Consider the following 44096-nt stretch of genomic DNA (forward strand, 5'->3'; position numbering starts at 1 on the left):
CAGCCACTCGGGCAGCGATGAGGACGGTCGCCTCGTAGCGGACCGCCGGCTTGTCGTATCGCGTGGGGAGGCGCGGTGCCTCTTTCTGCGGGCCGAGCACAACCGGTCCGCGCACATCGGCCCGGTCTCCGTTTGTCTTCGCTCAGTGCCGCAGGAGTTCGCAGAAGCGGTCCAGGGCACGGTCGGTGCGGCGGCGGTCGCCGGTGGTCGTGAGGTCGAACAGGAGACCCCGGATGACAGCCATGACCAGCGTGGGAGTGACGGCGTCATCAGGGCCGGTGGCGATGTCGCGGAAGGTGGCGCCGAGCGTGTCGAACCAGTCCGTGATCGCCTCCGCCCGGTCCGGGTAGTTCTCGGGGTGAGCCAGGCCGTCGGCGTGCACCTCGAAGAACAGCCGGACGAACGGGGCACGCTCCGGTGCGCTGATCCAGGCCCAGATGCCGCGCAGACGTTCCTCCGCGGTGGCCGCCTCCGGCGGTAGGTTCTCGGCCAACCGCGCCGCACCGCGGCGGCGGGCCTCGGCGAGGACGGCGGATACCAACTCCTGTTTGCTGTTGAAGTCGTAGAGCAGCATCCGCGGGCTGGTGTCGAGAGCCGCGGCCAACGGCCTCAGGCTCAATCCGGCCAGGCCGTGCGCCAGTACGTAGTCGGTCGCCCGCGCGAGCGTGGCCTCCCGCCGGGCGGGATTCGGGGGTCGCCCCACAGTGAATCGTCCTCTCCGTACTGCGGAACCGAGCCTGACGGCAATATATGATACGACTGTTTCAATAACGGGAGTGGACGCAGTCGTGTACACGCTTGACCGGGCACTCGCGCTGGGCGCGGGAGGCCCTGTGGGTGCGGCCTGGATGGCCGGACTGGCCTGCGGACTGCGCCGCGGCGGGGTGGATCTCGGCGAGGCCGATCTGATCGTCGGCACGTCGACCGGCGCGATCATCGGCGCGGTGCTGGCCACCGGTCAGGACCCCAGCCGGCTCGCCAGGCCCGGGCGCCCTGCCGGCACCGACGGCACCCCGCCCCAGGTGGACGGGCGCCGACTGGGCGAGGCGTTCGCCGTGCTCGGCCATGCCGCCTCGGACCCGGCCGAGGCGCGGCGCCGGGTGGGCCGGATCGCGCTCGCCGCCGAGACCGGCCCCGAGCAGGCGCATATCGCCCGGATGCGCGCCCTGGTCGGCACGGACCAGTGGCCGGACCGGAAGCTGCTCATCACTGTGCTGGACACCGAGACCGGCGAGCAGGAGATCCTCGACCGCGCCGGTGGCGCACCGCTGCCCTCCGCCGTGGCGGCGAGCACGGCCTTCCCGGGCATCTACCCACCGATCACCATCAACGGCCGCCGATACATGGACGGCTCCCTGCGGTCGGCGACCAACGCCGGACTCGCGGCCGGGGCCCGCACGCTCGTCGTGGTCGACCCACAAGCGCACCTGTTCCCCCGCGAGTTGCTCGACCAGGAGCTGGCGGTCGCCGGGGCGCACGCGGTGGTGACCATCGAGCCCGATCCGGCGTCGATACGCGCGTTCGGCCCGGACCTGAACGACCGCGCGGCCTGGGAACCGGCCTACCAGGCAGGTCTTGGCCAGGCCACCGATGCCGCGGAGCAGCTCCGCCTCGCGTGGCGGAGCGGATCCGACGCGAACTGAGCGCCGCCCGGCCCCGGCCCTGCTCGCGATGCCCCGCTCGCGGCAAGCCCCGCGCGCATCACCGCCGGGTCACTGCATGTTCCGCACGTGCGGGTGCTCCCAGGACGCCGCGCAGACGTACAGCTGCAGACTGTAGCCGCGGCCGATGGTGAGGTGGGTGTCCCCGCCGGCGTCGGGGAGGGACGGGTCGGCGGCGTGGGAGTCCTCCACCGGCCGCCAGCTCTTGGATCCGCCGTCCCACTCGCGGCCGTCGATGGTGAGCAGGGGCAGAAGGCCCGAGCCGCACTCGGCGCAGGCCATGGGGGACGGATCGGAGAAGCTCCACGGGGCGTGGCCGGCGACCTTGCAGCCGGGGGCGACGCCGAGGTCGTACTGGTAGACCACCCCGCGCCGCTTCCCCCAGGCGTGGAGCCGGCCCGCCAGGTCCTCCGGCAGCTCGTGGGGGGCCGGGTACTCGGTGACCGGCTCGGGGTGCAGCACGCAGGGTTCTGGCAGGTAGTCGTCGTTGCCGAGCACGGACGGCCGCGGGGCCGCGGCCAGCGGGTCGGAGACCTCGGCGGCGGTGCGCCAGCGCAGCTCGGTCCGGGGCAACCCGCACAGGCTGCGCGGGATTCAGCCCCAGGCCGGGCGGTCGGTGCCCCAGGGGGTGGGCGGGGCGGACCAGTCGCGGGGGGAGCCGGCGTAGCCGAGGGGCGGGAGGGCGTAGCGCAGGCATCCGTACGGGGCGGGCCGCTCGGTGAGCCAGGCGGTGGGGTCGTAGGTCTCGCCGCCGTGCGGGGCGACGGGGGTGATGCCGCGCATGAGCCAGGCCGCCGTGGCGGAGAGGGAGAGGCGCAGGTGGCGTCCGTCCCCGGTGTCCTGGCGTTCGGTCAGGGCGCGCAGGACCGCCGCGGCGAGCAGATAGCCCGTGCCGTGGTCGAGGGCCTGCGCGGGCAGCACGCCGGGGTGGCCGTCGGGGGCGGCTTCGAGGGCGGCGATGCCGCTCGCGGCCTGGACGAGGCTGTCGAAGCCGCGCCGGCCGGCCCAGGGGCCGGACCAGCCCCAGGCGGACACCTGGGCGACGACGAGTCCGGGGCGGCGTTCGAGGAGGGCGTCCGGGGCGAGGCCGAAGCGGTCGAGGGCGCCGGGGCGGTAGCCGGTGACCACGGCGTCGGCCTGGGAGAGGAGTTCTTCGAAGGTCCGCCGGTCCCGGGGGTCGCCGAGGTCCAGCCGGGTGGACCGCTTGCCGAAGCCGGTGTCGGCGTGGGCGTCCGGGTCCTCCGGGAGGTGCGGGGAGTCGACGCGCAGGACGTCCGCGCCGAGCAGCGCCAGGGTGCGGGTGGCCACCGGACCGGCGATGACCCGGGTCAGGTCGAGGATCCGTACGCCGCTCGCGGGGAGGGGCGCCGGGGGCAGCGGGCGGGGGGCCGCGCCACCGGACCGCCGGGACTCGATCAGCACGGGCCGGGCGTCGGTGGCGGTCTCCGCGACGCCCCCGGTGGCGACCTCCGGGAACGCCACGGGCGGCGCGGGCGGCGCGGGCCGCGCGACGGCCACGGCCAGGCCGCCCGCCTCGTAGACCATCTCCTGGATCCCGTGGGCGGGGCGGGTCGCCAGCTCCTCGGCGAGCCGCTTGGCGAGGACGTCCTCCTCGCCCCGGTCGGCGATGCCGAGGGCGGCCAGGAGGCGGGCGCGGTGGTGCGGGTAGTTGGCGTGGGTGCGCACCCAGCCGTCGGCCGCGCGCCAGAAGCCGGACAGCGGCGCGAAGGAGGTCGGCGCGCGGCCGTCGATCCGCAGGTGCCGCTCGCTGACGAACGCCGTGGCGACCGCGGCCTCCGCCACCCGTACGGCGGGGACCGGTCCGCCGGACCGCCGCGCCGCCAGTTCGGCGGCGGCGAGCGAGCACGCGGCCACGGTGGCGCGGGCCAGCTCCCGCACCGGCAGGCGGGCGGGCAGCGCCCCCTCGGCCGGGAGGTACGACACCTCGTCCAGCAGTTCCGCGGCGCCGCCCAGGGCGGTCCACGCGTGAGCGGTCGCGGCGTCGGCGGGGGTGGCGGCGTCCGTGGCGGTGGCAGCGTCGGCGGGGGTGGCAGCGTCGGCGTCCGTGTCGGCCTCTATTGGGTGCGTCATGCAGTCATTGTGCGGGGCACCGCAAGACGCACCGCAAGAGCGCGCCCGGCCGCCCCTGCTCCGCCCCTACTCCGCCCCGAAGTCCAGCAGCACCTTGCAGGAGCGGCCGCGGTCGGCGGCCAGGGCGAAGGCGTCGGCCGCCTCCCGTACCGGCCGGACCGCGCTGATCAGCGACTCCAGGGCCGGCTCGGCGGCCAGCAGCCGCAGGGCGTCGTCGAACTCCGCGTGGAAGCGGAACGCCCCGCGAAGCTCAATCTCCTGGCTGACCAGCAGGTTCCCCGCGAACGGGCTCTCCCCGGGCGGCAGCATGCCCAGCTGGACGACGACGCCGCCGCGCCGGATCCGCCGCAGACAGGTGTCCAGGCCGGCCGCCACGCCGGAGGCCTCGATCGCCACGTCCACCTCGTCGTCCGGCCAGTTAGGGTCGGCCGGGTCGTCGGCCCGTACGACGGCGGTGGCGCCGGCCGAGGCCGCGAACTCCAGGGCGCGCGGCAGCAGATCGGTCACGGTGATCTTCGCCGCGCCCGCCGCGCGGGCGGCGGCCACCACCAGGCAGCCGATCGGCCCGGCGCCCGTGACCAGCACATGACGGCCCGTGAGGTCCCCGGCCCGCCGTACCGCGTGGAGGCCGACCGAGAGCGGCTCCGCGAGCGCGGCGCGGCGCAGGTCGAGGCCCTCGGGCAGGGGCCGCAGCTGCGCCGCCGGGACGGCGATACGGGCCGCGAAGCCGCCCTGGACGTGCGGGGTCCGCGCGGCGCTGCCCAGATAGCGGGTGTCGCGGCAGACGTTGGCCCGGCCGTCCGCGCACTCGGGGCACTCCCCGCAGGGCGTGGCCGGGTGGACGGCGACGGGCGTGCCGGGCGCGGGTCCGCTCGCGCCCTCGCCGTATCCGACGACCGTGCCGACGACCTCGTGGCCGAGCACCATCGGCTCGGTCAGGCGGAAGTCGCCGACCCCGCCGTGCCGGTGGTAGTGCAGATCGGATCCGCAGATGCCGCCGTAGCGGATCGCGACGACGGCCTGCCCGGGAGCCGGGCTCGGCTCGGGGAGTTCGTCGATCCGCAGATCGTCCTGTCCATGGATCACACAGCCCAGCACCATGTCCTCCACCCACACCTCTCCGTGTTCCAGAGCCGTGCTCAGAGCACGCTCGTCATGCCGCCGTCCACGTACAGGACCTGACCGCTCACGAAGTCCGCCGCCGGGGACGCGAGATACAGCAGCGCCCCGACCAGGTCCTCGGTCCGCCCCCAGCGGCCCGCCGGGGTCCGCCCGCGCACCCACGCGCTGAACTTCTCGTCCTCGACGAGCGGCCGGGTCAGCTCCGTCTCGATGTAGCCGGGGCCCAGTCCGTTGACCTGGATCCCGTACGGGCCCCAGTCGGCGCACATGCCCTTGGTGAGCATCTTGAGCGCGCCCTTGGTCGCCGCGTAGGGGGCGATGCCGGGGCGCACCACCTCGCTCTGCAGGGAGCAGATGTTGACGATCTTGCCGTGTCCGCGCTCGGTCATCCGCCGGGCGGCCTCCCGGCCCACCAGGAAGGCGCTGGTGAGGTTGGTGTCCAGGATCCGGTGCCAGTCGGCGTCGGTGAACTCCAGCAGCGGGGCGCGGTTCTGCATGCCCGCGTTGTTGACCAGGATGTCGAGCGGGCCGACCCGCTCCTCGACCTCGGCGATCCCGGCGGCGACGGAGGGCCCGTCGGTCACGTCGAAGGCGGCGGTGTGGACGGCGGCGGTGTGGACGGCCGCGGGCCCGGCCTGTGCCGCGGCGGCCTCGGTGAGTTCGGCCGCCGCGGCCTTCAGGCGCTCCGGGTCGCGGCCGTTGACGACCACCGTGCAGCCGGCCTCCAGCAGGCCGCGGGCGAGGGCGTGGCCGATGCCCCGGCTGGAGCCGGTGACGAGGGCGGTGCGGCCGGCGATGTCGAAGAGCGGATGTGTCGTCATGGCGTACGTGTCCCGATGGCTAGGTGAGCTGGATGCGCTGGACGCGCCGGACCCGCTAGATGACCAGCGAGAGCAGCAGGACGAAGCCGATCGAGACGACGGAGATGATGGTCTCCATCACCGACCAGGTCCGCACGGTCTGCCCGACGCTCAGCCCGAAGTACTCCTTGACCAGCCAGAACCCGGCGTCGTTGACATGGCTGAAGAACAGCGACCCGGCGCCGATGGCGAGGACGAGCAGCGCGGTGTGCGTGGTGCTCATGTCGGCCGCGAGCGGGGCCATCAGGCCGGCGGCGGAGATCGTGGCGACGGTCGCCGAGCCGGTCGCCAGCCGGATGCCGACCGCGATCAGCCAGGCGAGCAGCAGCGCGGAGACGTTCCAGTCCTTGGAGAAGTCCATGATCATCTGGCCGACGCCGATGTCGATCAGCGTCTGCTTGAAGCCGCCGCCCGCGCCGACTATCAGCAGGATCCCGGCGATGGGGGCGAGCGAGGTCTCGACGGTGGACGAGAGCCGCCCCTTGGTGAAGCCCGCCGCCCGGCCGAGGGTGAACATGCCGACGATGACGGCCGCCAGCAGCGCGATCAGCGGCGAGCCGACGACGTCCGCGACCCGCTGGACGCCGTTGGCCGGGTCGTCCACGACGATGTCGACGAGCGCCTTGCCGAGCATCAGCACGACGGGCAGCAGCACCGTGGCCACGGTGACTCCGAACCCGGGGCGGCGCTCCAGCTCCTCGGAGGGGCGGGCCGGTATGAGCCGGTCCGGCGGTGTGACGTCCACCCAGCGGGAGGCGACGCGCGAGAAGAGCGGCCCGGCGATCACGACGGTGGGCAGCGCGACCAGCACGCCGAGCGCCAGGGTGACGCCCAGGTTGGCCTTGACCGCGTCGATCGCGGCGAGCGGGCCGGGGTGCGGCGGCACCAGACCGTGCATGACGGACAGGCCGGCCAGGGCCGGGATGCCGATCCGCATCAGCGAGTAGTTGCCGCGCTTGGCGACCAGCAGCACGACCGGGATCAGCAGCACCATGCCGACCTCGAAGAAGAGCGGCAGCCCGATGATCCCCGCGATCAGCGCCATCGCCCACGGCATGGTGCGGTCGCTCGCCTTCGCGAGGATCGTGTCGACGATCTGGTCGGCGCCCCCGGAGTCGGCCAGGAGCTTGCCGAGGATGGCGCCGAGCGCGATCAGCACGCCGACGCCCGCGACCGTGCTGCCGAGCCCGGCCGTGAAGCTGGCGATCGTCTTGTCCAGCGGCGCGGCTGCGGCGGCGCCGAGGGCCAGGGAGCCGATGGTCAGCGACAGGAAGGCATGCAGCTTGAACTTGGTGATGAGAAGGACGATGACGGCGATGCCGACGAGGACGGCGATGCCCAGCTGTGCGTGACCGGCCGACGTGATCGGGTCGGCGGTGTCCGCTGCCAGCATCTCGACGCTGAGTCTGGTCACGGAGTGGCTTCCTTACGTGCGTAGCGTGCGTGCGTAGCGTGCGTACCGGCTATCGGGCCCGGGCCCGCCGCAGCGCGGCGACGGCCTGCTCGGTGATGGCCTCGGGCTTGGGGGTGATGTCCACCGCCACACCGTTCTCGTCCGGCTGCAGCGGCTCCAGGGTGGCGAACTGCGAATCGAGCAGACCGCGCTTGAAGAAGTGGCCCTTGCGGGTCTCCAGCCGCTCGGCGATCTGCTCGCGATCGCCGGTGAGGTGGAGGAAGAAGAGGTCGGGGGCGGCCGCGCGGAGCCGGTCGCGGTAGGCGCGCTTGAGCGCGGAGCAGCTGACCACCCCGCCGCCCGCGCTGTGCTCATGGGCCCACACGCCTATGGCGTCCAGCCACGGCCGGCGGTCGTCGTCGTCGAGCGGGGTGCCGGCCGACATCTTGGCGATGTTGGCCGGGGGGTGGAAGTCGTCGGCCTCGGCGTACGGGACGCCGAGCTCGGCTGCCAGCAGCTCGCCGACCGTGGACTTGCCCGTACCGGACACTCCCATGACGACGACAACCTGGGGGGTCTGCATCGATACCTCGCTGTCTGCTCCGGCGCTGTCTTCTTCGACACGGCCTCGACCTCGGCGCCGCGGCACACTCAACCCCACAGGTACGACGTATTCAAGAGCCTGTGACTTAAAAGTCATACTTATTTGGGTTGCTGCCGGGCACGTAGGCTGAGCCCATGGACAACCAGGGGCGGGGACTGCACGCACGCGTGCTGGCATCCCTCGGGCCCGCGATCACAGCGGGCGACTACCCGCCGGGCACGGTTTTGCGCACGGACGAGCTGGAGAAGCGCTTCGACGTCTCCCGCACCGTCGTCCGGGAGGTGGTGCGCGTGCTGGAGTCCATGCACCTCGTGGAGTCCCGCCGCCGGGTCGGGGTCACGGTGCGGCCCACCGAGGAGTGGGACGTCTTCGACCCGCAGGTCATCCGCTGGCGGCTGGCGGGCGCCGACCGGCCGCGCCAGCTGCGCTCACTGACCGCGCTGCGCTCGGCCATCGAACCGGCCGCCGCCGCCCTGGCCGCCGAGCACGCCACGCCCGAGCAGTGCGCCGAACTCACCGAGCACGCCCTCAACATGGTGGCCACCTCGCGCGGCCAGCAGCTCGCCGCCTACCTGGTCCACGACATCGCGTTCCACCGGGTGATCCTCAGGGCCTCGGGCAACGAGATGTTCGCGCGCCTCGGCGACGTGGTCGCGGAGGTGCTCACGGGCCGCACCGAGCACCAGGTGATGTTCAGCGACCCCGACCCGGAGGCGGTCACGCTGCACGTGCGGGTCGCCGAGGCCGTACGGGCGCGGGACGCGGCCCGGGCGGAGGCGTGCACCCGGGAGATCACCGTCGGCGCGCTGCGGGAGCTGGACATCCTGGCGCCGTAGCCGGCTTGTGGTGAGTATGAGACGGCGACGCGACGTTGCTTCGGCGTGTCGCCGTCTCATACTCACCGCAAAACCACAGGGTGGGAGATCAGCTCCCCGGTGCCCCGGCCGGCCAGCGCTCGTACCACCGCTGGTCGGCCTCCAGCTGCGCGGCGAGCGAGATCAGCCGCGGTTCGCTGTTGGCCGGGCCGAGCAGCTGGGCGCCCAGCGGGAGCGTGCCCTCCTCGTCGGCGAATCCCATGGGGACGTTCACGCCCGGCCACCCCAGGACGTTCCACGGCCAGGCGTAGGGGCAGGCCGCGATCACCGCCCGGTCGGTGTGCCAGCCGTTCAGCTCGGCCATGGCCCCGATGCGCAGCGGCGGGGTCGCGGTCGTCGGGGACAGCACCACGTCGAAGCCCTCGCGCGAGAAGATCTCCCCGACCCGGCGCCGCAGCGGCCCCTCGGCGGCCCGGGCCAGCCGCAGCGGCCCGCCGCCCAGGAGCCGGCCGTGCCGGACGGCGGTGAGGGTGCGTACGTCGAGCAGGGTGCGGTCCGGGACGTGGGCGGACCAGTCCCACAGGCCCGCCATCGCCCGCGGCAGGAAGGACAGGCCGACCCCGACCCCGTAGCGCGGCTCGGCCTCCGCGACCTCGTGCCCCAGGGCGGTCAGCCGCTCGGCGAGGCGCAGGACGGCGGCCCGGACGACCGGGTCGAGCTGCTTGGGGGTGCCGGTGAAGGCGGGCTTGAGGGAGAGCGCGATACGCAGCCGCCCCGGGTCGCGGCGCACGGCGGACAGCACGTCCACGGGCGGCGGCTGGTGCAGATCGCCCGGGCAGTTGCCGCTCGCGGCGTGCAGCAGCAGGGCCGCGTCCTCGACCGTGCGGGCGAGGGGGCCGTTGCAGGTGATGCCGTGGAACGCCTCGGGGTCCGGCCAGGTGGAGATCCGGCCGCGCTGCGGCTTGATGCCGATCAGATGCGTCCAGGCGGCCGGGATACGGACCGAGCCCGCCCCGTCCGAGCCCAGCGCGGCGGGCACCAGGCCCGCGGCGACGGCGGCCGCGGCCCCTCCGGAGGAGCCGCCCGGCGTGTACTCGGGGTTCCAGGGGTTGCGCGTCAGGCCGAAGGCGGGGCCCTCGGTGAACGGCCACTGCCCCAGCTCGGGGGTGTTCGTCTTGCCCACGACGACGGCCCCGGCCGCGCGCAGCCGCCGCACCGCCTCGCAGTCCTCGGTCTTGGGCGGGAACTCCCCGCAGCACCCGAAGGCGGTCGGCTCGCCCGCCACGTCCGCGTCGTCCTTGACCGCGATGGGCACCCCCAGCAGCGGCAGCCGCCGCCCGGCCGCCAGCAGCCGGTCGGCCTCGTCGGCCTCGCACAGCGCCGCCTCGGCCCGTACCCGGCGGAAGGCGTTGAGGGTCCCCTGGGTCGCGGCGATGCGGTCCAGCGCCCGCTCGACCAGCGCGCGGGAGGACACCTCACCGTCGGCCAGCGCTTTGACCTGCTCACTCAAGCCTTTCGGGATGACGCTGGTCACGGCGGACCTCCTCGACTCGCTTCGCCCGCCCCCGGCGGGGCTGGGACCGGTCACGTGAGTTCGGCCACTCCCCCTTTACCGCACGGGGCGCTTGCGCGCACCCTGGGGCTGGGTGACGGCTGCCTCATGCCGATCATCGCCGAGTGAGAAGGACACCCGCATGACCGACATCGCGGCACGCCGTGTTCGTTTCCGGTTCCGGACCGGTGGACCCTCCGACGACGGGCCGCTGGAGGCCGTCCTCGGCTGGGTGCTGGCCGTCGTCATCGCGATGCTCACCGTCCAGCTCGGGCTGCTGTAGCCACGAGCGCGGGCTCCTCGCGGCCGCGCAGCCGGCGGTCGAAGAACGCCACGAGGGGCGCCCGCGGGCCTTCGGTCCGAGCCGCCGCCGGATCTCCGTCCAGCTCGGCGACATGCCCGTCCAGCTCGGCGATCGCCGTGATCCTCGGGTCGTCGCACAGGGGCGTCAGATCCGCCGGGCAGCCCGCCGACCCGCCGAACAGCCCGATCCTGGACAGGTCCAGGACGCCGGGGGCGAGCGACACGAGCTGGTCGAGCGCGAACCGGACGTCCGCCGCCCGGCCCTGCGGGAACCCGGCCGACCGCGCGTCGTCGCCGTGGTCGAGGACCACCACCACATAGCCGTGCGAGGCCAGTTCGTCGGCGAGCCGAATGCGCTCCGCACGCGCCTCGCCGGCGCCGGGCGAGCAGAGCACCACGGGCCGCGGGCCGCTCGGGTCCAGCGCGGGCGGGGCGTCCTGGTGGGCGGCGGCCCCCGGGGCCCGCTCGTACCGCTCGACCTCACGGGCGGGGTAGCGGACGTCGACCCTCAGCTCGCGGGACGGCTTCGCCGCGCCCCCCGGGGCGGGCCGGTGGCAGTCGGCCAGGTGCACGGAGATCGTGCCGACGGGGTGCCGGCCCGTCGGCGCCGCCATGGCCCGTGAGGCGGGGGCGGCGAGCAGGGCGGAGGCGGTCGGTTCGCTGCGGTGCGGCCCACGGCCGACGGTGTAGGTCGTCATGTGTCGAGCATTCCGCGTCCGGCCGCCCACCACCATGTGGGGAGCCCGCCGTCTTCGGGTGGACCTGGGTCCACCTTGCCCGGCGACGCGGGTCCCTCCACCCCACCCGAGCCCGTCCACTCCACTGCACTCCACTGTATGGTTTAGTGAACTATGGGGCCGCGCCCCGAGACCCTCACCGACCTCCAGGGAGAACCGTGACACCCGACGCAGCGCAATGGCTCGACTCGGCCGCCATCGACCCCGCGGTAGTCGCGCTGCGCCCCGACTACCGCGCGCTCCTCATCACCGCCGAGGGGCTGCGCCCCGGGCCCAGCGACGAGTTCAGCGAGGGCATGCTCGCCGCGGCGGAGTCCACGGCCCGCGAGCTGCTGGGCGACGGGCCCGCGGAGCAGCACCCGCACATCGCCGCCTGGCGGGAGGCGTTCCGCGCCTTCGGGGCGAAGCCGCAGCGCACGCGGCCCAGCGCGGAGGCGCTGCTGCGGCGGGCGCCGGCCGGGCTCCCCCGGGTCGACCGGCTCACCGACATCTACAACGCGATCTCCGTCGCCCATGTCCTGCCGCTCGGCGGCGAGGACCTCGACCACTACGCGGGACCGGCGCGCCTGGTCCGCGCCACCGGTGACGAGACCTTCGAGACCACGGCCGGCGGCGAGGCCGTCGTCGAGCACCCCGCGCCCGGCGAGGTGGTCTGGCGCGACGACGCGGGGGTCACCTGCCGCCGCTGGAACTGGCGCCAGTGCACCCGCACCCGGCTGACCCACACCACCACCCGCGCCATGTTCGTCCTCGACGCGCTCGGCCCCCTGGACGACGCCGCCCTGACGGCCGCCGGGGAGGCGCTCGCGACGGCCCTGACGGACGGCTGCCCGGGCGTACGGATCCACTCGCGCCTGGTCACGGGCGCGTCCGAGGCGGTCGCGGGCTAGGGCCCGTCTTCAAAGGGGGCGCCCTGCTCACGACGCCTGGCACGGCACCTCGCTGCGTTGTCGGAGTCGCCCGAGTACGCCCAGTACGAGGGCGATCCTCCGCCTTGCGATGCACCGCACCAGACGCCGCTCGCGGCCGGACGCCCCCTTTGAAGACGGACCCTAGCGCGGTCCGCCCCCGTACGTGGCTACGTGTCCCCGACCCGATCCTGAAAGCAGACCGGAAACCGCCACCCGGTCAGAAGGACTTGGCGGGGACATACGTGCCCCATACGTCCCGCAGCGCGTCGCAGACCTCCCCCAGCGTGGCGCGGGCGGCGAGCGCGTCCTTCATCGGGTAGAGGACGTTGGCCGCCCCCGCCTCGCTCTCGGCGGCCTTCTTCAACGCCGACAAGGCCGTGCTCACCGCACCGCCGTCGCGCTCGGCACGCAGCCTGGCCAGCCGCTCCCGCTGCCGCTCCTCGATGGCCGGGTCCACCCGCAGCGGCTCGTACGGCTCCTCCTCGTCCAGCCGGAAGCGGTTGACGCCGACGACCACCCGCTCGCCCGCTTCCGTCTCCTGGGCGATGCGGTAGGCGTTGCGCTCGATCTCCTCCTTCTGGAAGCCCTGTTCGATGGCGGCCACCGCCCCGCCCAGGTCCTCCACCCGCCGCATCAGATCGACCGCGGCGGCCTCGACGGCGTCCGTCAGCGACTCGACGGCGTACGAGCCGGCGAGCGGGTCGACGGTGGCGGTCACGTCCGTCTCGTGCGCCAGCACCTGCTGGGTGCGCAGCGCGAGGCGGGCGGACTTGTCGGTCGGCAGCGCGATGGCCTCGTCGAAGGCGTTGGTGTGCAGGGACTGGGTGCCGCCGAGGATCGCGGCGAGCCCCTGGACCGCGACCCGCACGAGGTTCAGCTCGGGCTGCTGCGCGGTGAGCTGGACGCCCGCCGTCTGGGTGTGGAAGCGCAGCATCTGCGACTTCGGGTCGCGGGCGCCGAACTCCTCGCGCATGACCCGCGCCCAGATGCGGCGTGCCGCCCGGAACTTGGCGGCCTCCTCCAGGAGGGTCGTCCGGGAGACGAAGAAGAACGACAGGCGAGGCGCGAAGTCGTCGACCGCCATGCCGGCGGCGAGGGCCGTACGGACGTACTCGATGCCGTCGGCCAGCGTGAAGGCGATCTCCTGCGCGGGCGAGGCGCCCGCCTCCGCCATGTGGTAGCCGGAGATGGAGATGGTGTTCCAGCGGGGGATCTCGGCCCCGCAGTACTTGAAGACGTCCGCGACCAGTCGCAGGGAGGGGCCCGGCGGGAAGATGTACGTGCCGCGCGCGATGTACTCCTTGAGCACGTCGTTCTGGATGGTGCCGGTCAGGTCGCGGGCCGCCACACCCTGCTCCTCGCCGACGAGTTGGTAGAGCAGGAGCAGCAGGGCCGCGGGGGCGTTGATGGTCATGGAGGTCGAGACCCGGTCCAGGGGGATGCCGGCGAACAGCGTCCGCATGTCCTCGATCGAGTCGATGGCGACGCCGACCTTGCCGACCTCGCCGTGCGCGAGGGTGGCGTCGGAGTCGTAGCCCATCTGGGTGGGCAGGTCGAAGGCCACGGACAGGCCCGTGGTGCCGTGCTCGATGAGCCGGCGGTAGCGGGCGTTGGACTCTGCGGCGGTGCCGAACCCCGCGTACTGGCGCACCGTCCAGGGGCGGCCGGTGTACATCGAGGGATAGACGCCCCGCGTGTAGGGGTAGGCCCCCGGCTCGCCCAGGGCCTCCTCCGGGTCCCAGCCGGCCGGGTCACCCGGCCCGTACACCGGCTCGACGGTAAAGCCCGACTCCGACTCGCGCGCCATGGGTTCACGCCTCCTGCCGCTCCGGTGGCCGTGGGTCCTCCTCACAGCATGCGCCGATGTTCGCCGCGCGGCAGCCCCGGGAAGCATGGAAGACGGATAGCGAAAGCGAACAGCGAACGGCGGGCGCCGCCGAGGGGCGGGGACTGGGGGTCGGGGAGATGCACCGGATATCGGTGGCCGGTACGGCGCTCGCCACGGCGGTGCTGGCCACGCTGGTCGCGGGGTGCAAGGAGCAGGGCGTGGCCGGCGCGGGGCACTCCCGCGCGAGGCCCGAGGCGCGGCAGAGCGCGGGCGCGCCCGCCCATGCCGCACCGTCGCCCCGGCCGCACCGGACCTGGCACAAGCCGTCGTACAAGCCGCGCCGCACGCACCGGCCCGTGCCGCCCCGCCGGGCCGCCCCGCCCGCGCCGGCGGCCGTGATCGCCTTCGGCACGAGCGGCGAGCGGGTGCGCGAGCTACAGGCGCGGCTGCGCCGGCTGGGCCTCTTCGACCGCAATCCGACCGGCTATTTCGGCACGGTCACCCGCTCCTCCGTCCAGGCCTACCAGCGCGCCCACGGCCTGGCGGCCACCGGCTCGGTCGACAGCCGCACCTGGAACTCCCTGCGCACCGCCACCAAGCGGCCCACGCGCGACGAGCTGTACCCGCCGACCGCCAACCCGCTCGCCAAGCCCGACCCGCGCTGTATGACGGGGCGGGTGCTGTGCATCAGCAAGACGAGCCGCACCCTCGCCTGGATGATCAACGGCAAGGTGGTCTCGGCGATGGACGTGCGGTTCGGCTCGCAGTACACGCCGACGCGGGAGGGGCTGTTCCAGGTCGACTTCAAGAGCCGCGACCACGTCTCGACGATCTACCACACCCCGATGCCGTACGCGATGTTCTTCAGCGGCGGCCAGGCGGTGCACTACTCGGCGGACTTCGCCGCCCGGGGCTACAGCGGCGCCTCGCACGGCTGCGTCAACGTGCGGGACAAGGGCCGGATCGCCGCGCTCTTCGACCAGGTCCGGACGGGTGACAAGGTCGTGGTCTACAAGTAGGCCCGGCCGGCGGGCAGGCCATGGGGTCATGAGACGGGGCATGGGGTGAGAGAAGGGCGCGGGCAGGGCCGGGGGAACGTGCCCTGCCCGCGCCATGGGCGCGGAGCCGTCGGTACGGGGGGAACCTCGGCTCCCGCGCGGGGCCGATGACCAGTCGGCCTGTTTCTTACAGCGTCACCCTCGAAGAAAATGTCACACCCGGATTCCGGATGCCGTTCCTCGCGGTGTCGCCCGCGGCCGCCGTCGTCGCGGCGGCGGTGGACGCCGCGCCCGTGGCGGTGGGCGCCACGGGGTCGGTGTCGGGGGTCACCCCATCGGTGTCGGGGGTCACCGGGTCCGCGTCGGGGGTCGCCGGGTCGGACGGGGGCGGGGGCGCCGGGACACCGTCAGTGCCGGTGCCCCCGTCCTCTTTTCCCGGGCCGGTCCCGTCGTCGCCGTGGCCGCTGTTGCCGGAGTCGCCGCCCTGACCGCCGCTGCCGCCGCCGCTGTTACCGCTGTTGTCGCCGCTGTTGCTGCCGTTGTTGCCGCCGCTGCGCGGGGTGCCCTCGCTGCCGGCGTCGTCGACGACCGCGGCGCAGTAGCTGTGTATCGCGGTCGGGCTGCCCGCCGCCTTCTCCAGCTTCCGCAGGTCCTTGGCGTCGATGGCCGCGGCGTCGCCGCTCTCCGCGGCCAGGTACTGGCGGCAGACGGTGAGCGCCCAGCCCTTCCCGCCGGCGCCGTGCGAGCCCTGCGACGCGGAGTCGTCCGCGCCCTTGCCCTTGTTCTTGTCGTCATCGGCGTCCGTACCGTCGTCCCCGGCCCCGTGGCCCGGGGACGTCCGCGAGCCGTCGCCGCCCCGGGAGACACCGCCGCCGGAATCGTGGTCGGCCGATCCACCCGTTCCGGGCGGCGTCCGGCTGTCCGGGGAGATCCGGGGCGCGGCCGATCTCTCGCCGGTGGTGCCGCCGGCGGGCATGCTCACCGTGGGCCCGGGCGCACCGTCGTCCCGGCCGAAAGGCAGCACCCCCGCGGCCGTCGCGACCGCGAATCCGCTGAGCGCGCAGCCGGCCAGCGCGGCGACCAGTCCCACGTGCAGCGGTCGGCGCAGCCGCGCCTGCCCGCCCGGCTCGCCCGAGGGTCGCGCCATCCGGAACACCCCAGGGGTGTCCGAGCCGCCGCCGGCGCCGAATCGTACGCCCCGGCCGGTCCGCCCCGCCCGCTGCGCGCGCTCGGCCTGCTCGGCCCGCGCCGCGCGGAACGCGGCCACCGCCGCCTCCTCGCCCGGGAGGGCCGCCTGGCCGTCGGCCGCGCCGCCCGCCGCCGGGCGGGACGCCTCGGCCACGGCACCGAGCACGGCGGCCAGCCGCTCCGCTTCCTCCCGCGACCGGTCCGACCGGCCGTTTCGCCCGCCATCGGAGTCGCCGGGTCCTGCCCAGGCCGGCTCACCACGAAGCAACCGCTCCGCCGCATCGTCATCCAGCCAGCTGTAGCGGTGGTCGTCGGCCATCACATGTCCTTCTGCGTCGGGCCGCCGGAATCCGTCACACCGGCGGACCTCGCGGTCCCTCTGCGTGACTCCCGCTGGAGCGGGATCCCGTCCAGTACCCCTTGGCCGGCCCCGCCCCCCGCGTCCAGCAGATCGGCCAGTCGCCGCAGGCCCCGGTGGGCGGCGGTGCGCACCGCGCCGGGGCGTTTGCCGAGCACCGCGGCCGCGCTCTTGGCGTCGAGCCCGAGGACCACCCGCAACACCACCGCCTCGGCCTGGTCCCGCGGCAGCTGGGCCACGAGCCCGAGGGCGCGGTCGGTGCCGAGCGCCTCCAGCGCCTCGCCCGCCGTGTCCGCGTCGGACGCCCGGCCCTCCAGCTCCGTCTCGTCGCCCCCGATCGCCGGGCGCCGCCCGCGCATGCGTATGTGGTCGAGCGCCCGGTTGCGGGCTATGCGCGCCGCCCAGCCGCGGAAGCGGTCCGCGTCTCCGCTGAACCTGACCAGGTCGCGGGCTATCTGGAGCCAGGCCTCGGAGGCGATGTCCTCCGCGTCACCGTCGCCGACCAGCGTCCGTACGTACCCCAGGAGGCGGGGGTGGACCGCTCGGTACACGGTCCGGAAAGCGGTCTCGTCCCCGTCCTGCGCCGCGCGCACCGCGGCGGTCAGTTCCGCGTCGTCCCCCTGCACGCCCTCTACCTGCCCCACTCGGAGAAACGGAGGTCCAGCGATGCCGAAGCCGAGGCTAGCCGTGGCCATAGGGCGGGTACGGCTGGTCCGCGGGACCGGTCGGGCCGGGCGGGCCGTAGGGCGGCGGCGTGCCGTACGGAGCGGCGGGCGCGCCGTACGGGGCCGCCCCGCCGGGCTGCGGCGGAAGCGAGGCGCGCTGCTCCTGCATCGCGGTGATCTGGCGGACGAGCAGCAGCGCGAGGATGGCCGCGGCGATGAGGACGACGGTCGCGAACATGTCGAGCGCGAGGATGTCGTGCAGCTCCTCGATGTCGCTCTTGACCTTCGCATAGGTCGGGTTGTAGTCCGCGGACTCCATCTTGCTCCGCAGGGTGTTGTACCGGATCGTGCCGATGAAATTGGCGGCGCCGGCGACGATCCACGTCACCCACCATCCGTTGAGCAGTCCGCGGCGGACGTTGTGCGGCCCCTGCGGGGAGCTGGCCCGCCAGATGTCGTTGGCGATCTGCTTGGGGAACCACAGGTTGACCACCGGGGTGAACCAGGAGCCCGCGGCCCAGCCGCTGCCGAACCGGTGCTGGCCGGGGGCGAACACCTCGGCGTTCAGCCGCAGCCGCCGGAACCAGACCGCCCACAGGACGGCGAGGGCGACCAGGATGAAGAAGGAGATGAGCACCGCGGTCGTGTAGACGTCGTCCGCGTCCTCCAGCTCCCTGAAGTGCTCCCCGGTCGTCAGAAGGCCGCCGTCGAGGATGTCCCCGATCACGCCGTACTGGTCACCGCGCGCGACGAGCACGAAGACGAGCGCCGGGAGCATCACGCTGAACAGCACCACCAGCGCGGTCGACAGCCCGCGTCGCAGGTCCACTCCGCCGGCCGGCATCCCCAGGGGCGGGGCGGACGGGTAGGCGAGCGGCGGCGCGGCCGGCATGGGCGCCTGCTGGGGCGGGACATGCGGCTGGGGCTGCGGGGGCGGCGGCTGCTGGAGCTGTTGCTGGTAGGTCCCGCATGCGGCGCAGCGCCCGTCGGGGCCGACGGCCGCTGCTCGGCAGTTCCCACACGGATACATTTTTGGAGTCCCCCTGGAAACGTGGCCCAGTCTCAGCCACGCAAGGAATAAACAACACACCGCGCCCACGGCGCGGACCTGCACGTTACGGGGATCCGCCCGGTCACGTCCAGAGCGGGGCCGCGCCCCGGACACGACCCGGGGTTCCCCGGTTCCCGTCCGGCCTCCCGCCGGGGGAGGTGTGACGCGATCGGGGCGTGCGACGCTGTAGGGAGTACGGGTCCCTCGGGGGCCCGCACCGGACGGCGGCCGGGGCCTCTCCTGTGGGGGGTGGCGGCCCCGGCCGTCCCTCCTCCGGCCCCGGGTCCGCGCGGCTCAGCTCGTCAGCCGGTCGCTGAGCGCGGTGAATTTCTTCCAGCTCAGGGGCGGCTTCCCGGGATCCCACAGCCGCTGGGCGAGCGCCGCGAGCGGCAGTCTGATGCCGTGGGCGACCTGGGTGGGGGTCTGCGCGTCGGGGATGTCGCACCACACCGCGAAGCGGGCGCCCGGCACTCGGGACGGCCCGGTCAGCGCCGCGTCCGGTACGGGCCGGGTGCCGCGGAGCACCGCCGGGGACCACTGCTCGTATATGCGTTCGCCGGTCGGGTAGCGGAAGTTGTTCGGCTGCCCCAGTACGTAATAGAGGTACTCGTCGTTGAGGTTGACCACCGTGCGTCCCTCGCGCAGGTACTCGATCGGCGGCCGGGCGCCGCTCTCCCGCCCCGTCCAGTACTCGACCTCGATGCCCCGGTCGGGGGCGACGACGCCGCCGGAGTAGAAGCCGTCGTTCCACGCCTTGGGCCGCTTGCCCAGCTCGCGCGCCACGGCCGCGCGGGCGTTGAGCCAGGCGGTGGCCAGGTCCTGGATGCGCCCCCTGGGGCCGTACGCCAGCCGGGCCGCGGTGGCCAGGGCCGGATAGGTGGCCTCCGGGTTCCGCGACATCAGCGCTCCGTACTCGTCGCCGCCCAGGTGCCAGTACGGGCCGGGGAACAGTGGCGCGAACTCGCGCATCAGGTCGTCCACGATCCGCGCGGCGGCCGGGTTGGAGATGTCCACCGCGCCCCGGAAGGCGAGCCCCTTCCCGGTGCGCAGCTGAAGCGAGGGATGGGCGCGGATGACGGCGCCGAGGTGGCCGGGCGAGTCGATCTCGGGGATGACGGTGATGTGCAGGCTCCGGGCGAGGCTCACGATCCGGCGGACCTCCTGCTTGGTGAGGTGCCGCGGCGCGACGATCTCCGGGTGGGAGCTGCTCTGGATGCGGAAGGCCTGGTCGTCGGAGAAGTGCAGACCGAGCTGGTTGAGCTTGAGGTCGGCCATCTCGCGCAGCCGGGCCTCGATCCACGAGGCCGGGAAGTACTTGCGGGCGATGTCGAGGTTGAGGCCGCGCTGCGGGCGGTCGGGCCGGTCGCGGATCACGCCCTGGGGCAGCCTGCCGCCGGAGCGCAGCGCCTGCTTGACGGTCCGGGTGCCGTAGAAGACGCCGGCGTCGGCGGAGCCGGTGATCCGGGCCCTGCCGTCGCGCACGGTGAGCACGTACGCCTCGCGGCCGCCGCTCTGCTGGGGCTTCAGGGCCAGCTCCAGGTCGCCGCGGCGGGCGGGGCCGGCGCTGACGCGCAGGCCCAGCTCGCGGGCGGTCAGCGCCGCCTCGTCGGCGAGCGGGCCGCGGGGGTCGGCGACGACGCGGCTGCCCGGCCCGGGTCGCCAGCCGGGACCGGCCTGCGGGGTGTAGTCCCGCACGGAGGGGATGGTGCGGGGCGGGGCGGAGACGCCGGTGGGGCTGGCCGGGGGCGGGGGCGCGGTGGTCGTGGGGCGGGGGGTGGTGGGCGTGGGGCGGCCGGTGGTGGCGGTGCCGGTCGGGCGCGGGCTGGACGCGGACGGGTGCCGGCCCTCGCCGCCCTGCTGCTGGCAGCCGGTGACCAGGGCGAGGACCGCGACGAGGGCGGTGACCGCGCCGCGTCCGGCCGCCGCCCCGCCGGCCGTACGCCGCGCCGGGCGCCCCGGCCGCCTCAGCCGACTCGGCCGGCCTGGCCGAGTCGGCCGGCCTATATGAGGCAATCCCATGGCACGGGCCTCTCTCTCATGGCGCGGGTCGCATGGCGCGGACGTCATGGCGCGGGTCTCATGGCGCGGCCTCCCGTCCCGAGCGCCACGGCGTCCACCGCACGCCACGAAACCACCACCTCCGGGTGAATTTCGTACATCCACCGGCCAGTGACTGACACATATCGTTACCTTGAACTGCCGATCGCACCACTTCAACCCCAGGCACCCCATACCTTCCCGGATCGCCCACATCATCCACATCACCCGAGTCACCGTTCGAACCCTTGTACCGCTCGCACCCCTCATTCCCGCCACGCGCGTCCAAGGAGCCCATGCTGTCCAGGCCCAGCGACTCCCCGCGTACCCCGCCCCCGCTTCGCCCCTCCCGGCCGCCCGCCCAGCGCGCCCCCGTCGCGCCCGGCCGGATCGGCGCCGCCCGGCTCGACCGGCTCAACGCGGCCCCGCCCGGCGCCGCCGAGGACGCGCTGCTCGCCTGCTGCGGCAGCCGCCGCTGGGCGCGGCTGATCGCGGCGCACCGCCCCTATCCGGATCTCGACGCGCTGCTCGCGGCCGGCGACGAGGCCAGCTACGACCTCACCCCCGCCGACCTGGACGAGGCCCTCGCCGACGAGGCGGTGGTCGGGCGGCTGCCGGCGGCCGACGGGCCGGGGGCGCGGGCCGCGCACACCGCGCTGCGGGCCGCTCACGCCGAGTACCAGCGCCGTTTCGGCCATGTCTTCGTGATCTGCCTGGACGGGCTGCGCCCCGCCGAGATGCGGGACCGGGTGCTGGCGGAGATCCACGCCCGGCTGGACAACGAGAAGGACGCCGAGCGGGTGCAGGCGGCCGAGGAGCTGCGGCGCATCGCCCGTGGCCGACTCGCCCGGCTGATCGCGGGCCATCCGCAGGCGTCCGGAATCAAGCAGGTGTCCGGAATCATGGGGTTCCGTCCCGCCTGATCCCGCTCGTTTGTGCCTGATCGATCACACTGGCGCCCCCCGCGCGAGCGAACCGACAACACGTCGCTACGATGGCCAGGGCCGGTGGACCGTACCCGGCCGGGCCCGACCGACAGAAGCCGGCAGGCCCCAATCCCCGTTTCCGGAGGGTTTTCCGTGCCGGCTGGAACGCTGTATCGCGGCCGGGAAGGCATGTGGTCCTGGGTGGCTCACCGAGTCACCGGCGTCCTCATCTTCTTCTTCCTGTTCGTCCATGTCCTGGACACCTCGCTCGTCCGTGTGTCGCCCGAGGCTTATGACGACGTCGTCGCGACATACAAGAATCCGATTGTGAACGTGATGGAGTACGGCCTGGTGGCCGCCATCCTGTTCCACGCCCTCAACGGCCTGCGCGTCATCGCCGTGGACTTCTGGTCGAAGGGCCCGAAGTACCAGCGGCAGATGCTGTGGAGCGTTGTCGGTATCTGGGTGGTGCTGATGGCCGGGGCGTTCTACCCGGTCCTGCAGCACACCCTGCGCGAGCTGTTCGGGAGCTGACGCAGATGTCCGCCGAGACCACCACCCCCGCGAACAACGGCGTCCACCAGTACGACGTGGACCACCCCGCGCCGCTGATCGAGCCGCCGCGGGCCCGCACCCGCAAGACGCCGCGGGCCACCCGCACCAACTTCGAGATGTACGGATGGCTGTTCATGCGGCTGTCCGGCGTCCTGCTGGTCGTGCTCGTCCTGGGCCACCTGCTGATCCAGCTCGTCCTCGACGGCGGCGTCTCCAAGATCGGCTTCGCCTTCGTGGCCGGCCGCTGGGCCTCGCCGTTCTGGCAGGCATGGGACCTGATCATGCTGTGGCTCGCCACGCTGCACGGCGCGAACGGCCTGCGCACGATCATCAACGACTACGCGGAGCGGGACAACACCCGCCTGTGGCTGAAGGCGCTGCTCTACACGGCGGCAGGGTTCACCATCGTGCTCGGCACTCTGGTGATCTTCACCTTCGACCCGAACATCCGCTAGGCCCCGGGGCTGAGGTATCCACTCATGAAGATCCACAAGTACGACACCGTCATCGTCGGCGCCGGCGGCGCCGGGATGCGCGCGGCCATCGAGTCGACGAAGCGCAGCCGCACCGCGGTGCTGACCAAGCTCTACCCGACCCGCTCCCACACCGGCGCCGCCCAGGGCGGCATGGCCGCCGCCCTCGCGAACGTCGAGGAGGACAACTGGGAGTGGCACACCTTCGACACGATCAAGGGCGGCGACTACCTGGTCGACCAGGACGCCGCCGAGATCCTGGCGAAGGAGGCCATCGACTCGGTCCTCGACCTGGAGAAGATGGGCCTGCCGTTCAACCGGACCCCCGACGGCACCATCGACCAGCGCCGCTTCGGCGGCCACAGCCGTAACCACGGCGAGGCCCCGGTCCGCCGGTCCTGCTACGCCTCGGACCGCACCGGTCACATGATCCTCCAGACGCTGTACCAGAACTGCGTCAAGGAGGGCGTGGAGTTCTTCAACGAGTTCTACGTCCTGGACCTGCTGCTCAACGAGGTCGACGGCGTCAAGCGCACCGCGGGTGTGGTGGCGTACGAGCTGGCGACCGGCGAGATCCACGTCTTCCAGGCGAAGGCCGTGGTCTTCGCCTCGGGCGGCTGCGGCAAGTTCTTCAAGGTGACCTCCAACGCCCACACCCTGACCGGTGACGGCCAGGCGGTCGCCTACCGGCGCGGGCTGCCGCTGGAGGACATGGAGTTCTTCCAGTTCCACCCGACCGGCATCTGGCGCATGGGCATCCTGCTCACCGAGGGCGCCCGCGGTGAGGGCGGCATCCTGCGCAACAAGGACGGCGAGCGCTTCATGGAGAAGTACGCGCCGGTCATGAAGGACCTCGCCTCCCGCGACGTGGTCTCCCGCTCCATCTACACCGAGATCCGGGAGGGCCGCGGCTGCGGTCCCGAGGGCGACCACGTCTACCTGGACCTGACCCACCTGCCGCCGGAGCAGCTGGACGCCAAGCTGCCCGACATCACCGAGTTCGCCCGGACGTACCTGGGCATCGAGCCCTACACGGACCCGATCCCGATCCAGCCGACCGCGCACTACACGATGGGCGGCATCCCGACCAACGTCCAGGGCGAGGTGCTGTCCGACAACGACACCGTCGTGCCGGGCCTGTACGCCGCGGGCGAGGTCGCCTGTGTGTCCGTGCACGGCGCCAACCGCCTGGGCACCAACTCGCTCCTCGACATCAACGTCTTCGGCCGCCGGGCGGGCATCGCCGCCGCGGAGTTCGCCGCCGGGAACGACTACGTCGAGCTGCCCGAGGACCCGGCCCAGTTCGTCCAGAGCCAGGTCGAGGGGCTCAGGAACGCCACCGGCAGCGAGCGGGTCGCCGAGGTCCGCAAGGCGCTGCAGGAGACCATGGACAAGAACGTCATGGTCTTCCGGACCGAGCAGACGCTGAAGGAGGCCGTCGAGGAGATCGGCCACCTGCGCGAGCGCTACAAGAACATCAGCGTCCAGGACAAGGGCAAGCGGTTCAACACCGACCTGCTGGAGGCGATCGAGCTGGGCAACCTGCTCGACCTGGCCGAGGTCATGGCCGTCTCCGCCCTGGCCCGCAAGGAGTCGCGCGGCGGCCACTACCGCGAGGACTACCCGAACCGCGACGACGTCAACTTCATGCGCCACACCATGGCGTACCGTGAAGTGGGCGCCGACGGTTCCGAGTCCATCCGCCTCGACTACAAGCCGGTCGTGCAGACCCGCTACCAGCCGATGGAGCGTAAGTACTGATGAGCACCCCGACGCTTGACAAGCCCTCCGAGGCTCCGGAGGCGGCCGCGGCCAACGCTTCGCACCTGATCACGGTCACCTTCCGGATCCGCCGCTTCAACCCGGAGGTCTCCGACCAGTCGTACTGGGAGGACTTCCAGCTCGAGATCGACCCGAAGGAGCGCGTCCTCGACGGGCTGCACAAGATCAAGTGGGATCTGGACGGCACCCTGACCTTCCGCCGCTCCTGCGCCCACGGCATCTGCGGCTCCGACGCCATGCGGATCAACGGCCGCAATCGGCTGGCCTGCAAGACGCTGATCAAGGACATCAACCCTGAGAAGCCCATCACGGTCGAGGCGATAAAGGGCCTCACGGTCCTCAAGGACCTGGTCGTGGACATGGAGCCGTTCTTCCAGGCGTACCGCGATGTGATGCCCTTCCTGATCACGACGGGCAACGAGCCGACCCGCGAGCGCCGGCAGTCCGCCGAGGACCGCGAGCGCTTCGACGACACCACCAAGTGCATCCTGTGCGCCGCGTGCACCTCCTCGTGCCCGGTGTTCTGGAACGACGGCCAGTACTTCGGCCCGGCGGCGATCGTCAACGCGCACCGCTTCATCTTCGACTCGCGCGACGAGGGCGGTGAGCAGCGTCTGGAGATCCTGAACGACAAGGACGGCGTCTGGCGCTGCCGCACCACCTTCAACTGCACCGAGGCCTGCCCGCGCGGCATCGAGGTCACCAAGGCCATCCAGGAGGTGAAGCGCGCGCTGATCACGCGGCGCTTCTGACCTCCGGGCCGCCCCACCGGGCGCCCTCAGGCACCCTCCACCGAGTGCCCCGCTTCCCCCTGGGAAGCGGGGCACTCGCCGTTGGGGCGCTTGTTGCTGGGCGGCCGACTCGCTCCGGGGTGCTCCGGGCCTCCCACGAGCGTCTATACACCCGGTGTATACGCCGTGTGTATAGTGCTCCGCATGACCGACGCGTACCTGCTGCCGATCAAGACCGCGGCGGCCCTGTTCCCCCTCGTGGCGCTGGCCCTGTTCCTGCCGACGGCCGTGGTGCTGTACCGCAGGCACGGCGTCATGTCGCGGGGGCGGACGCTGTCGCTGTACGGCTTCCTGTACTACGCGCTGAGCGCGTTCTGCATGACGGTCGTCCCACTGCCCCGGCGGTCCCCGGACATGTGCTCCCGATACGCCGTGGTCGCCGACCCGCAGCTGATCCCGGGCAACACCTTCGGCGACATCTGGAAGGAGGCGCACGGCAAGGTCACCGTCAACGCGCTGGTCCTGCAGAACCCCGCCGTCGCCGGCACCCTCTTCAACCTGCTGCTGCTCCTGCCGCTCGGGGTCTTCCTCCGCTACCACTTCCGCCGCGGGCCGGCGGCCACCGCGGCCCTCGGCTTCGGCGCCTCGCTGTTCTTCGAGCTGACGCAGTGGAGCGGGGTGTGGGGCCTCTACGCGTGCCCGTACCGGCTCTTCGACGTCGACGACCTGATCGTCAACACCTCGGGCGCGCTGCTCGGCTGGGTCCTGGCCGGACCCCTGACGCGCCGGCTGCCCGCGCTGGAGACGCTGGACGGACGGGCGCTGGCCCGCCACCCGGTGCCGTTCGGACGGCGGCTGACGGCGCTGGTGGTGGACCTGGTCGGCTACGCGGCGGTGACGGTCCTCGCCGTCGTGGTGAGCCGGGGGCTCGGCGAGGCGGAGGTCCTGCCCCGGGTGCCCGGCCCCTGGGTGCCCGGCGCGGCCTTCGCCGGGTGGTTCGTCGTCCTGCCGTATCTGACGGGAGCGACGCCCGGCAAGCGGCTGTTGCGGCTGCGAGTGGTGCCCGCCGGCGGCGGCGCGCTCCCCCTCCGCCGGCTGGCCGTACGGGCGCTGCTGCTCGGCGTGGCCACGCTCCCGTTGCTGGCGGGGCTGGCGCTCGCGGCGGCGGTCCTGTTCGTCGAGCCGTCGCTGCCCGGCCTCGTCGCCACCGCCCGGCGGGCGAGCGGCGAGGACGCGGCGTACCTCGCGGCGCTCTATCCGGAGCAGGCGCTCGTCGCCGTGCTGGGCATCGCGATGCTGCTGGCGTACGGGCTGCGGACGCTGCGGCACCCCGACGGCCTCGGCCCGCACGAGATCCTGTCGGGACTCCGCAACGAGGCCCTGCCCCACACCCGCGCCCGACGCCCCTACGGAACGGCGGCCGCCCCCGCCGCCCCCGCCCCCGTCAGGGCGGCCGCCCCGCTGCGGGAGACGCTCACGAGCGTCTGAGCGCGGCGGCGGGCGCCGTTCACTCACCGCCGCGCGGCGATCTCCGTCGTCCGCCGGCGGGCTCGCTCAGGCGCGGGTGGTAAGGCGCGGGTGGCTCAGGCGTTGTCAGGCGCGGGTGGTTCGGGCGTGGGTCGCTCAGGCGCGGGTCGCGGCCAGCTCGACCACGGTGACGTCCGGCGGCGCCCCCACGCGCACCGGCGGGCCCCAGGCGCCCGCGCCGCGCGTGACGTAGAGCTGGGTGTCGCCGTAGCGGTCGAGCCCGGCGGCGGTCGGGTTCGCGAGTTCGGCGACGTAGTTGCCCGGCCACATCTGCCCGCCGTGGGTGTGCCCGGACAGCTGCAGATCCACGCCGTGGTCCACCGCGTCATGGATCACCACCGGCTGGTGGGCGAGCAGCACGCAGGCGCGCGCCGGGTCGCGGTCGCCGAGCGCCGCCTCGAAGTCCGGGCCCTGGCCCTCGTCCTCGCCCGCGACGTCGTTGACCCCCGCGAGGTCGAAACCGCCCAGCTCGGCGCGCTCGTTCTCCAGCGGCCGCAGCCCGAGCTCGCGCACGTGGTCGACCCACTCCCGGGCGCCGGAGTAGTACTCGTGGTTGCCGGTGACGAAGTACGACCCGTGGCGGGCCCGCAGCGCGCGCAGCGGCTCGGCGGCGGGACCGAGGTCCTCGACGCTGCCGTCGACGAGGTCGCCGACGACGGCGATCAGGTCGGGGCTGGTGCGGTTGATCGTCTCCACGACCCGCCGGGTGTGCGCGCGGCCCAGGATCGGCCCCAGGTGGATGTCGCTGACCACGGCGATCCGGAACCCGTGCGCCCGGCGCGGCAGCTTGGCCAGCGGCACGGTGACCCGCTTCAGGCGGGGGCCGCGCATCACGGTGTACGTCCCGTACCCCACGGTGCCCGCCGACACAGCGGCCGCCCCGACGGCCACGGTCCGCGCGACGAACAGCCGGCGGGAGGGGGGCGCGGGGGCGGCATCGACAGCGACGGCAGCCGGGGGCTCGCCGGTCTCGCCGACCGGGTCGGTCTCGTTCGCCTCGCCGACCGGGTCGGGCTTGTTCGCCTCGCCGACCGGACCGGTCTTGCTCACCTCGCCGACCGGAGCGGCGTCATCGGCCTCGTTCAGCGTGCCCACGGCCACCGGCGTCCGCTCGGCGGGGACGCCGACCGGTCGGGCGGCGGTGACGGGCGGCGCGAGCCGGGCCGCGTCGCGCCGCTCCAGCCAGCGGCGCAGCAGCGGCCGTATCGCCTCACCCGCCAGCAGGGCGAGCGTCAGATACAGCACCAGCGCCAGCCACAGATACCCCGGCCAGGCCAGGGCGCGCTGCACGGCGAAGGGCGCTCCGGCCCGCCCGGAGACCAGCGCCCCGACACTGATCAGCGGCAGGACCACGGCGGCCACCGCCCCGGCGCGCCGGGCCCGCCCGCCCCGCGCCGTCGTGTCGCGGACCAGCCGCCGCCACAGATACCAGTGGACGCCGGCCAGCAGGCCGACGACGGCGAGCGCCACGAGGGCGTACAGCACGACCACTTCAGGTCCTCCCGTTTCGCGCCTCGAAGGCGCCCGTCACACCACTACCGCGCGCCCGTCACACCCCTACCGCTCCGTGGCCGCGCCCTCCCCGGACGCGGCCTCGCGGCGCAGGGCACGCAGCCCGCGCAACCCGATCACGCCGATCCCCGTCCCCAAGAGAAACGAGGTGATCGCGAGCAGCAGATGCACCCAAAAGTACGCGGTGGGATCTCCGGAGTCGTCGAAAGCGAGTCCGCTGCCGTCCTTCCACAAGTTCTTGACAAAGGTGATCCAGATGGCCCAGCTCCAGACCCCGAAGGCGAGCAGGAACCAGGAAATGGGGCGGCTGAGCTTCATGGTGTCCAGTATGAGCACGCCTACCGGGCGAACCTCCGGCGGGTACGCCCCTCGTAAGGCCGTGGCAATGTCGCCCGGGGGTTCGAAGGCCGGTACGTTCACAGGCGTGCCGATGATCTCCTCCTCCGCCCCGAAGCGGGGCTCCGCCGCATCGCTGACCACCGCCGCCGCCCTCCTGCTGGCCGCCCTGCTGGCCGCCGCCCCGGCCCACGCCGCCCCGGCCGACCGCTCCGACGACAAGGACACCGCCAAGCCGCCCGCCCAGATGTCCGTGGTGGGCGGCAAGCGGCTCGGCCGTCCGGGCACGCAGGTCTCGCTGAAGGCGGGCGCGCCCGCGCTGCCCAAGGGACTGAGCGGACGCTCCTGGCTGGTGGCCGACGCCGAGTCCGGGGATGTGCTCGCCGCGCACAACGCCCACTGGAAGCTGCCGCCCGCGTCCACGCTGAAGATGCTCTTCGCGGACACGGTGCTGCCCAAGCTGCCCAAGGACCGCGAGCACAAGGTGGCGCTCTCCGACCTGGAGGGCATGGGGGCGGGCAGCAGCCTGGTCGGGGTGAAGGAGAACCTCACCTACACGGTGCACGACCTGTGGCTCGGCGTCTTCCTGCGCTCGGGCAACGACGCGGTGCACGTGCTGTCCGCGATGAACGGGGGCAAGGCGAAGACGGTGCAGGAGATGCAGGCGCACGCCGAGCAGCTCAACGCGCTCGACACGCATGTCGTCACCCCGGACGGTTACGACGAGAAGGGCCAGGTCAGCAGCGCGTACGACCTCACCCTGTTCGCTCGTTCGGGGCTCCAGAAGGCGGACTTCCGGGAGTACTGCTCGACGGCGACCGCCCAGTTCCCCGGGGAGTACAAGAAGGACAAGAAGGGCCACAAGAAGCGCGAGAGCTTCGCGATCCAGAACACGAACCGCCTGCTGACCGGCTTCCAGGTGCCGCAGTACAAGGGCATCGCCGGGGTGAAGAACGGCTACACGACGAACGCGGGCTCCACCTTCACCGGCGTCGCGCAGCGCGGTGACCGGGTGCTGCTGGTCACCGTGATGAACCCGCAGAAGCAGGCGGCCAGCGAGGTCTACAAGGAGACCGCGAAGCTCTTCGACTGGGGCTTCGAGGCGGCCGACTCGGTGGAGCCGGTGGGCACGCTGGTCCGGCCGGGGCCGAAGGGCCTCGCGAGCGGGCCGGGGGTGGACCACGCCGGGCAGAAGTCCCACAAGCACGCCCAGGCGGCCGTCTCGGCGGGCGACGACGGCTCGGGCGGGAGGTGGACGGCGGTCGGGCTCACCGGCGGTTCCCTGGTGCTGCTGGCCGCCGTGGCGTACGCGGTGCACCGCCGGTGGCCGCTGCCGGAGCTGGTGCGTCGCCGCTCGCGCGGCTGAGGCGCGGCCCCCGGACGCGGCGCGGTACCCGGACGCGGCGCGGTACCCGGACGCGGCGCGGTACCCGGGGGCCCGCTTCACGAACGCTGTACGGGGGCGGCCGGGGCCGGGGCGGCCGGGGCCGGGGTGCCCGCTCAGGGGCTCCCCGGCTCGGCCTTCTCCAGCGTCACCGGCTCGGGCTCGGGGGCGGCCTCGGTGGCGGTCCAGGCGGCGCAGAACAGCGTCAGCTTGGCGGTGAAGTTGATCCACAGGAGCAGGGCGATGGGCACCCCGAAGGCCCCGTACATGCTCTTGGCCGCGACGTTCTGGAGGTAGCTGCTCAGCAGCAGCTTCAGCAGCTCGAAGCCGATCGCGCCGATGAGCGCCGCGACGACGACGCTCCGGCGCGGTGGCTCGACGCCGGGCAGCAGGGTCAGGACGTAGCACAGCAGCAGGAAGTCGGCGATGACGGCGGCCGCGAAGGCCGCCACGGTCAGCAGCCAGCCGCCGACCCCGTTCTCGGGGATGCCCAGGTGGCGCGCGGTCCAGCCGGCGGCGGTCGCGGCGAAGGCGGAGACGGCGAAGGACCCGACGGCGACCCCGCCGAGGCCGAGGAGCAAGACGGCGTCCGTGAACTTGCGCCGCACCGGGTTCCCGGGGTCCTCCTCCAGCTCCCACACCGCGCGCAGGCACTCGCGCAGCGAGCCGACCCAGCCGATGCCGGCGAGCAGCAGCAGCGCGCCGGCGACGGCGCCGATCGTCGTGGCGTTCTCGATGAGGCCGCTCAGGTCGAGCTGGCCGGAGATGCCGGGGACCTGCTGGGCGAGCCGCTTCTCCACTTGCTTCATCTGGCCTTCGGTGAGCGTCGCCGCGCCGATCGCCGCTCCCACGGTGACCAGCGGGAAGAAGGCGAGGAAGCTGATGAAGGTGATGGCGGCGGCGAGGCGCGTCCAATGGACGTGCTCCAGCCTCTCGTACGCGCGCCAGGCGTGGGTACGCATCACCCGGACGATCACGGGGCCGATCAACGGGAGCCGGGTCAACCAGTCCATGATCAGCGTCTACCCCCAGGTCGGCGGGTCAGCCGGAACCGGCTCGGCCGACACTCCGCCCGTCACTCTTCCTGGTGACGGGCGGCCCCGGCTGCGACCGTGACTACCCGGGCGCGACCGTGACTATCCGGCCACGACCGTGACTACAGGGACGGCGCGGGCGGGCGGGAGAGGTTGACCTGACGGGGGACCACCGGGCCGGTGCCCGAGGGGCCCTGACCGCCGCCGAAGGGGTATTCGCGGTCCAGGCGCCAGACCCCGTCCGCGCCCTGCTCGTAGAGCGCGAAGCCGCCGATCGTCCAGGCCGCCCGGAAGTCCTTCAGCTCCGCGTACGCCCGGTCCATGGCCTCCTCGTCGATGCCATGGGCGATCGTGACGTGCGGGTGGTACGGGAACTGCAGCTCACGGGCGCACGGCCCGGATGCCTCCCGGACCCGCTCCTGGAGCGCGGTGCACTCCTCCACCCCTTCGACGATCTTGACGTAGACGACCGGCGACAGCGGGCGGAAGGTGTCGGTCCCCTCCAGCCGCATCGTGAACGGCCGGCCCTCGGCCGCGACCGTCGCCAGATGGCGCTCGACACCGGGCAGCGCCGAGGAGTCCACCTCGGTGGGCGGCAGCAGCGTGACGTGGGTGGGGATGCCGTGGGCGGCGGGGTCCCCGAAGCCCGCGCGCCGCTGCTGCAGATAGCTGCCGTACGGCTCCGGGACCGCGATCGAAACGCCGAGCGTTACGGTCCCCACTGCGTTCTCCCTCCTGGCCCTCCCGGGCGTTGTTGGGCCTCAGCCGCTGCACCGGTGTCAGTGTGGCGGCTGCGCCGCCTTCGCGGCTAGCTACGTCGGTCCTTCGGCGCACGTGCCCGGGGCCCCTGCGAAGGCGGCCACAGGGCGATGGTCAATGCCGGTCAGCGCTTCGCGGGCAGGAAGCCCACCTTGTCGTAGGCCTGGGCCAGCGTCTCGGCCGCGACGGCTCGGGCCTTCTCCGCGCCCTTGGCCAGGATTCCGTCCAACGCCCCGGGATCGGCGAGGTATTCCTGGGTGCGCTCGCGGAACGGGGTGACCCACTCGACCAGCACCTCGGCGAGCTCGGTCTTGAGCGCGCCGTAGCCCTTGCCCTCGTACCGGCGCTCCAGATCCGCGATCGGGGTGTCGGTGAGGGTGGAGTAGATGGTCAGCAGATTGCTGACGCCGGGCTTCTTCTCCTCGTCGAAGCGGATCTCGGTCTCAGTGTCGGTCACCGCGCTCTTGATCTTCTTCGCCGAGACCTTGGGCTCGTCCAGCAGGCTGATGATGCCCTTCGGAGTGGACGCCGACTTGCTCATCTTGATCGCCGGGTCCTGGAGGTCGTAGATCTTCCCGGTCTCCTTGACGATGTACGGAGCGGGAACGGTGAAGGTGTCGCCGAAGCGCCCGTTGAAGCGCTCGGCGAGGTCGCGGGTCAGCTCGACGTGCTGGCGCTGGTCCTCGCCGACCGGGACGTGGCTGGCCTGGTAGAGGAGGATGTCGGCGACCTGGAGGATCGGGTAGGTGAAGAGGCCGACGGTCGCCCGGTCCGCGCCCTGCTTGGCCGACTTGTCCTTGAACTGGGTCATCCGGGACGCCTCGCCGAACCCCGTCAGACAGTTCATCACCCAGGCGAGCTGGGCGTGCTCGGGCACATGGCTCTGGATGAAGAGGGTGCAGCGGTCCGGGTCGAGCCCGGAGGCGAGCAGCTGGGCGGCGGCCAGCCGGGTGTTGGCGCGCAGCTCCGCCGGGTCCTGCGGCACGGTGATCGCGTGCAGGTCGACGACCATGTAGAAGGCGTCGTGGGTCTCCTGCAGCGCGACGTACTGCCGGATCGCACCGAGGTAGTTGCCGAGGTGGAACGAACCTGCGGTGGGCTGGATACCGGAGAGCGCACGGGGACGATCGAGGGCCATGGCACCCATTCTCTCAGGTGTGGAACCAGTCTCGGTCCGCCGGTGTATGAAAGGTGTGAGGACTGGTGAGGGGGCGCGGGAGGGGGACCTCTCCGTGCGGAAGACGGCAGCGTCGGGAGTGACGGCATCGTCGGCATCGGCGGCAGCGTCGGCATCGGCGGCGGCGGCGACGGCGGCGGCCGGCGGCGGCGACGGTCGAAGCGGAGATCATCGCGCGGGTGCGGTCGGGGGACACCGAGGCATACGCGGAGCTGATGCGGGCCCACGCCCCGATCGCGCACCGCACGGCCGTGCTCCTCGGCGCGGGCGCCGACGCGGAGGACGTGGTGCAGGACGCCTTCGTGAAGGCGTATCTCGCCCTGGGCGGCTTCCGGGAGGGCGCCGCGTTCCGGCCCTGGCTGCTGCGGATCGTGGCCAACGAGACGAGTAACGCGCTCCGCTCCGCGCGGCGGATGCGCACGGCGGCCGACCGCGAGGCGGCCGCGCTGGGCGGCGCCGAGCCGGCCATACCGGACTGCGCGGACCCGGCGGTCGCGGCCCTGGCCGACGAGCGCCGGGCCGAGCTGCTGGCCGCGCTGGATCAGCTGAGCGAGCCCCAGCGGCGGGTGGTCACCTACCGCTATCTGCTGGATCTGGACGAGGCGGAGACCGCGCAGGCCCTCGGCTGGCCGCGCGGCACGGTGAAGTCCCGGCTCAGCCGTGCCCTGAGGCGGCTGGAGCTGCTGCTCGGGGCGGGCTGGACGGCCGAGGAGGAAGGAAGGCGGGAGAGTGGAGGGCAGGGAAGTGGAGGGCAGGGAAGTCGAGGCCAGAGGGTCCGGGGCTGCACCCCGGAGCGGGGGCGGGCGGCTGCCCGACGAATTGCGGGCGCTCGGGCGCGCGCTGGAGTCGCCCCGGCCGGGCGTGCGGCCGATGGACGACGAGACGCTGGTCGAGCGGGTGATGGCGCGGATAGTACGGGCTTCGGCGGCCACCCCCGCGACCGCGCCCACTCCGGAGGCACCGGACCAGGCCGGGCGACAGGGGCGGCCCCAGGTCTGGCCGGAGGAGCAGTGGCGGGAGCTGCCCGGCCTGACGGCCGGGCAGGGCCCCGTGGACATCCCCGGGAAGGGCGGCGTCAGTCGGTCGGCAGACCGGGGGCGGGGTAGGCCGCCATCAGCTCCGCCACCTCACCCCTGATCTTGGCGAGCGTCTCCTCGTCACCGCTCCCGGCGGCGACCACGCCCCGGTCGATCCACTCTGCCACGGTGGCCATGTGCTCGGTGCGCAGGCCGCGCGAGGTCAGGGAGGGGGTGCCGATCCGGATGCCGGAGGGGTCGAACGGCTTGCGCGGGTCGAAGGGCACGGTGTTGTAGTTCACCACGATCCCGGCCCGGTCCAGCGCCTTGGCGGCGACCTTGCCCGGCACGTCCTTGGGCGTGAGGTCCATGAGGATCAGATGGTTGTCGGTCCCGCCGGAGACCAGGTCGAAGCCGCGCGCGAGCAGCGCTTCGGCGAGCGCCCGGGCGTTGGCGACCACGGCGTGGGCGTAGTCGCGGAAAGCCGGCTGGGCGGCCTCGTGCAGGGCCACGGCGATCCCCGCCGTGGTCTGGTTGTGCGGGCCGCCCTGCAGCCCGGGGAAGACGGCCTTGTCGATCGCCTTCGCATGGGCCTCGCGCGACATCAGCATCGCGCCGCGCGGGCCGCGCAGCGTCTTGTGGGTGGTCGTGGAGACCACATCGACATGCGGCACCGGGGAGGGGTGGGCACCACCCGCGACCAGCCCGGCGATGTGCGCGATATCGGCGACCAGCACCGCGTCCACCTCCCGGGCGATCTCCGCGAAGGCGGCGAAGTCGATGGTCCGGGGCACCGCCGTCCCACCACAGAAGATCACCTTGGGCCGCTCCTTGCGGGCCAGGTCGCGCACCTCGTCGAAGTCGATCAGCCCGGTGTCCTGACGCACCCCGTACTGCACCCCACGGAACCACTTACCGGTGGCCGAGACCCCCCACCCATGGGTGAGGTGGCCCCCCATGGGCAGCGCCATGCCCATGACCGTGTCCCCGGGCTCGGTGAACGCGAGATACACGGCCAGGTTGGCGGGCGACCCGGAGTACGGCTGCACATTGGCGTGCTCGGCCCCGAACACGGCCCTCGCGCGGTCCACCGCCAGGGTCTCCACCTGGTCGATGACCTGCTGCCCCTCGTAGTAGCGGCGCCCCGGGTAGCCCTCGCTGTACTTGTTCTGCAGCACGGTCCCGGACGCCTCCAGGACGGCGCTGGACACGTAGTTCTCGCTGGGGATCATGCGCAGGGTCTCCGCCTGCAGCATTTCCTCCGCGCCGACCAGCGCGGCAAGCTCCGGGTCGGCCGCGCTCAGCGCGGGATGAGAGAGGGGCAGACTCATGGTGTTCCTCCGGGCGATCGGTCAATGAATCCGGTCGTGGTCCCGGGGTGCCCAGGCGGGCGGCACCTCGTGATGACTGCACCGCGCGCCGCTTCCTCGTGGTCGCTTCCACGTTCGCCAGTCACGGCGCGCGCTCACCACTCTAGCTAGGGCCTGTCGTTTGGATCATCCCGGCGTCGCGGGGTCTGGCACGCGCATCTGCCGCGTTGTCGTCGGTTGCCAACTTCCCCAAGCTTATCGAGCAGTGGGCACCCCCACCGCGTTGGTGCCCTCCTCCCCCTAGATGAGTGAGTCCGATGTTCTCAGTGGTCGTAGGCGATCAGGGATCGTTTGATCTTGGCGCCGGTGGTCCAGTTGTGCCAGATGCCGGCTGCCAGGGCGAGGAGTCGTTGTCCGGTGCGGGCGAAGACTCCGGCCGGTGTTCTGCCGCCGTGCTGTTCCAGGCTGAGCTGGCCCTTGAGGGTGTCGATGACGGCCTCGATCCACTGGCGGACACGGACGATCTTCCCGTGCCGGACGGGCTCGTCCTTGCGGTCCGGCCGCACCAGGTGAACACCGAGCCGTTCCGTCAGGAACGCCTCGAACTCCTTCCCGGCGAAGCCCTTGTCGGCCAGGATCACCTGCCCGGCCCGGACGAGGCGGTGGTCGCGTTCCAGCAGCGCGGCCATCACCTCCCGTTCCCCGAGTTTCGGATTGGCCAGGCACCAGGTGACGGGCATGCCCTCGGCGGTGGTGACCAGGTAGAGCCGGAAGCCCCAGAAGAAGCGGGAGTGGCTGCGGCAGTAGCCGTATCCGCAGTGTCCGGCCAGGCCGGAGCGTTTGACGGTCTCCCGGGAGGCCGCGCAGGGCAGTGGGGTGGAGTCGATCAGCCGCAGGGCATCGTGCCAGGTGGGCACCTGCCGGGCCAGGGCCTCGATCACATGGCTGATCAGCGGTCCGGCGGCGTTGAGGCGCTTGTTGTAGGCGGACTGCTGGGGCAGGTAGCGGAAAAGGTGCCCCAGCCGGGCGTGAGCGAAGCGGATCCAGTGCCTGGCCGAGGGGAAGCCGAGCAGAACCTGGGCGACCGCGAGGCACAGCAGTTCGGCGTCCGTCAGTTTCGGGGGTCGCCCGATCCGACGACGGGGGGCCACATGGTCGTCGATGAACACGTACAGTGCCGCCAGAAGGGCGTCCAGGCTGGTAGTCACACACGAGCCAACGGGCGCCCTTCGCCATGGTTGCGGCCAGCACAAACATCGGACTCACTCATCTAGTTGGCGGAAGGCGGGTTGACGGACGGTGGCAGCGCCGGGAGGTCGGCCGGTGCCAGGAGCCCGGGGAGCCCGGGGAGCCCGGACCGGCATGCGGAGGACGACGGTCGGAACCGCCGGCGGGATCACCCTCGGCCTGACCGCCAGCATCGGCGGCCTGGCCAGCCCCGGCGTCGGCGCTCTCGCCGACGCCACGTCCCTGCGGAGCGCCTTGGCGCCTCTCGCCCTGATGCCCATGCTGAGCCGGGGCTGCTGTTCCACCCTGCCCGAACCGGGCGTGCCGCAGCCGCCGGCGGCTGCGCCTGAGAAGGGAGACGGCACCGGTGCCGCCCTCTCCGCGAACGCCACCCTCACACCGGAGCCGAACCGGCTGCCACGCCGATGACTCCGGGCCGGTCTCCGGTCTGCTCGTTGTCTACGTGCAGGATCAGCAGCCTTTGTGCACGTGGTGGTGTACACCGGCGGGCACCGCACACGCGTCGTGGTCACGCGGCAGCCCCGGATGCCCACCGCGCTGTGCGGCAGTCCGTACCCGGGGAGTCCGGGTATCGGCAGAACGACCGATGTGCCGACAAGATCGTGGACCCTACGTTGGCCGCATGCAGTCACTGAACACACCCAAGCCGATCGAGACCGACGACGCTCTCGACGTCACCCGCATCCTGGCCCGCGCTTTCGGGGACGACCCGATGATGCTCTGGCTCTTCCCTGACGAAGACGGGCGTGAAGGCCGCCTCGCCCAGTGGTTCGACGTCATGCTCACGCACAAGTACGGCCCCCTTGGCCACTGTGAACGCACCACCGGAGCAGCGGCCTTCTGGACCCCGCCCGGCACGGTCGAGCAGCACCCGGACGAGGAGACGCTGGCCCGCATCAGCGATCTGCTGGGCGAGCAGATGGCCCGGCTGGGGGAAATGCTGGAGCTGGTCGGCGCGGCAGCCCCCCAAGAACCCCACTGGTACCTGGCGGTGCTCGGCGCCGACCCGGCGACCCAAGGCAACGGCCACGGCGCCGCCCTGCTGCTCTCGGGCCTGGCCAAGGCCGACGCGGCCGGACTGCCCACACACCTGGAATCGTCGAAGCAGGACAACATCGGCTTCTACGAGCGCTTCGGGTTCACCGTGCGGGACGAGATCCACGTGCCCGGCGGCGGTCCGACGCTCTGGTCGATGTGGCGAGAGGCACGCGGAGACGTCCGCGGGTAGCCCTCTGTCCTACCCGCTCGGACCCGGACGGGCCGGTGGTGTGGCTGATTCCCAGCGGCTCGGGTCCCCGCCTCGTCCCTGCCGGTCGGCTCTTGGCGCCATGGAGATCAGAACGGGCAGGCGGAGCGACGCCGCGCAGGTTGCGGCACTGCATGCCGAGAGTTGGCGTACGGCCTACGCGGGAATCATGAGTGCGGGTGAAATGGCGGGCTTCGCTTATCTGATGCCGCGGCCTGACGGGCGCCTGCTGTTGGACAACCTGCACGCCAGGCGGGGCAGGACCGGAACCGGAATCGGCGGCCGGCTCCTGCGGCATGCCTTCACCTGGGCTGCCGAGGAACACCCTGGCAAGGCGGTCTATCTGGAGGTGCTGCGCGCCAATACGCCCGCCATCGCCTTCTACGAGCGGCACGGTGCCCTCCGTACCGACGAACGTGTCTGCCGGTTCGAACAGGGCTTTGAACTGCCCGAGCTTTAGTACACCTGGCCCCTCGCCTCGCCTTCGTAGGCGCGGGGGCTCGGCCTCCTGCCGAGGCGCGGGCAATCCCTTCCCGAGGATCCGTTGTGACGGGATCCCGGCGGAGTGGGTCGCCGTCACGAACCCGGCGATCCCGGCAGGGGATCGCTCGCTCCTTGGCTGCCTGAGACTGCGACAGACCGAACTCGCGTGACCGACCGGCAGGTCGTCGACGGGACGGCCGCAGATTCGTCCCGGGATGCCGTGGCGCGACCAGCCGGAACGCCATGGATCGTGGAGCAGGACTTCGTCGCACGCGCCGCCACGCGCTGACCGCTGTCCTCGGCCGCGCGCTCCGGCCAGGTCCAGGTCCAGGCCCAAGCACAGGTGGATGCGGCTGGGGCCACCCGAGCGCCAGGCACGGTCCTGTGCGCACCTGGCCATCTCGGGCATTCACGGGCCCGGCCCAGACCGAACGGTCCCGGGCCGTTCGAGGCTGAGCTGGCCTTTGAGGGTGTCGATGACGGCCTCGATCCACTGGCGGACCCGGGCGATCTTTCCGTGTCGGACCGGCTCGTCCTTGCGGTCCGGCCGCACGAGGTGGGCGCCGAGGCGCTCGCTGACGAAGGTCTCGAACTCCTCCCCGGCGAAGCCCTTGTCGGCGAGGATCACCTGGCCTTGGCGGACGAGGTGGTGGTCGCGTTCCAGCAGCGCGACCATCACCTCCCGCTCGCCGATCTTGGGGTTGGCCAGGCACCAGGTGACGGGCATGCCCTCGGCGGTAGTGACCAGGTAGAGGCGATAGCCCCAGAAGAAGCGGGAGTGACTGCGGCAGTAGCCGTAGCCGCAGTGTCCTGCCAGGCCGGAGCGTTTGACGGTCTCGCGGGAGGCCGCGCAGGGCAGCGGGGTGGAGTCGATCAGCCGCAGGTCGTCGTTCCAGGTCGGCACCTGCCGGGCCAGCGCCTCGATCACGCGGCAGATCAGCGGCCCGGCGGCATTCAGACGCTTGTTGTAGGCGGACTGTTGGGGCAGGTAGCGGAAGAGGTGGCCAAGGCGTGCGTGGGCGAAGCGGATCCAGTGCCGGGCTGAGGAAAAGCCGAGTAGGACCTGGGCGACGGCCAGGCACAGCAGTTCGGCGTCCGTCAGTTTCGGGAGTCGCCCGATCCGGCGACAAGGCGCCACATGGTCGTCGATGAACACGTACAGTGCCGCCAGAAGGGCGTCCAGGTTTGTCTTCACACACTGACCAACGGGCGCCCTTCGCCATGGTCGCGACCAGCACGGACATTGGACTCATTCATCTAGAAGGCTCATGAAGATCTTGAAGAGGGGGCCATCCGGCCGGAGGCCGGGTGGCCCCCTCTTGGCTATGGGGTGGCTGGGGTGAGGTGCCAGGTGCCGCTGGTTCGGGTGAGTCCGAGGTTGATCAGCCGGCGGAGGTTGAGGGCGGCGGCGCGGTGGTGGAGCCAGATGTTGTTGGCGATGACGCCGCGGTAGCGGACTCGACGGTTTCCCTTGGCGACCAGCCAGGCGATGGCGCGTTCGACCGGGGGCCGCCATCTGCGGTATTCGTCCTGCCAGGCGGGGTCGGTGGCCGCCTGGTGGCGGGCCGCGGACAGCAGTTCGCGCTGGGGGTGGACGTTGAGGGTGCGCCCGGTCTTGGACCTGGTGCAGCGCCCGCGCAGGGGACAGTTGGTGCACAGGTGCTTGAACTGAGCGGTGCGGGCACCGTCGGCTTTGACCTGTCCGAGGTTGGCGGTGTGTCCGGCCGGGCAGGTCGCGGTGCCGGCCGCCAGGTCGATGTGGAAGTCGTCGATGGTGAAACCGCCGGGGACGGCCTGCCGCAGCGGCGGCGGCTTGATGACCGGGGTATGGCCGTCGGCCTGCAGGTGTGCACGCAGGTCGCCGGTGCCGTAGGCGGAATCGCCGAGCACGGTTAACCGCGTGTCCGGTTCCTCGTCGGCGAGCAGGCGGGTGGCGACGGCGGCCTCGTGGTTGTCGGAGCCGTGGCCGCTGGTGAGCGCGACGGCGGTGAACAGCCCGGTCTCCGGCTCGAAGGACGCATGTCCTTTGAAGCCGTCCTGGTGGCGGGTGCGGTTTTTGTGGATGTGGCGTGCGTCCGCATCGACGGTGGACACGGTCCGGTCCGCGACTGTGCGCCGGGCGATGCGCCAGCGTCCGTCACGCCCGTCGGAGTCTTCGGCCGGCTCCACGTCCTGGCCCGCGACCAGGGCCAGCAGGCCCACCGCGTTCGCCGCCTTCTCGCCGAGTTCCCGCTCGGGCAGGTGTCCGAGCAGGTTGATCGCGTCGGTGACCAGCGCGTCGATCAGCGTGGCGCGTGCTTGCTCGTCGGCCCAGGCGATCCTCGGCTTGCCCGGGTCGGTGTAGTCGTGCGCGCGGCACCACTGCGCCGCCGTCTCCTCGCCTCCGGGGACCTCGCGGATCACCCGGCGGATCGCGGAGATGATCTGGGTGACGGTGTCCTGGGTGGCCACCGCGTCATCGAGGACGGTGGAGTCCAGTGCCCGGCGGTGCTTGCCCTTGAGGACACCGGTGGCCTTCACGACTTCACGCACGGCCTCAAAGACCCGGTTCGGGCGGGTGGAACGGCCCAGACGACGGCGGAAGTAGGCCAGGAGCGACGGGTCGAAGGCCATGTCGTTGAGGCCCAGCCCGCAGGCGGCCTTCCACCGCAGGTCGCAGCGCAGTTCCTGGACCGTCTCGAAGTCCGATAGCCCGTGCAGGGCCTGCAGGGTGATCGCAGCGGCCAGGATCTGCGGGGGCATGCTCGGCCGCCCGTTCGCCGATGGATACATGTCCGCGAACATCTCCACCGGAAACAGCGCACCACGATGCTCGGCCAGGAACGCGAACACACTCCCCGCCGGAATCAACTCCCGGCAGGTCTCCCACACATCCGGCCCGACCGTCTCTCCGGACCATTCACCCATCACCACAACAACGAGTCTGGCCCCGCCGCTCACACGGCGGGGCCAGAACCCCAAGATCTTCATGAATCTTCTAGCAGCTGCACGCACCAGACCCCGCTCGGGTCGGCCGAGATGCACCGCAGCTCGCAGCCGGCGTGATCCAAACGACAGGCCCCAGTCGTGGCGTGGTCTCGCCCCACCCGAGCGTCGGGCGCGACGGGGGCCTTCCGGCCGGGTGAGGCGGTTCTCGGCGTGTCAGCTTCCGAGTATCTCGATGAGGTGATCGTCGAGATCGGCGACGAAATCCTCACGCCGCCAGGGCCGCAGTTCCTTGCGTGCCTGCCGTAGCCGTAGCGCGGGCACACGCCCGCCGGTGCTAGCAGCGGACTCGACGCAACTGTGCAGGAGATCCGCGGCTCTCTCAGGCGCGTCCAGCCGGATGCAGGCCAGGGCCTGGTCAGTGGAGACGATCGCCCGCTGCACGCTCTCACGTGGTGATCCGAGAGCCGCCGCACTATCGGCGAATGAGGCGTGAGCGGCCGCCGCGTCTCCGACGTAGAGCTCGCACAGCCCCTCGAAGCCGCGCAGGTGGTCCGGGCTGAAGCTCGTGGGCGCCGGATCGCCCTCCCCGTCGCGGTCGAGGTCGAGGTCGTACCAGGCAAGCGACAGCGCTGTCCGCGCGTGCCGCTCGGACCCCGCCCGGGCGGCGACCTCGGCTTGTAACGCATGTGCTCGTGCCCGTACGCGGACACTGTCTCCTGTACGTGCGTCACGCACCGCCGCGTCGATCAACATGCGAGCCGCTTCCATGCCGGGGGCGGAATACAGCGTGACCAGGGCGTGGCTCATGTGTACGACAGCCCGTCGCCACCGGGCGTCGAGCTGTCCAGCCGTAGCCGTGGCGGCCGCGTACAACGCCCGCGAGGCATGGTCGTCCCGGGTCTCGAACGCCAGCCGCCCACCGAGGGTGTACGCCTGCGCCGCGACCGTGCGCAGCTCAGGCAGCAGAGGGGCAGGGACATCCCCAACCAGAAGCCGCTGGCAGGACTCAACCACAGGGGCAAGCAGAAGTTGGAGCCGTGCGAAGGGCAGCGAGCCGACGTGGGCGTTGACGTCGCCCACGACCGTCCGCAGCCCGTCGATCAGAGCCTCATCGACACGCGTCGGATCGGTGAGCGCGGCGGCCAGGGACAGCCGGGTCGCGGGCCCGAGCAAGGCAAGCACGCCGGTCCCGCCATCAGTGGCCGTGCGGATCAACAAGGCGCGCAGATCGCTCAGCCGGGCCTCCGCCTCTCCCAGGTGGGCCAGTGCGTCAAGCAGTTCCGCGAAGTCGCTGCCCGGCCCAAGCGCGATGTGGCCGTCGGCACCTCGCGCGTACAGGTGCGCGAGCAGCAGTTGATATCGGTCACCGGGGAGGATGGGGCGCGTCGCGCTCTCCCAGCGGGCGACCGATCGTTGCACGCTCGCGGCGGATGAGTCGAGGGGCTGGCCAAGGCGACGCGCTGTGGAGATGAGCGCCCGTGAGGTGTCGGCCAGAGACCAGCCTCGCGCCTTCCGGAGGGACTTGAGGGCAGCGGCACCGAGGAGCATTTCGCGCGTGCTCATGGCCTCATCATGCCGGTGGTCTGCGTCACACGGGCACGATTAGGTGAGGTTTCCCCTTTTCGGCACCGTAGTTGATGGTCTGCCAGGTACCGGAAGTACCCTGCGGGCCGGCGAGGGGGAACCCGATGACCATGTCCGAGCGGTCGACCATCCAGCGGTTCCGGGCGTGGAAGGCGGGCGTGCCCAGCTCGTCGGCGCGCAGCTCGACGATCCCCTTGATGCGGTTACGGCTGCGCGCGATGGATTGCCGCGCCTCTGCGGGTTGCTGCTGAACGGTGCCCGGTACGACGATCGTGATCTGTGAGGATGTGTTGCCCGCGAGCCAGAGCAGCGCGAGGGAGTCAATGCCCTTGGCCCCGCCGATGTAGAAGCTCGCGTCGGAGTCTGCGAAGGGGCCGAGGTAGCCGGCGAATAGTTCGGCGTAGTCGGCGAGATCCCGGTGCCCCGTCGATCGCGTACCGGTGATGACCACGGCCCGAGTCATGATCCACTCCGTGTCATAGGTTGTCGTATCCCGTCGGGGTTCACGGTGCGGTGATATCGGTGCATGGACGTAACCAGCCACCGCGACCTCGCTGAAGGCCTGAAATCCTACGGACTTTCGATAACGGCGAAGCGCGCCCACTTGTACGTGGCGAATACCCTCAGCGCCAGCCTGGCGGAGGAAATCTTCAGCCAGGGAGGGCGGTGCACTACCGCGTGGGGGTACGAGATCGGTGAGCGCGGCGACGAGATCGGCACCGCGCATCGCCTCGCCTATTTGTTGGGCGCGCCCCCAGGGGTGACGGCGTGACCACCACACCCATGCCGTGGGCACTCCCAACCGGCCACAGCACGCAACTGCAGGCCGCCGGCCGGTCGTGGGACGCCGTGCGCGTTCCCCTCTCCATCGGCATCGGCGAACGCACCCTCGAGCTGCTGGGCGGCGTGACGGGCGCGGTCATCGAGAACCCGTTCGACAAGGTTCTGTACTGGTTGATCACGCCTGGCTCGGCCACCGGATGGGACATGAGCCGACTGCCCCACATCCAGGTCTGGGGAGCGACCGCGTACATCGAGGTGCCGTCCGTCGACTGCCGGAGGGGGCCCGGGGTGCGCTGGCGCGTACCGCCCCAGGACCGCTGCCTCACCGACCCGGCGGCCCTCCTCGCCGCACTGCGGACCGCGACCCGCGAAGCGCTCGGCCCCCGCGAGGGGGCGGCCCGATGACGGAGTACTGCTACCGCTGCGACAAACCCACCCGCGAGCCCGTCACCGTCCTGCGCGCATCCGCCTCCGGACCCGGGTGCCTGCGCCACCTGTGCCCGGACTGCCACCGCCGACGACCTCACCCCGACGCCGACCTCTACCAGGTCCTCGTCACCCTCCAGCGCGACAGGCACCCGACATGACCACCCCGGCCGACGCCCGGCGCCTGTCCCCCTACTGCGCGCTCTACACCGCCGAACCCGACACCACACCCGACGAGATCCACGCCTACTGCAAGGGCCCCGGCGAGGTACGGGCCAAGCCCATACCCCCCGCGACACGCGGCGCGCTCCTCTTCACCATCCGCTGCGACTGCGACTGCCACCGCACCTGAGCCCGTGACGTTGCGGTGAGTATCGGACAGCGACACGCCGTCGCTTCGGCGTGTCGCTGTCCCAAACTCACCGCAAATCCAGGCCCCCACCGCATAAAGCCCCCTGCCCACCCGAGGCAGGGCCGACTTCGGACCGCACAGACCACAGCGGCCGAAGTACCGGAAAGCCTCGCCCCGGCCTCCCGCTTGCAGGCCAGTGACCGGGACGAGGACCGCGCAACCGCGCGGGGGCACCCCCGCGCGAGTGAACTCACAGGAGACCCCATGCGATTACAGCATGTCGTCCGCCAGGACCCGGGCGACGGCGACACCATGCCGGACACCGACGCCCCCACACCGGGCGGCCAGAC

Annotated in this window: 43 protein-coding genes, 2 pseudogenes and 1 riboswitch; of the genes and pseudogenes, 20 read left to right on the top strand and 25 right to left on the bottom strand. The window is 72.4% G+C overall.

The window, feature by feature from the left end; translation table 11 throughout:
- Positions 1-142 precede the first annotated feature (142 nt).
- Positions 143-703 (bottom strand): TetR/AcrR family transcriptional regulator, encoded by a 561-nt coding sequence (locus BBH68_RS09380; protein WP_065960640.1) that lies wholly within the window; start codon positions 701-703, stop codon positions 143-145.
- Positions 704-776: 73 nt separating this feature from the next.
- Between BBH68_RS09380 and BBH68_RS09385 the strand changes: the two genes are divergently transcribed.
- Positions 777-1643 (top strand): patatin-like phospholipase family protein, encoded by an 867-nt coding sequence (locus BBH68_RS09385; RefSeq protein ID WP_211301904.1) that lies wholly within the window; start codon positions 777-779, stop codon positions 1641-1643.
- Positions 1644-1712: 69 nt separating this feature from the next.
- Here BBH68_RS09385 and BBH68_RS09390 read toward each other — a convergent pair whose 3' ends face one another.
- The 6 genes from BBH68_RS09390 to BBH68_RS09415 all read right to left on the bottom strand — a co-directional run bounded on the left by BBH68_RS09390 (position 1713) and on the right by BBH68_RS09415 (position 7710).
- Positions 1713-2234, bottom strand: a complete 522-nt coding sequence (locus tag BBH68_RS09390; RefSeq protein WP_065960642.1) for a hypothetical protein — start codon at positions 2232-2234, stop codon at positions 1713-1715.
- 21 nt (positions 2235-2255) lie between these two features.
- Positions 2256-3752 (bottom strand): CoA transferase, encoded by a 1497-nt coding sequence (locus tag BBH68_RS09395; protein ID WP_174589000.1) that lies wholly within the window; start codon positions 3750-3752, stop codon positions 2256-2258.
- A 66-nt stretch (positions 3753-3818) separates the two neighbouring features.
- A complete protein-coding gene (locus tag BBH68_RS09400) occupies positions 3819-4853 on the bottom strand; it encodes an L-idonate 5-dehydrogenase (RefSeq protein ID WP_065960708.1) in 1035 nt (344 codons plus the stop codon).
- Positions 4854-4891: 38 nt separating this feature from the next.
- Entirely contained in the window at positions 4892-5695 is an 804-nt protein-coding gene (locus BBH68_RS09405; protein ID WP_065960643.1) for an SDR family oxidoreductase, read from the bottom strand.
- A gap of 55 nt (positions 5696-5750) precedes the next feature.
- Complete coding sequence (locus BBH68_RS09410; protein WP_065960645.1) at positions 5751-7148, bottom strand: GntT/GntP/DsdX family permease; 1398 nt, start codon at positions 7146-7148, stop codon at positions 5751-5753.
- Between the two features lie 49 nt (positions 7149-7197).
- Positions 7198-7710: a gluconokinase gene (locus tag BBH68_RS09415; protein ID WP_065960646.1), complete on the bottom strand. Its 513-nt coding sequence runs from the start codon at positions 7708-7710 to the stop codon at positions 7198-7200.
- 155 nt (positions 7711-7865) lie between these two features.
- Between BBH68_RS09415 and BBH68_RS09420 the strand changes: the two genes are divergently transcribed.
- Positions 7866-8567, top strand: a complete 702-nt coding sequence (locus BBH68_RS09420) for a FadR/GntR family transcriptional regulator (RefSeq protein ID WP_065960649.1) — start codon at positions 7866-7868, stop codon at positions 8565-8567.
- Between the two features lie 88 nt (positions 8568-8655).
- Here BBH68_RS09420 and BBH68_RS09425 read toward each other — a convergent pair whose 3' ends face one another.
- Positions 8656-10080 carry an amidase gene (locus BBH68_RS09425; RefSeq protein ID WP_065960651.1) on the bottom strand — a complete coding sequence of 475 codons (1425 nt, stop codon included), beginning with the start codon at positions 10078-10080 and terminating at the stop codon, positions 8656-8658.
- Positions 10081-10240: 160 nt separating this feature from the next.
- On the opposite strand from BBH68_RS09425, the gene BBH68_RS40555 reads away from it, so the two are divergent.
- Entirely contained in the window at positions 10241-10381 is a 141-nt protein-coding gene (locus BBH68_RS40555) for an SCO1431 family membrane protein (protein ID WP_104531262.1), read from the top strand.
- On the opposite strand, the gene BBH68_RS09430 is transcribed toward BBH68_RS40555, so the two are convergent.
- Positions 10356-11099, bottom strand: a complete 744-nt coding sequence (locus BBH68_RS09430; RefSeq protein ID WP_065960653.1) for an alpha/beta hydrolase — start codon at positions 11097-11099, stop codon at positions 10356-10358. The two genes, BBH68_RS40555 and BBH68_RS09430, sit on opposite strands and share 26 nt — an antisense overlap.
- A 197-nt stretch (positions 11100-11296) precedes the next feature.
- Here BBH68_RS09430 and BBH68_RS09435 point away from each other — a divergent pair, with 197 nt between their 5' ends.
- Positions 11297-12028 carry a B3/B4 domain-containing protein gene (locus tag BBH68_RS09435; protein WP_065960655.1) on the top strand — a complete coding sequence of 244 codons (732 nt, stop codon included), beginning with the start codon at positions 11297-11299 and terminating at the stop codon, positions 12026-12028.
- Positions 12029-12266: 238 nt separating this feature from the next.
- On the opposite strand, the gene BBH68_RS09440 is transcribed toward BBH68_RS09435, so the two are convergent.
- On the bottom strand, positions 12267-13856 hold the full coding sequence (locus tag BBH68_RS09440; RefSeq protein ID WP_065960656.1) for an acyl-CoA mutase large subunit family protein: 1590 nt from the start codon (positions 13854-13856) through the stop codon (positions 12267-12269).
- Between the two features lie 158 nt (positions 13857-14014).
- Between BBH68_RS09440 and BBH68_RS09445 the strand changes: the two genes are divergently transcribed.
- Positions 14015-14896, top strand: coding sequence for a L,D-transpeptidase family protein (locus tag BBH68_RS09445; protein ID WP_065960658.1), 882 nt, complete (start codon positions 14015-14017; stop codon positions 14894-14896).
- 166 nt (positions 14897-15062) lie between these two features.
- On the opposite strand, the gene BBH68_RS09450 is transcribed toward BBH68_RS09445, so the two are convergent.
- From BBH68_RS09450 to BBH68_RS09465, 4 genes are all read right to left on the bottom strand, one after another.
- Positions 15063-16382 (bottom strand): hypothetical protein, encoded by a 1320-nt coding sequence (locus BBH68_RS09450; protein WP_065960661.1) that lies wholly within the window; start codon positions 16380-16382, stop codon positions 15063-15065.
- Entirely contained in the window at positions 16382-17047 is a 666-nt protein-coding gene (locus tag BBH68_RS09455; protein WP_065960663.1) for an RNA polymerase sigma factor, read from the bottom strand. The genes BBH68_RS09450 and BBH68_RS09455 overlap by 1 nt, the downstream gene beginning before the upstream one ends.
- 55 nt (positions 17048-17102) lie before the next feature.
- Positions 17103-18116, bottom strand: coding sequence for a DUF4328 domain-containing protein (locus tag BBH68_RS09460; protein ID WP_245737973.1), 1014 nt, complete (start codon positions 18114-18116; stop codon positions 17103-17105).
- A gap of 315 nt (positions 18117-18431) precedes the next feature.
- The gene (locus BBH68_RS09465) at positions 18432-20156 is read right to left on the bottom strand and encodes a beta-N-acetylhexosaminidase (protein ID WP_079150893.1); all 1725 of its coding nucleotides are present in this window, start codon (positions 20154-20156) and stop codon (positions 18432-18434) included.
- A gap of 314 nt (positions 20157-20470) precedes the next feature.
- Between BBH68_RS09465 and BBH68_RS09470 the strand changes: the two genes are divergently transcribed.
- The 6 genes from BBH68_RS09470 to BBH68_RS09495 all read left to right on the top strand — a co-directional run bounded on the left by BBH68_RS09470 (position 20471) and on the right by BBH68_RS09495 (position 26129).
- A complete protein-coding gene (locus BBH68_RS09470) occupies positions 20471-21097 on the top strand; it encodes a 2-oxo-4-hydroxy-4-carboxy-5-ureidoimidazoline decarboxylase (RefSeq protein ID WP_065960665.1) in 627 nt (208 codons plus the stop codon).
- Between the two features lie 156 nt (positions 21098-21253).
- Positions 21254-21634 (top strand): succinate dehydrogenase, cytochrome b556 subunit, encoded by a 381-nt coding sequence (gene sdhC / locus BBH68_RS09475; protein WP_076972214.1) that lies wholly within the window; start codon positions 21254-21256, stop codon positions 21632-21634.
- A 5-nt stretch (positions 21635-21639) separates the two neighbouring features.
- Positions 21640-22110 carry a succinate dehydrogenase hydrophobic membrane anchor subunit gene (locus tag BBH68_RS09480; protein WP_065960669.1) on the top strand — a complete coding sequence of 157 codons (471 nt, stop codon included), beginning with the start codon at positions 21640-21642 and terminating at the stop codon, positions 22108-22110.
- Positions 22111-22134: 24 nt separating this feature from the next.
- Complete coding sequence (gene sdhA, locus BBH68_RS09485) at positions 22135-23889, top strand: succinate dehydrogenase flavoprotein subunit (protein ID WP_065960672.1); 1755 nt, start codon at positions 22135-22137, stop codon at positions 23887-23889.
- Positions 23889-24662, top strand: coding sequence for a succinate dehydrogenase iron-sulfur subunit (locus BBH68_RS09490; RefSeq protein WP_065960674.1), 774 nt, complete (start codon positions 23889-23891; stop codon positions 24660-24662). Before sdhA ends, BBH68_RS09490 begins: the two co-directional genes overlap by 1 nt.
- Positions 24663-24845: 183 nt before the next feature.
- Positions 24846-26129, top strand: coding sequence for a VanZ family protein (locus BBH68_RS09495; RefSeq protein WP_065960714.1), 1284 nt, complete (start codon positions 24846-24848; stop codon positions 26127-26129).
- A 135-nt stretch (positions 26130-26264) separates the two neighbouring features.
- Here BBH68_RS09495 and BBH68_RS09500 read toward each other — a convergent pair whose 3' ends face one another.
- Together BBH68_RS09500 and BBH68_RS09505 are read right to left on the bottom strand one after the other, a co-directional pair.
- Positions 26265-27659: a metallophosphoesterase gene (locus tag BBH68_RS09500; RefSeq protein ID WP_065960676.1), complete on the bottom strand. Its 1395-nt coding sequence runs from the start codon at positions 27657-27659 to the stop codon at positions 26265-26267.
- Between the two features lie 66 nt (positions 27660-27725).
- Positions 27726-27998 carry an SCO4848 family membrane protein gene (locus tag BBH68_RS09505; RefSeq protein WP_065960716.1) on the bottom strand — a complete coding sequence of 91 codons (273 nt, stop codon included), beginning with the start codon at positions 27996-27998 and terminating at the stop codon, positions 27726-27728.
- On the opposite strand from BBH68_RS09505, the gene BBH68_RS09510 reads away from it, so the two are divergent.
- The gene (locus BBH68_RS09510) at positions 27997-29382 is read left to right on the top strand and encodes a D-alanyl-D-alanine carboxypeptidase family protein (protein WP_104531264.1); all 1386 of its coding nucleotides are present in this window, start codon (positions 27997-27999) and stop codon (positions 29380-29382) included. The genes BBH68_RS09505 and BBH68_RS09510 overlap by 2 nt on opposite strands.
- Before the next feature lie 134 nt (positions 29383-29516).
- On the opposite strand, the gene BBH68_RS09515 is transcribed toward BBH68_RS09510, so the two are convergent.
- The 3 genes from BBH68_RS09515 to trpS form a co-directional block, all read right to left on the bottom strand.
- On the bottom strand, positions 29517-30413 hold the full coding sequence (locus tag BBH68_RS09515; RefSeq protein ID WP_065960682.1) for a YihY/virulence factor BrkB family protein: 897 nt from the start codon (positions 30411-30413) through the stop codon (positions 29517-29519).
- Between the two features lie 143 nt (positions 30414-30556).
- Entirely contained in the window at positions 30557-31156 is a 600-nt protein-coding gene (locus BBH68_RS09520) for a 2'-5' RNA ligase family protein (protein ID WP_065960684.1), read from the bottom strand.
- Positions 31157-31317: 161 nt separating this feature from the next.
- The gene (gene trpS, locus BBH68_RS09525; RefSeq protein WP_065960686.1) at positions 31318-32331 is read right to left on the bottom strand and encodes a tryptophan--tRNA ligase; all 1014 of its coding nucleotides are present in this window, start codon (positions 32329-32331) and stop codon (positions 31318-31320) included.
- Between the two features lie 206 nt (positions 32332-32537).
- Between trpS and BBH68_RS09530 the strand changes: the two are divergent.
- Positions 32538-33068 (top strand): annotated as a pseudogene (locus BBH68_RS09530) (RNA polymerase sigma factor); the annotation flags it as partial.
- A 377-nt stretch (positions 33069-33445) separates the two neighbouring features.
- On the opposite strand, the gene BBH68_RS09535 reads toward BBH68_RS09530, so the two are convergent.
- Complete coding sequence (locus BBH68_RS09535; protein ID WP_065960688.1) at positions 33446-34717, bottom strand: serine hydroxymethyltransferase; 1272 nt, start codon at positions 34715-34717, stop codon at positions 33446-33448.
- Between the two features lie 42 nt (positions 34718-34759).
- Positions 34760-34852: riboswitch (ZMP/ZTP riboswitch) on the bottom strand.
- A 167-nt stretch (positions 34853-35019) separates the two neighbouring features.
- Positions 35020-35904 (bottom strand): IS982 family transposase, encoded by an 885-nt coding sequence (locus tag BBH68_RS09540; RefSeq protein WP_065960689.1) that lies wholly within the window; start codon positions 35902-35904, stop codon positions 35020-35022.
- 154 nt (positions 35905-36058) lie between these two features.
- On the opposite strand from BBH68_RS09540, the gene BBH68_RS09545 reads away from it, so the two are divergent.
- The 3 genes from BBH68_RS09545 (at position 36059) to BBH68_RS09555 (ending at position 37650) form a co-directional block, all read left to right on the top strand.
- A complete protein-coding gene (locus BBH68_RS09545) occupies positions 36059-36352 on the top strand; it encodes a hypothetical protein (RefSeq protein ID WP_065960691.1) in 294 nt (97 codons plus the stop codon).
- 214 nt (positions 36353-36566) lie between these two features.
- On the top strand, positions 36567-37172 hold the full coding sequence (locus BBH68_RS09550) for a GNAT family N-acetyltransferase (RefSeq protein WP_065960693.1): 606 nt from the start codon (positions 36567-36569) through the stop codon (positions 37170-37172).
- Positions 37173-37272: 100 nt separating this feature from the next.
- Positions 37273-37650: a GNAT family N-acetyltransferase gene (locus tag BBH68_RS09555; protein ID WP_076972216.1), complete on the top strand. Its 378-nt coding sequence runs from the start codon at positions 37273-37275 to the stop codon at positions 37648-37650.
- Positions 37651-38109: 459 nt separating this feature from the next.
- Here the strand turns inward: BBH68_RS09555 and BBH68_RS09560 are convergent.
- The 4 genes and pseudogenes from BBH68_RS09560 to BBH68_RS09575 all read right to left on the bottom strand — a co-directional run.
- A pseudogene (locus BBH68_RS09560) lies at positions 38110-38868 on the bottom strand (IS982 family transposase); the annotation flags it as partial.
- 128 nt (positions 38869-38996) lie between these two features.
- The gene (locus tag BBH68_RS09565; protein ID WP_065960697.1) at positions 38997-40580 is read right to left on the bottom strand and encodes an IS1182 family transposase; all 1584 of its coding nucleotides are present in this window, start codon (positions 40578-40580) and stop codon (positions 38997-38999) included.
- Between the two features lie 234 nt (positions 40581-40814).
- Positions 40815-42164, bottom strand: a complete 1350-nt coding sequence (locus BBH68_RS09570) for an NsdA family TPR-like regulatory protein (protein WP_174589001.1) — start codon at positions 42162-42164, stop codon at positions 40815-40817.
- A 25-nt stretch (positions 42165-42189) separates the two neighbouring features.
- Positions 42190-42648: a hypothetical protein gene (locus BBH68_RS09575; RefSeq protein WP_065960698.1), complete on the bottom strand. Its 459-nt coding sequence runs from the start codon at positions 42646-42648 to the stop codon at positions 42190-42192.
- A 63-nt stretch (positions 42649-42711) separates the two neighbouring features.
- Between BBH68_RS09575 and BBH68_RS09580 the strand changes: the two genes are divergently transcribed.
- Genes BBH68_RS09580 through BBH68_RS09590 form a run of 4 tightly spaced genes read left to right on the top strand, consistent with a single transcriptional unit; the run spans position 42712 to position 43746 of the window.
- Positions 42712-42957 (top strand): hypothetical protein, encoded by a 246-nt coding sequence (locus BBH68_RS09580; protein ID WP_065960700.1) that lies wholly within the window; start codon positions 42712-42714, stop codon positions 42955-42957.
- Complete coding sequence (locus tag BBH68_RS09585; RefSeq protein ID WP_245737974.1) at positions 42954-43373, top strand: hypothetical protein; 420 nt, start codon at positions 42954-42956, stop codon at positions 43371-43373. The genes BBH68_RS09580 and BBH68_RS09585 overlap by 4 nt, the downstream gene beginning before the upstream one ends.
- A complete protein-coding gene (locus tag BBH68_RS39095; RefSeq protein ID WP_076972217.1) occupies positions 43370-43555 on the top strand; it encodes a hypothetical protein in 186 nt (61 codons plus the stop codon). Before BBH68_RS09585 ends, BBH68_RS39095 begins: the two co-directional genes overlap by 4 nt.
- Positions 43552-43746: a hypothetical protein gene (locus BBH68_RS09590; RefSeq protein WP_065960702.1), complete on the top strand. Its 195-nt coding sequence runs from the start codon at positions 43552-43554 to the stop codon at positions 43744-43746. Before BBH68_RS39095 ends, BBH68_RS09590 begins: the two co-directional genes overlap by 4 nt.
- The last annotated feature ends 350 nt before the right edge of the window (positions 43747-44096 follow it).

The sequence above is a fragment of the Streptomyces sparsogenes genome, assembly GCF_001704635.1.
In the GTDB taxonomy this organism is placed as follows: domain Bacteria; phylum Actinomycetota; class Actinomycetes; order Streptomycetales; family Streptomycetaceae; genus Streptomyces; species Streptomyces sparsogenes.

Excerpts from the sequence above, each read along its gene's own strand:
- BBH68_RS09395 (WP_174589000.1), bottom strand. The coding sequence starts at position 3,752 with ATGACGCACCCAATAGAGGCCGACACGGACGCCGACGCTGCCACCCCC.
- BBH68_RS09400 (WP_065960708.1), bottom strand. The coding sequence starts at position 4,853 with ATGGTGCTGGGCTGTGTGATCCATGGACAGGACGATCTGCGGATCGAC.
- BBH68_RS09405 (WP_065960643.1), bottom strand. The coding sequence starts at position 5,695 with ATGACGACACATCCGCTCTTCGACATCGCCGGCCGCACCGCCCTCGTC.
- BBH68_RS09415 (WP_065960646.1), bottom strand. The coding sequence starts at position 7,710 with ATGCAGACCCCCCAGGTTGTCGTCGTCATGGGAGTGTCCGGTACGGGC.
- BBH68_RS09420 (WP_065960649.1), top strand. The coding sequence starts at position 7,866 with ATGGACAACCAGGGGCGGGGACTGCACGCACGCGTGCTGGCATCCCTC.
- BBH68_RS40555 (WP_104531262.1), top strand. The coding sequence starts at position 10,241 with ATGACCGACATCGCGGCACGCCGTGTTCGTTTCCGGTTCCGGACCGGT.
- BBH68_RS09430 (WP_065960653.1), bottom strand. The coding sequence starts at position 11,099 with ATGACGACCTACACCGTCGGCCGTGGGCCGCACCGCAGCGAACCGACC.
- BBH68_RS09440 (WP_065960656.1), bottom strand. The coding sequence starts at position 13,856 with ATGGCGCGCGAGTCGGAGTCGGGCTTTACCGTCGAGCCGGTGTACGGG.
- BBH68_RS09445 (WP_065960658.1), top strand. The coding sequence starts at position 14,015 with ATGCACCGGATATCGGTGGCCGGTACGGCGCTCGCCACGGCGGTGCTG.
- BBH68_RS09450 (WP_065960661.1), bottom strand. The coding sequence starts at position 16,382 with ATGGCCGACGACCACCGCTACAGCTGGCTGGATGACGATGCGGCGGAG.
- BBH68_RS09460 (WP_245737973.1), bottom strand. The coding sequence starts at position 18,116 with ATGTATCCGTGTGGGAACTGCCGAGCAGCGGCCGTCGGCCCCGACGGG.
- BBH68_RS09465 (WP_079150893.1), bottom strand. The coding sequence starts at position 20,156 with ATGGGATTGCCTCATATAGGCCGGCCGACTCGGCCAGGCCGGCCGAGT.
- BBH68_RS09470 (WP_065960665.1), top strand. The coding sequence starts at position 20,471 with ATGCTGTCCAGGCCCAGCGACTCCCCGCGTACCCCGCCCCCGCTTCGC.
- BBH68_RS09480 (WP_065960669.1), top strand. The coding sequence starts at position 21,640 with ATGTCCGCCGAGACCACCACCCCCGCGAACAACGGCGTCCACCAGTAC.
- sdhA (WP_065960672.1), top strand. The coding sequence starts at position 22,135 with ATGAAGATCCACAAGTACGACACCGTCATCGTCGGCGCCGGCGGCGCC.
- BBH68_RS09490 (WP_065960674.1), top strand. The coding sequence starts at position 23,889 with ATGAGCACCCCGACGCTTGACAAGCCCTCCGAGGCTCCGGAGGCGGCC.
- BBH68_RS09495 (WP_065960714.1), top strand. The coding sequence starts at position 24,846 with ATGACCGACGCGTACCTGCTGCCGATCAAGACCGCGGCGGCCCTGTTC.
- BBH68_RS09510 (WP_104531264.1), top strand. The coding sequence starts at position 27,997 with ATGGTGTCCAGTATGAGCACGCCTACCGGGCGAACCTCCGGCGGGTAC.
- BBH68_RS09505 (WP_065960716.1), bottom strand. The coding sequence starts at position 27,998 with ATGAAGCTCAGCCGCCCCATTTCCTGGTTCCTGCTCGCCTTCGGGGTC.
- BBH68_RS09515 (WP_065960682.1), bottom strand. The coding sequence starts at position 30,413 with ATGGACTGGTTGACCCGGCTCCCGTTGATCGGCCCCGTGATCGTCCGG.
- trpS (WP_065960686.1), bottom strand. The coding sequence starts at position 32,331 with ATGGCCCTCGATCGTCCCCGTGCGCTCTCCGGTATCCAGCCCACCGCA.
- BBH68_RS09535 (WP_065960688.1), bottom strand. The coding sequence starts at position 34,717 with ATGAGTCTGCCCCTCTCTCATCCCGCGCTGAGCGCGGCCGACCCGGAG.
- BBH68_RS09545 (WP_065960691.1), top strand. The coding sequence starts at position 36,059 with ATGCGGAGGACGACGGTCGGAACCGCCGGCGGGATCACCCTCGGCCTG.
- BBH68_RS09550 (WP_065960693.1), top strand. The coding sequence starts at position 36,567 with ATGCAGTCACTGAACACACCCAAGCCGATCGAGACCGACGACGCTCTC.
- BBH68_RS09555 (WP_076972216.1), top strand. The coding sequence starts at position 37,273 with ATGGAGATCAGAACGGGCAGGCGGAGCGACGCCGCGCAGGTTGCGGCA.
- BBH68_RS09565 (WP_065960697.1), bottom strand. The coding sequence starts at position 40,580 with ATGGGTGAATGGTCCGGAGAGACGGTCGGGCCGGATGTGTGGGAGACC.
- BBH68_RS09570 (WP_174589001.1), bottom strand. The coding sequence starts at position 42,164 with ATGAGCACGCGCGAAATGCTCCTCGGTGCCGCTGCCCTCAAGTCCCTC.
- BBH68_RS09575 (WP_065960698.1), bottom strand. The coding sequence starts at position 42,648 with ATGACTCGGGCCGTGGTCATCACCGGTACGCGATCGACGGGGCACCGG.
- BBH68_RS09580 (WP_065960700.1), top strand. The coding sequence starts at position 42,712 with ATGGACGTAACCAGCCACCGCGACCTCGCTGAAGGCCTGAAATCCTAC.
- BBH68_RS39095 (WP_076972217.1), top strand. The coding sequence starts at position 43,370 with ATGACGGAGTACTGCTACCGCTGCGACAAACCCACCCGCGAGCCCGTC.
- BBH68_RS09590 (WP_065960702.1), top strand. The coding sequence starts at position 43,552 with ATGACCACCCCGGCCGACGCCCGGCGCCTGTCCCCCTACTGCGCGCTC.